This window comes from Mycobacterium sp. SMC-18 (genome assembly GCF_045310895.1).
GTDB lineage: Bacteria > Actinomycetota > Actinomycetes > Mycobacteriales > Mycobacteriaceae > Mycobacterium.
Genome location: NZ_JBJIAL010000009.1, coordinates 57,445 through 114,588, shown reverse-complemented (window position 1 = coordinate 114,588; position 57,144 = coordinate 57,445). Strand labels below are relative to the sequence as shown.

Sequence of the window (57,144 nt, the reverse complement as noted above, 5' to 3'; positions counted from 1 at the left end):
GGGATCGGCGCGCACACCGACTACGAGTGCTTCACGCTGCTCAAGCCGACGGCCCCCGGCCTCGAGGTGCTCAACGGCGCGGGCGAGTGGATCGACGTACCGCCCGTCGACGGGACGTTCGTCGTCAACGTCGGGGACCTGCTGGAGCTGTGGACCAACGGTGCGTTCGTGGCGACCAGCCACCGCGTCCGCAAGGTCGCCGAGGAACGGTACTCGTTCCCGTTGTTCTTCAACGTCGACTACCACACCGAGGTGAAACCGCTGCCGCAGTTCGCTTCGCCCGATGCCAAGCCCCGGCCGGCGCTGCGTGCGGGTGAGCACCTGTTCGCCCAGACCGCGCAGACGTTCGCCTACCTACGCCGGCGCATCGAGTCGGGCGAACTGGTACTGCCCGACGGCTCGCTGGAATTGGGACAGTTCGGCCAGCAGGCGTTGCAGGGTGCCGGCTGACTAGTTGATGGGCGCGTTGAGCCAGTGCAGGTCGTCGAGCATGCCGCGGGCCGCCACGATGCCCTGACCGGTCTGCCACACCTCGTTGTTCACCACGAACACCCGGTTGTCGCGCGTGGCGGCGAGCTTCTTCCAGGCCGGGCCGTCGAGCAACGCGGTCGCTTTGTCCTTGGCCGCCGGTGACTCGAACGTCAGGTAGACGATGTCGCCGTCGGCCGCCGAGAAATCGGTGCCGGGTCCCAGCTTCGAGATGTCGATCTCGCGGTAGGGCTTGTCGGTGAATCGTTGCGGCGCAGGGCGATCCGCGCCGATCCGGGCCAGCACGCTGCCCGGGAAGTTGTTGGCGCCGAAGATTCGCAGGGTGCCCTCGGTCAGCTGCACCACCGACACCTGGAAATGCGAGGCGTCGTTCTGGCCGCCGACCTTGGTGGCGTCGGCGTTGAACCCGTCGACCAGTGCGCCCGCGGCGGCGCCGCGACCGGTCGCCGCCCCGACCATCCGCAGATCGTCCTGCCAGGCCGCGCCCGACGGCCCGGTGAGCACCGTCGGCGCGATCGCCGACAATGCGCCGTAGGTGTCCGATGTGGCCGACACCTGCGAGCCGATGATCAGGTCGGGGTTGGCGGCCTTGACCGCGGCCATGTCGGGGGCACCGCGGGTGCCGGCCGCCGGCACGTTGTGGATGACGGTGCCCAGGTATGACGTCTGGCCCGACGAATCCGTCGGGGTCGCCGCGGCGACCACACGGCCCTGCAGGCCCAGCGCGCACAGCGCATCGAGTGCCGTGCCCGAGAGCACGACGATGCGCTGCGGGTCGGCGTTGACGTCGGTGGCGCCGGCGGCGTGGTGCACCTGGCGGGTGGGCGGGCCCTCATCGAGCGCTGCCGGGGTGGGCGCGCACGAATCGTCGGGCCGGCGCTGGTTGCCCAGCACGCCCGCGGTGGCGATCCGGGTGGTGCTGGTGATGGGAGCCGAGTTCGCTGCCTGAGGTTCGCTGGTGTGCCCCGAACAGCCCGTCAGGACGGTCGCGGCCGTCGCGCACAGGGCGGTCAGAACCGCCGCGCTGGCGCTGGACAGCCGGGTACGGGGAGTCGGAAACTGCACGTGGCCGACGGTAACACCCGCGCGGTCGGGCCCAGATGAGGCGCGGTCGCGAGGGCCCGCGCCACGCCGGGCCCGACGGCTGGTCCAGCCAATTACGACAGTTTGTAGGACCCTCGCCGCAAGGCTGTGCGATGGGGGATAAGATCACCGGCAGACAACATGGGATGCCCCGTGTGCTCGAACTATTCGCCCGGAACATTTGGAGGATCTGTTGGTAGCCGAAGCGCCCCCAATCGGAGAACTCGAGGCTCGTCGCCCGTTCCCGGAGCGTATGGGCCCCAAGGGCAACCTGATCTACAAGCTGGTGACCACGACCGATCACAAGCTGATCGGCATCATGTACTGCGTCGTCTGCTTCGTGTTCTTCTTCATCGGTGGCCTGATGGCGCTGTTCATGCGCACCGAGCTGGCCATGCCGGGACTGCAGTTCCTGAGCAACGAGCAGTTCAACCAGCTGTTCACCATGCACGGCACGGTGATGCTGCTGTTCTACGCGACCCCGATCGTGTTCGGCTTCGCCAACCTGGTGCTGCCGCTGCAGATCGGCGCCCCCGACGTGGCGTTCCCGCGCCTGAACGCCTTCTCGTTCTGGCTGTTCCTGTTCGGCGCCATGATCGCCATCGCCGGCTTCATCACCCCCGGTGGTGCCGCTGACTTCGGCTGGACCGCCTACTCGCCGCTGACCGACGCGATCCACTCGCCCGGCGCCGGTGGCGACCTGTGGATCGTCGGCCTGGCCGTCGGTGGTCTGGGCACCATCCTGGGTGCCGTCAACATGGTCACCACCGTGGTCTGCATGCGCTGCCCGGGTATGACGATGTTCCGCATGCCGATCTTCACCTGGAACATCCTGGTGACCTCGATCCTCGTGCTGCTGGCCTTCCCGCTGCTGACCGCCGCGCTGTTCGGCCTGGCCGCCGACCGCCACCTGGGCGCCCACATCTACGACCCCGCCAACGGTGGCGTCCTGCTGTGGCAGCACCTGTTCTGGTTCTTCGGCCACCCCGAGGTGTACATCATCGCGCTGCCGTTCTTCGGCATCGTCTCCGAGATCTTCCCGGTGTTCAGCCGCAAGCCGATCTTCGGTTACACCACCCTGATCTACGCGACGCTCGGTATCGCCGCCCTGTCGGTCGCCGTGTGGGCGCACCACATGTACGCCACCGGCGCCGTCCTGCTGCCGTTCTTCTCCTTCATGACGTTCCTGATCGCGGTCCCGACCGGTATCAAGTTCTTCAACTGGATCGGCACCATGTGGAAGGGCCAGTTGACCTTCGAGACGCCCATGCTGTTCTCGGTCGGCTTCCTGATCACCTTCCTCCTCGGTGGCCTGTCGGGCGTGCTGCTGGCCAGCCCGCCGCTGGACTTCCACGTGACGGACAGCTACTTCGTCATCGCGCACTTCCACTACGTGCTCTTCGGCACCATCGTGTTCGCCACCTACGCGGGCATCTACTTCTGGTTCCCGAAGATGACGGGCCGGCTGCTCGACGAGCGTCTGGGCAAGCTGCACTTCTGGCTGACCTTCATCGGCTTCCACACCACCTTCCTGGTCCAGCACTGGGTCGGTGACGAGGGCATGCCGCGTCGTTACGCCGACTACCTGCCCACCGACGGCTTCACCACGCTGAACGTGATCTCGACCATCGGTGCCTTCATCCTGGGCCTGTCCACGCTGCCGTTCGTGTGGAACGTGTTCAAGAGCTGGCGTTACGGCGAGCCCGTCGTGGTCGACGACCCGTGGGGCTACGGCAACTCCCTGGAGTGGGCCACCAGCTGCCCGCCGCCGCGGCACAACTTCACCGAGCTGCCCCGAATCCGTTCGGAGCGCCCGGCGTTCGAGCTGCACTACCCGCACATGGTCGAGCGGATGCGCGCCGAAGCGCACATCGGTCGATCGCACCACTAGGAATCAGCCGACCCGCCCGCGCCTAAGGCGCGGGCGGTTCTGCGTTAGGGGACTTGACAGATGACGCAGGCAGGAATGCCAAACGGATCAGTGCTCATCACCGTCACCGGTCTCGACCAGCCGGGCGTGACGTCGACGCTGTTCGGCGTGCTGTCGCGGCACAACGTCGAGCTGCTGAACGTCGAGCAGGTGGTCATCCGTGGCCGCCTGACACTCGGCGTGCTGGTTGCGGTGCCGGCCGAGGTGGCCGGCGAGGTGCTGCGGGCCGACGTGCAACAGGCCATCGGTGAGCTGGGACTCGATGTCGCGATCGACAGCAGTGACGATCAGCCCGTCCTGACCGAACCGTCGACCCACACCATCGTCGTGCTGGGCCGGCCCATCACCGCCGAGGCGTTCACCGTCGTCGCCCGCGAGGTCGCCGCGCTGGGGGTCAACATCGACTTCATCCGCGGCGTCTCCGACTACCCGGTGACGGGGCTGGAGCTGCGGGTGTCGGTGCCCCCGGTGGGCGGGGCCTACGCGCAGCTGCAGACCGCGCTGGCCCGCGTCGCGGTCGACGAGGGCGTCGACATCGCCCTCGAGGACTACAGCCTGGCCCGGCGGGCCAAGCGGCTCATCGTGTTCGACGTCGACTCGACGCTGATCCAGGGCGAGGTCATCGAGATGCTGGCGGCGCGCGCCGGCGCCGAGGCCAAGGTCGCGGCCATCACCGAGGCCGCCATGCGCGGCGAACTGGACTTCGAGGAGTCGCTGCGGGAGCGGGTGGCCACGCTCGCCGGCCTGCCGGCCGAGGTGGTCGACGAGGTCGCCGACCAGATCGAGCTGACCCCGGGTGCCCGGACCACACTGCGTACGCTGCGCCGGCTGGGTTACCACTGCGGTGTGGTGTCGGGCGGGTTCCGCCAGGTGATCGAGCCGCTGGCCGAGGAGCTGATGCTCGACTTCGTGGCGGCCAACCACCTCGAGATCGTCGACGGCAAGCTGACCGGCCGGGTGACCGGCCCGATCGTCGACCGTCCGGGCAAGGCCAAGGCGCTGCGGGACTTCGCCAACCAGGCCGGTGTGCCCATGGAGCAGACGGTCGCGGTCGGCGACGGCGCCAACGACATCGACATGCTGTCGGCGGCCGGCCTCGGCGTCGCGTTCAACGCCAAGCCCGCGCTGCGGGAGGTCGCCGACGCGTCGCTGAGCCACCCGTACCTGGATACCGTGCTGTTCATCCTCGGCATCACGCGTGGCGAGATCGAGGCTGCCGACGCGGTCGACGGTGTGGTGCGGCGGGTGGACATCCCGTAGCGATTCGCCGGCGACGGCACACCGCAGCCGCTGTCGCGTTACAGTGGTGACTATTGATATTGATTTGCTGCGTAAGCGTGTGGGAGATGGTGACATGAAGCGTGCGGTTCTGGTTGGTGTAAGTGCTGTCGCGTTGGTCGCCGGCCCCTTGTCGGTCGTCTCGGTGACGGCGGCCGCGCCGGCCTACGCGTGCCCCTGGGGGACCGTGCCGAGCCACTTCGAAGGCGTGTGCGTCAAGGGCACGGCGAACGGCAGCGGCCCGCAGGCGGTGCCGCCGCAGACGTCCAACAGTGGGACGGGCGCGCAGATCACCCAGTCGGTCGGCGGCCTGCAGACGGTCAACGGCATTCCCTGCACGCCCGAGCACATCGGCACCTGCATCGGCCTGATCCAGAGCCAGCAGTAAGCTTCCGGCCCGCCTCAGACGACGAGGGCGTGCGCGTCCGGCGTACCCGCGCCGGTGACGCCGCGCCACGCCTGAGCGAGCACCGCCACCGACTGGTGCAGGCGCTCGTCGGGCTGGGTGAACGGCACCCGGATGAAGCGCTCCAGCGTGCCGTCGACCCCGAACCGCGGCCCCGCCGGGATGACGAGTCCCATCCGGGACGCCGCCGCGGACAGCGCTGAACTCATGGGTGCGGGCAGCCGCATCCACATCGACATGCCGCCGTGGCACGGGCTGGCCGTCCAGTCCGGAAGTTGTTCCTGCAGAAGCGAACTCACCAACTCGCGCCGGGCGCGCAGCATGTCGCGCCGGGCGGGCAGCACGGTGTCGGCCTGCCGGAGCAGGTCGGCCGACGCCAGTTGTTCGACGATGGCGGTGCCGAGGTCGATGGTCGGCCGCACCGCGGCGATGGCGGCCAGCGTGGACCGTTCGGCGCGAATCCAGCCGACCCGCAGGCCACCCCAGAACGACTTCGACATCGAGCCGACGGTGATCACCAGGTCGCGGCGGCTCTCCAGGTAGGAGGCCAGCGGCGGCGGCAGCGGCTCGTCCAGCCAGATGTCGCAGATGGTTTCGTCGATGATGGTGCGGGTCCGGGTCTCGGAGATGATGCGGGCGAGGCGCTCGCGCCCGGCGGCCGGCAGGCTCAGCCCGGTCGGGTTGTGGTTGTCGACGATCAGGTAGGCCAGCGTGGGGGCCAGTTGCCGCATGGCGGCCTGTACGGCATCCAGTTCCCAGCCGTCCTCGGCCATGCTCACGGGCACCGGCCGGGCGCCGGACGCCGCGATGAGCGAGATGGCGCCGTGGTACGTCGGCTGCTCGATCAGTACCCGGTCGCCCGGGCGGGCGTAGGTGGCCAGCACGAGATTGATCGCGTGCAGCGCCCCGGTGGTCACCATGATCTCGTCCGGATCGGTGGGAAACCCTCTGGCGCAATATCTTTCGGCGATGGCCTGGCGAAGCTCGGCGACGCCGGTGAGTTCGATGCCGAGGTCGTGCAGGTGCGGTGCCACGCGCTGGGCGGCGCGCGCGAACGCCTCGAGGGTGGCGGCCGCCGGCGCCGAGGGCGCGGCATCGGCCAGGCTCAGCGTGCCGGTTCTGACTATGGGCGCCGGACTGGCCGTGAGCGCCGTGGGCGGCAGGGCCGTGGTGCTGCGGGCGCCGCGGCGGGCGTTGAGGTAGCCGTCCTCGCGCAGCTGGGCATAGGCCGCGGTGACGGTGGTGCGGGAGACCCGCAGCGCGTCGGCCAGTGCGCGTTCGCTGGGATACCGGGCGCCGACGGGGAGCCGGCCGTCGACGATGAGCAGGCGGATGGCATCGGCCAGGCCCAGATAAGCGGGGCCGCTGAGGCTGGACGTGCGCCAGTTGCCCAATTCGCGTGCCAGAAGGACTTCGTCAAGTGATCTGGCTGACATCTCGATCGACATTGAAGCCAGTATCGGCCAACTGGCTATTGAATGGCAAGCCAGTTGGCCGGAAAACTGGTGTCATGCGAACGAACTGGCTATCAAAACTGGCTGAGAAGCGTGCCCGGTCGCGGCGTGACAACCGCGCCGATATCCGTGATCTGGATGCCGCCCGGGTGCGTCACGAACTGGACGCCATCCGCGCTCGCTTCCAGGACCACCGGTGACGGCAGCGGCCAAACGCGTCAGCGGGACCGGCCTGACAATCCGCTCGGTGCTGCTGCTGGCGGGGCTGAGCGGCTACGGCCTGTCGATGGCACTGTTCGTGCGGGCCGGCCTGGGCCTGGACCCGTGGGACGTCTTCCACCAGGGCCTGGCCCAGCACACCGGACTGACCATCGGCGGCGCCACGGCGCTCGTCGGCGTCGTGGTGCTGCTCGGCTGGATCCCGCTGCGGAACCGGCCGGGCGTCGGCACCGTCGCGAACGTCATCATCATCTCCGTCGTGGTCGACGCCGCCCTGCTGGTGCTGCCGCAGCCGGCGACGCTGCCGGTGCGCACGGCGATGATGGTCGGCGCCGTGGTGCTCAACGCCGTGAGCACCGTGATGTACATCGGTGCCGGAATGGGGCCGGGGCCACGCGACGGACTGATGACCGGGCTGGTGGCCCGGACCGGATGGTCGGTGCGGCTGGTCCGCACCGGCATCGAGGTGACGGTGCTGGCCACCGGCTGGCTCCTCGGCGGCACCGTCGGCGTCGGAACCGTCGTGTACGCCTTGGGGATTGGGCCGCTGGTGCAACTGGTGCTGCGGTGCACCCCGAGCCGCTGGCTCGCGGCCAGCGGATGGGCGCACGTGGTGGGGGACCGGGCAGCGGAACCGGCCGTGGCTACGATGAGCGAGTGCCCGGCGCCCTCAACGACAACCTCGTAAAGCCAGATGGCCCGCCCGACTCCGACCAATTGATCGACTCCGTCGATGACGACCTGTTGATCGAATTCTCGGGCGTCACGCTGCGCCGCGGCGGTGCCACCCTGGTCGGCCCGATCGATTGGTCGGTGGAACTCGATGAGCGCTGGGTCGTCCTCGGTCCCAACGGCGCGGGCAAGACGTCGCTGCTGCGCATGGCCGCCGCCGTCGAGCATCCGTCGACGGGCACGGCGTTCGTGCTCGGCGAGCGGCTGGGCCGCACCGACATGTCCGAGCTGCGGTCGCGGATCGGGCTCAGCAGTTCGGCACTGGCGCAGCGGATACCCGACGACGAAGTGGTGCGCGACCTGGTGGTCTCCGCCGGTTATGCGGTGCTGGGCCGGTGGCGCGAACAGTACGACGACGTCGACTACAACCGCGCGCTGGACACGTTGGAGAGCATCGGCGCCGAACACCTCGCCGACCGCCGCTACGGCACCCTGTCCGAGGGCGAGCGCAAGCGGGTGCTGATCGCGCGGTCGCTCATGACCGACCCGGAGCTGCTGCTGCTCGACGAGCCGGCGGCCGGGCTGGACCTCGGCGGGCGGGAAGAACTCGTGGCCCGGCTCGCTGATCTGGCCGCTGATGCCGACGCACCCGCCTCCGTGCTGGTCACCCACCACGTCGAGGAAATCCCGGAGGGCTTCACGCACTGCCTGCTGCTCTCCGAGGGGCGGGCGATCGCTTCCGGGCTGCTGCCCGACGTGCTCACGTCCGAGAATCTCTCCCAGGCCTTCGGTCAGTCGATCGCCCTGGAGTACATCGACGGGCGGTACTTCGCCCGTCGTACCCGCAGCCGCGCGGCGCACAGGAGGCGTATATGACCGAACTCGACCCCCTGCATCCCAGGCCGGCCGCGACCGTGATGCTGGTGCGCGACGGCGTGCCCGGCATCGAGGTCTTCCTCATGCGCCGCACCATGTCGATGGCCTTCGCCGGCGGCATGACGGTGTTTCCCGGCGGTGGGGTCGACGAGCGCGACCGCGATGCCGACATTGCCTGGACCGGACCCGACCGGACCTGGTGGGCCGAGAAGTTCGGCGTCGACCCGGTGCTGGCCGGCGCGCTGGTGTGCGCCGCCGCCCGCGAGACCTTCGAGGAATCCGGCGTGCTGTTCGCCGGGCCGGCCGACGATCCGGACGGCATCGTCTCCGACGCGACCGTCTACCACGAATCGCGGGCCGCGCTGGAAAGCCGTGAGCTGTCGTTCGGGGAGTTCCTGGCCCGCGAGAAGCTGGTGCTGCGCGCCGATCTGCTGTGGCCGTGGGCGAACTGGATCACGCCCAAAGAGGAACGCACCCGTCGCTACGACACGTTCTTCTTCGTCGGCGCCCTGCCGGCCGGCCAGCGCGCCGACGGCAACAACACCGAGAGCGACCACGTCGCGTGGCGTACGCCCGCGGCCGCGCTGGAGGAGTTCGCGCAGGGACATTCGTTCCTGCTGCCGCCCACGTGGACGCAACTGAGCTCGCTGGACGGCCGCACGGTCGGTCAGTTGCTCAAGGACGAACGGAAGATCGAGCCGATCGAACCGGTGCTCACCATGGGCGAGGGCACGTGGGACATCGAGTTCTTCGATGCCGAGCGGTACAAGGCGGCACGCGCCGGTAGGGCGCAGTGATGACGAAGCGTGAGTTCGCCGCGGAATTCGTCGAAATCCACGTCACCGACGGCATCGGGACCCTGCTGCTGGCCCGGCCGCCGCGCAATGCGCTGACCCGCCAGATGTGCCGGGAGGTCGCCGCGGCCGCCGAGGAGCTGGGCCAGCGGTCCGACGTCACCGCCGTCATCGTGTACGGCGGCCACGAGGTCTTCTGCACCGGTGACGACGACCACGAGACCAGCACCCTCGATGCGGCCGAGGCCCGCGTCGCGGGCGCGGTGTGCCGCGCCGCGGTCGACGCCGTCGCCGCCATTCCGCGGCCCACCGTCGCGGCCGTCACCGGCTACGCGCTGGGCAGCGGCCTGACGCTGGCGCTGGCGGCCGACTGGCGCATCAGCGGCGACAACGTGAAGGTCGGGTCGACCGAGATCCTGTCGGGCCGGGCACCGGCCGAGGGCGCCGCGGCGCGGTTGGCCGCGGCCGTCGGCGACAGCCGGGCCAAGGACCTGGTGTTCAGTGGCCGGTTCGCCGGTGCCGAGGAAGCCGTGGCCCTGGGTCTGGTCGACCAACTCGTGGCGCCCGACCACGTCTACGACGAGGCGCACAAGTGGGCGCGCAGGTTCCTCGACTCGTCGCCCGAGGCGCTGGCCACAGCAAAGGCGGCGTTCGCGGTTCGCTGAACCCGTGCTCAGCGGGTGAACAGAACCGTGGATGTGAACTCCCGGTGACGGGGCAGTTAGGCTGACCTGCATGACGAGTACCGACCAGACGTCCGAGGTCGCCGCAGCCGACGCTGCCGCCAAGGTATCCGAGGTAGTTGACCAGGCACCCAACCCGCACGCGACCGCCGAGCAGGTCGAGGCGGCCCGCCACGACACCAAGCTGGCGCAGATCCTGTACCACGACTGGGAAGCCGAGAGCTACGACGACAAGTGGTCGATCTCGTACGACCAGCGGTGCATCGACTACGCCCGCGGTCGCTTCGACGCCATCGTGCCCGACGAGGTCCAGCGCCAGCTGCCGTATGACCGCGCCCTCGAGCTCGGCTGCGGCACCGGCTTCTTCCTGCTGAACCTGATCCAGGCCGGCGTCGCGCGCCGCGGCTCGGTCACCGACCTGTCCCCGGGCATGGTCAAGGTGGCCACCCGCAACGGCAAGGCCCTCGGTCTGGACATCGACGGCCGTGTCGCCGACGCGGAGGGAATTCCCTACGAGGACAACACCTTCGACCTCGTCGTCGGACACGCGGTGCTGCACCACATTCCCGATGTGGAGCTGTCGCTGCGCGAGGTCGTCCGCGTGCTCAAGCCGGGCGGCCGGTTCATCTTCGCCGGCGAGCCCACCACCGTCGGCAACTTCTACGCCCGTCGCCTGGCCGACCTGACCTGGAAGACCACCGTCGCGGCCATGAAGCTGCCGGGCCTGGCGTCCTGGCGCCGGCCGCAGGAGGAGCTCGACGAGAACTCGCGCGCCGCCGCGCTCGAGTGGATCGTCGACCTGCACACCTTCGAGCCCGCCGACCTGGAGCGCATGGCGACCAACGCCGGTGCGGTCGAAGTCGCCACCGCCAGTGAGGAATTCACCGCCGCCATGCTGGGCTGGCCGGTGCGGACCTTCGAGTCGACGGTGCCCCCGGGCAAGCTCGGCTGGGGCTGGGCCAAGTTCGCCTTCGGCGGCTGGACCACGCTCAGCTGGTTCGACGCGAACGTGTGGCGCCACATCGTGCCGAAGGGCTGGTTCTACAACGTCATGATCACCGGGGTCAAGCCGTCCTGACGGACCCCGCGCCCCTGACGCTCTGACGTGAGCGGCTATGCCTTCACACTCGACGATGTCGCCTACCTGACCGGACCTGGTCAGGAGGCGCTCGCCGAGGTGGCCGCCCGGCCCCTGACCGATGCCCACCGGGTTTCCGACATCGCCTGGGCGCGTTCGCGTTTCGGTGACCGTGCGGCGGTTCTGGTCGAGACCGTGCTGCTGCGGCGCCGGGCCGTCGCCAAACTGGCCGAGCTGGGCGACGTCACCGGCTGGCTGTTCACCGACGAGGCGCTGCAGCAGGCCACGGCCGGGGCCGTCGCCGTTCATCGGGCGCGGCGGTTGTCCGGCCGCGTCGTGCACGATGCGACGTGTTCCGTCGGGACAGAACTTGCCGCCCTGAGTAATTCGGCTGATTCGGCGTCGCATCTCGTCGGCAGCGACCTGGACGCGGTCCGGCTGGCCATGGCGCGCCACAACGTGGGCGACCGTGCGTTGCTGTGCCGGGCGGACGCGCTCCGCCCGATCACGCGGGACGCGGTGGTGGTCGTCGACCCGGCGCGGCGCAGTTCGGGGCGCCGCAAGTTCGACCCCCGCGATTACGCCCCGCCGCTGGACGAGCTGCTCGAGGTCTACCGGGGCCGCGACCTGGTGGTGAAATGCGCTCCCGGCGTCGATTTCGGCCAACTGGCCGAGCTGGGATTCAGCGGCGAGGTGCAGATCACGTCGTTGGCCGGCAGCGTCCGGGAGGCCTGTCTGTGGTCACCGGGGCTGGCGCCATCCGGCGTCACGCGCCGGGCCACGGTGCTCGACAAGAACGGCCAGGTGGCCGAGGAATTCACCGATGCCGACCCCGGCGACTGTCCCGCGGGGCCCGCGGGGCGCTGGATCGTCGACCCCGACGGCGCGGTGGTGCGGGCCGGTCTGGTGCGCCACTATGCGGCGCGGCACGGCCTGTGGCAGCTCGACCCGGCGATCGCGTACCTGTCTGGCGACGAGTTGCCGAGCGGCACAAGGGGTTTCGAGGTCATCGAGCAGATCGCCTACAACGAGAAGCGGCTCCGGCAGGCGCTGTCCGCGCACGGGGCGTCGGCCGTCGAGATTCTGGTGCGCGGCGTCGACGTCGACCCGGATGCGTTGCGCGCCAAGCTGAAGCTGCAGCGCTCGGGTGCGCAACTCTCGGTGGTGATCACGCGCATCGGTGCGGGCGCCGCCGCCCGGCCGACGGCCTTCATTTGCCGGCCGTCGCGCTGAATCGCCAGGTCGCAGTTCATGGCCGGGACGGGTAGGGCCGACAGGTACGCTGGAACCGGCGGCGACGTGCCGCCATTTCTTGATCCCTGGAGGATTCACCAGATGCGCCTTCCCGCACTCGCCGCAGTGATCGCTGCAACAGGGGCGGTCGGTTGGCTCGGCATGCCTCTTGCGGCCGCGACCCCGGCGAAATGCCCGGAGCTGGGCGGCGTCGTCGACGGCTCACGGATGTGTCAGATTCGCGACACCACCCGCGGCTACGCGCTCAACATCAGCTATCCCATCGACTACCCGGATCAGCAGGCCGTGGTGGACTACATCACGCAGACCCGCGACGGGTACGTCAACGTCGCGAAGATGCCCGGACCGCACGAGACCTCGTACGAGCTGGACACCACCGCGACGCAGTACACCGCGGCGATCCCGCCCCGGAACACCCAGTCGGTGGTGTTCAAGACGTTCCAGGATGTCGGCGGTGCGCATCCGCAGACCTTCTACAAGACGTTCACGTGGGACCTGGTCCAGCGCAGGCCGATCACCATCGACAATCTGTTCGTACCTGGCGCACAACCTTTTCCGGTGATCCTGCCGCTGGTTCAGGGCGAACTGATCCGCCAGTCAGCGCAGCCGGTGCTGATGCCGCCGGCCGCCGGGCTGGATCCGGAGACCTACCAGAACTTCGCGATCACCAACGACTCGCTGATCTTCTTCTTCAGCCAGGGACAGGTGCTACCGGAATCCGCCGGCGCGGTGCAGGTGACGGTGCCGCGAGCGCCGATCGAGTCCATGCTCGCCTAGGGATTTGTGCACGATTTTCCGCGGCAAGCGCGGAAAATCGTGCACAAATCCCTGATCAGGCTGGGGCGAACGCGTAGACCTGGCCGTCGCTCGTCGCGGTGATGACGCGCTTGTCGTGCCCGACTGACACCCCGACCGGCCAGCCCGTGGCGCCCGGCAGTGGATAGCTGTTCACGGTGTGGCCGTCGGCGGGGGAGAAGACGACCAACGCCTGGCCGGCCTGGCCGTCCCGGACCACCACGTACCCGACGTCGGTGCCGGCGCGCGTGGCCGTCGTCAGCGGCTCGACGTCGCTGCGCGTCCACGCCACCTCGCCCTTGTCGCCCTTGTCCTTGACCGCGGTGAGCTTGGTCTGCGGCCCGCCGCCGGCGACCACCAGACCGTCCGGCGTCACCGACGGCGGCGTCTGCGGCTGGAAGCCGAGGTTGACCGACCACTTGGCCTTGCCGTCGGCGGAATTCACCGCCCAGAGGTGCTGGTCGCGGCCGTTGACGTAGACGGTCTTGCCGTCGGCCGACAGCACCGGGCTGGCGATGGGGCCGCCTCCGACCGCGGTGCTGCTCCATTCGCGGGTCAGCAGCGGCGTCTGGCCCTCGTGGTAGCGCAGCCCGACGAGGGCAGGGGCATCGGTGCCCGGCTGCCACAGGCCCAGGACGACCATGTTGGTGTCAGGGGAGTAGGCGGGCGCCGCCGAGATGGGGCACGCCGCCTTGGCGGGCTGGCAGTCGGCCAGGCCGCGCGCCGAGTCGGCGGGGTCGACGCCGCTGACGAGGTCCAGCGGGGCGCCGATGGTCTGGCCGCGGTGCGCGTCGAACACCAGCACCTGGCCCAGATGCGTCACCACGAGGAGCTGACCGGGCGACAGGATGCGCGGTGTCGTCGGCATCCCGATCACGGGCTGGCGCCAGCGGATCCACTGCGTCGGCGGGAACGACATGATCGCGCCGGGCTGGCCGACGTACATGTTGTCGAAGCCGTCGAACAGGGGACTGGACATGCCGCCGCCCTGCCACAGCCGGGTGCACCAGCGCTGGCGGCCGTGCTGGTCGCTTTCCCACACCATCAGGGAGCAACCATTGGCCGACTGCGCGTTGATGGCCAGATAGCTGCCGGAGCCGAGGATCACCTGTGCGCCGATGTTTCCCTTGGCCGAGCGGGCCCAGTCCTGCTTCAGGCTGCTTGCCCCGGCCAGCGCGGTGTAGCTGCTGTTGGCGGCGTCGCCGTACTGCGCGGGCCAGCCGTCCGAGGGGTGTGCCTTGACCCAGGAGTCGGTGTTGCCGCACCCGGCAACAGTCAGCGTGACCGCGGCAACAGCAACGGTGGCGAGGCGGCGGATTCGGTGTGCAGGCATCGAGTCCCGAGACTAGCCCGAGACACGCGAATGTCCGATTTCGCCTCGCGTAGGCTTTCCGGCCATGACGACGATGTGGGGCGCACCGATTCACAAACGATGGCGGGGTTCGCGGCTGCGCGATCCGCGGCAGGCGCGGTTCCTCACCCGTGAGTCGCTGAAGTGGGTGCTCGACAACAAGGCCTACACCCCGTGGTACCTGGTGCGGTACTTCCGGCTGCTCAAGTTCAAGCTGGCCAACCCGCACATCATCACGCGTGGCATGGTGTTCCTGGGCAAGGGTGTGGAGATCCAGTGCACGCCCGAGCTGGCGCAGATGGAGATCGGCCGCTGGGTCCACATCGGCGACAAGAACACCATCCGCTGCCACGAGGGCTCGCTGCGGTTCGGTGACAAGGTGGTGCTGGGACGCGACAACGTCATCAACACCTACCTGGACATCGAGATCGGCGAGTCGGCGCTCATGGCCGACTGGTGCTACGTCTGCGACTTCGACCACAAGATGGACAGCATGGAGCTGCCGATCAAGGACCAGGGCATCATCAAGGGCCCGGTGCGGATCGGGCCGGACACCTGGATCGCCGCCAAGGTGACCATCCTGCGCAACACCAGCATCGGCCGCGGCTGCGTGCTCGGCGCCCACGCGGTGGTCAAGGGCGAGATTCCGGACTACTCCATCGCGGTCGGCGCCCCGGCCAAGGTGGTCAAGAACCGCAAGCTGGACTGGGAGACCTCGGCCGCCGAACGCGAGGAACTCGCCCGGGCGCTGGCCGACATCGAGCGTAAGAAGAGCTCCCGGTAACTCAGCTCGTGTAGGCGAGCGTCGTCATCATGCCCGCCTCCTGGTGATAGGCGTTGTGGCAGTGCAGCATCCACTCACCGGGGTTGTCGGCGACGAGCGCGACGGTCAGCTTCTGCCTGGGCAGCACGATCAGTGTGTCCTTGCGTGGGCCGCGCCGGCCGTCGGGCTGTAGCACCTGGAACGTGTGCCCGTGCAGGTGCATCGGATGCCACATCGTCGTCGAGTTGGTGAAGGTCATGGTGGCGCGCTGTCCCTGCCGGATGGTCAGCGCCGTGCGGTTGTCGAAGCCCCGCCCGTTGATGCCCCAGTCGTACTTCATCATCGACCCGGTGAGTTCCGCGGCCAGCGTGACGTCCGGCGTGATCGGTCCGAGGTCGACGGCGCCGGTGGCCGTGAAGTCGGCGACGGTGCCGATCTTCCGGTTCAGCTCCGCGGGGCGGAACGCGGCGTCCGGCGCGGTGCCGGCGCCGGTGGACAGGATGGCGCGCGCGGCGCTGTCCTTGCCCTCGGCCACCGCCACCAACGGGAAGACGCCGTCGCCCGCGGTGACGATGACGTCGTAGCGCTCGCCCATACCCAGCAGCAGTGCGTCCACGTTCACCGGGTCGACGGGGAAGCCGTCGGTGTGCGTGACGGTCATGCGGTGGCCCGCCAGTGCGACCCGGAACGCGGTGTCGGCGCCGGCGTTGATGATGCGCAGCCGGATGCGCTGACCCGGCTTGGCGTTGAAAACCGTTGGTGCGGCGGGAATCCGGCCGTTGGCGACGAAGTAGGGGTACTTGACGTCGCCGGCGTCGCCGCCGAGCAGCGGGCTCGTCGCCATTCCCGCCATACCGGGCATGTCACCCATGCCGCTCATGTCGTGGCCGCCCATGTGTCCCATGCCGGCCATGGCGCGCAGGCCGTCGTAGATCTGCTGGGGCGACTGACCGGCACCCGAGGTCCAATCATCAAGGACCACAATCCATTCCGCGTCGTAGCGGCCGCGCTCCGCGGGATCGTCGATGACGACCGGCAGGTACAGCCCGTGGTCCGCGTCGAGGCCGGTGTGCGGATGCGCCCAGTAGGTGCCGGCATGCGGAGCCGAGAACGTGTACGTGAAGTCGTTGCCGGGCTTGATGTTCGGCGTCGCGGGTGCCGCGCCGTCCATGTCGTTGCGCAGGGCGATGCCGTGCCAGTGCACCGACGTGTCATGGTCGAGCCCGTTGGACACGCGGACCGACAGCTCGTCGCCCACCGACGCGCGGATCAGCGGGCCGGGCACCTGATCGCCGTACGCGAGGGTCTGCACCGTGACACCGCCGAGGTCGACGGTGGCCGGCTGCGGGCGCAGCGCCACCGAGACGGTGCGCCCGGTGTGCGGGCGGGCAGCCTCGGCAGCGGCGATGGCCTTCTGGTCGATACCGCCGGCCGCGGCGGGCGTCTTGCTACACGCGGCGACGCCGGCGAGCGCGGATGCGCCCGTGACGGCGGAGGCGATCAGGAAACTACGGCGAGTGAACACCCTGCCGTTTGTACCCCCGGGGGGGTATATGCGTCAAGGGTCGAAAGTCCGCAAGTCAGCACAGAACTGTCCCTCTTCCAGGGAAAAGGGACAGTTCTATGGATTTGCGGTGACGAGCTCTCAGCCGCGGTCGGGCAGCGGGCGCTCCACGATGGGACGACGCGCGTGCGGCAGTCGCTCGCCGCGCTTGGCGGCCAGGTAGACATCCGCGGTCTCGGCGGCCACGGTCTGCCACGAGAAGTCGTGGTTCAACCGGTCACGTGCGGCGAGGGCGCGCTGCTGCGCGCCCGCGGGGTCGTCGAGCACCTTGCGGACCGCGGACGCCAGCGCGCCGACGTTGCGCGGCGGGCAGGAGACGCCGGTCTTGCCGTTGATCACCGCTTCGCCGAGCCCGCCGACGTTCGATGTCACCAGCGGCGTCCCGGCCGCGGCGGCTTCCAGCGCCACGATGCCGAACGGCTCGTAGTGGCTCGGCAGGACTGCGGCGTCGGCCCGGTGCAGCAGCTCCAGTAGCCCTGAATGATCCACGCGGCCAACGAAATTCACGGCCTTCGTGACCTTGGCCTTGCGGGCTTCCTCGACCAGCCACTCGTACTGCGTGCCGTCACCGGCGACGGTCAGCGTGGTGCCGGGGTGGGTCCGCCGGATGCGCGGCAGCGCGGCGATGACGTCATGAACGCCCTTCTCGTACTCCAGCCGGCCGACGAACAGCAGCTCGGCCGGGCCGTCGTGCTTGCGGCGCATGGCGAACGGCCAGCCGGCGGTGTCGATGCCGTTGCAGATGACGCTCACGTCGGGCAGCTCGGGTCCGAACAGCTCGGTGATCTCCTCGCCCATGGACACCGAGCAGGTGATCAGCGAGTCGGACTCGTGCACGAGCCACGATTCCAGCGAGTGCACCTGGCGGCTCACCGGGCCGGAGAGCCAGCCGGAGTGCCGGCCGGCCTCGGTGGCGTGGATGGTGGAGACCAGTGGCACGTCGAAGAACTCGGCCAGCGTCACGGCGGGGTGGGCGACCAGCCAGTCGTGCGCGTGTACGACGTCCGGGGTCCAGTCGCGCAGGCTCAGTCCGGCGCGGATCATGGCGTGGCCCATGGCCAGGGTCCAGGCCATCATGTCGGTGCCGAAGGTGAACTCGTTCGGATCGAGGGCCGCCGAGATCACCCACACACCCTCGTGCACCTCGTTGGTGGTGGGGTGCGTGCTGGGGTCGGTGCCCGCGGGGCGACGACACAGCACCACGACCTCGTGGCCGACGGCCGCGAGCTCGACGGCCAGATGGTGGACGTGGCGTCCGAGGCCGCCGATCACCACGGGTGGGTACTCCCACGAGACCATGAGGATTTTCATCGTTGCCTTCTGCTCTTCGCGCAAGCGCTCATCGGTGCACTCGGCTCTTCGCGCAAGCGCTCATCGCGGCAACCTCCGCGCGTCCAGGGCGCCGAACAGTCCGTCGGCGCGGTTCCAACCTTCCGCGAGTTTCTGGGCCTGATCGCGTCGTCCAGACGCGAGGGCACCGGCGATCTCCCGGGTGGCGTGCGCGTGCAGGTGCGCGCGATAGCGAGCATATTCCGCCGCGGTGTCTTTGCTCACCATGAAGGGCCAGTCGCTCGAGACGGTCAGCAGGGCCTCGCGCAGGATCTGGTCGGCCACGCGGTCGCGTGCCGGGTACGCCGAATCCTGCGCCAGGACCTTGTCCACCGTGGTCAGCGCGGTATCGACGACCTCGGCGTTGAGCGTCACGAAGTCGGCGACCTGCTCGCCGGACCAGACCTGCCAGTCCTTGCCCGAACCCCACGAGCTCGGCGGCAGTTCGACGGGGGAGCCGACGAAGCCGCCCGCGATGGCGTCCGACAGGGTGCCGACCCGGACACCGGCGGCCGGCAGCGCGCGCAATACCCGGCCCAGCCACTCCGGTCCCTCGTGCCACCAGTGCCCGAACAGCTCGGTGTCGAATGCGGCGACGACGTGGGCCGGGCGGCCGGTGCGCTCGGACTCCGAGAGTAGTCGGCGCCGCACGGTGTTCACGAAATCCGCGACGTGCGCGTCGATGGCGGCGGTGGCCCGTTCCGGTTCGTACGGGGCCTTGGATTCCGACGGGATGGTGCGGCCGGTGACGCGGGCCGGCTTGAGGCCGGTCAGGTGGTCGTAGGTGTGGAAGTCGCGGTAGGCCGGGTGCCCCGGGTAGCCGGACTTGGGTGACCACACGCGGTAACTGACCTGCAGGTCGCGACCGAAGGCGACGACGTCCGACTCGCCCACGGGACGGCCGAGCGCGGTGTCGCCGTGCAGCGACGGGCCGTCGACCATGAAGTGGGTGACGCCGGCGGCGGCGTAGCCGGTCTCCATGCCGGGGGCGTAGGCGCATTCGGGCGCCCAGATGCCGCCGGGGGTGTGCGCGAAGCGGGCGCCGGCGTCGGCCAGGCCCTCGCGCAGCGCGAACTCGCGCAGCCGGGGGTTGAGCAGCGGCTGGAACGGATGCGACAGCGGGCCGCCGAGCAGTTCGATGGTGCCCGCGCCGATGAGCTGCCGCAGGACCGGGCTGCCGCCGTGCTGCCAGTGATCGGCGAACTCGGCCAGTGCCGCACCGGCCTGCTGGTGCTCGTGAACACCGAAGGCGCGCAACGCTTCCGGTGAGTTGAAGGTCTCCGGGGCGCCGCCGCCGTCGCGGACGGTCGTCGCCTCCAGCGCGCGCAGCTGCCAGTTGGACAGCCACTGCTGCATACCCGCCAGGCAGTACGGATCGTCGAGCTGGGCGGTGACGACGGGCGTCATGCCCAGCGTCAGCAGGTGACCGCGGCCTTCCTCCGCCAGCTCGCGCAGCACGCGCGTCAGGGGCAGATAGGCCGTCGCCCACGACTGGTACAGCCACTCCTCACCGACCGGCCAGCGGCCGTGATGGGCCAGCCACGGCAGGTGCGTATGCAGCACCAGGGTGAACATCCCCGGTACTGGTGTGCTCGATGAATCACTCACGGCCGCACCGCGATTGCCACCAGGTCGAGGCTGTCGTCGATGTTCGGGCTGTTTGCGGCATCAGCTGCGAGCAGATCGAAGTCGTCGATGGTCACCGCGGCCACGTCGGCCAGCAGGTCCGCGGGCCAGGGTGCATCGGCCACGGCGCGGTCGATCTGGGCCTGGATGATGGAGCCGCCGTGCCGGGCGTCGAGCTCACGCAGTCCGGCGCCGTGATAGACGCCCAGCATGGCCTCCATGACGAAGCCCTGTTCGGTCAGCAGCTCGGTCATCTCGGCGGCGTTGAGTTCCCGGGTGTGGAACGGGTTCAGCGGGGTGTCGCTGCCGGGGGTGAAGGTGATCCGGTTCGGCGTCGACATCAGCAGGACGCCGCCCGGGCGCAGCACGCGCAGGCACTCGGCGACGAATTGTCCTTGGTCCCAAAGGTGTTCGATCACCTGGAAGTTGACCACGACGTCGACGGAGGCATCGGGGAGTGGCAGCGCGGCCAGGTTGCCGTGCAGCATCTCGACCCTCGGGTAGCGGGCCCGGATGTGCGCCACCGAGGACTCGTCGTAGTCGAGCCCGATCACCCGGCGCGCGACGTCGGCGATGAGGTCGGCGCCGTAGCCCTCGCCGGCGCCGGCCTCCAGGACGTCGCGGTCGCGGCAGCGCTCGACCAGTCGCCGGTACACCACCTCGTGGCGCCGGAACCAGTAGTTCTCCTCGGCCAGGTCCGGGACGGTGCGCTCACCGGTCAGTGGCATCACTGGCACTGACTTTGCCGCGTGGCTGTCCGGCTGGGTTTCGGGAAAAGTGCTCATTAGATAGGCAGGCTAGCCCAGAGTGGTACCGCTGATCCCATGCCCGATCGGTTGGGCCGTCCCACCTGCTGGTTCTGCCATGTTGCCCAACCGCCTCGAGTGTGGTCAAGAAAACAAAAGGCGGCATCCTCGGGCCGCGTTCGACCAGCTATGGTGTTCCTGCGCCATGCCACATAAGTTACCGAGTAGTAACATGTTGGTCGTTGCGTTAATCGTGAATGCCAGGCCGACCGCCGGCCTCATCGAGGAGGACGAACCACACCCATGACGAACATCGTGGTCCTGATCAAACAGGTCCCTGACTATGAGTCGGAGCGCAAGCTCAACGACGGCGACTTCACCCTCGACCGCGAGTCCGCGGACGCGGTGCTCGACGAGATCAACGAGCGCGCCGTCGAGGCTGCGCTGCAGATCAAGGAGAAGGAAGAGGCCGCCGGCGGCGCCGGCACCGTCACCGTGCTGACCGTCGGACCGGAGCGGGCCACCGAGGCCATCCGCAAGGCTCTGTCCATGGGCGCCGACAACGCGGTGCACGTGAAGGACGACCAGCTCAAGGGTTCGGACATCGTCCAGACCGGTTGGACCCTGGCCCGCGCGCTGGGCACCATCGAGGGCGCCGAGCTGGTCATCGGTGGCAACGAGTCCACCGACGGTGTCGGTGGCGCGGTTCCGGCCGTCATCGCCGAGCTGCTGGGCCTGCCGCAGCTGACCTCGCTGCGCAGCATCTCCGTCGAGAACGGCAAGGTCACCGGCGAGCGTGAGACCGACGAGGGCGTCTTCGGCCTCGAGGCCACCCTGCCCGCCGTCGTGAGCGTCAACGAGCGCATCGGTGAAGCCCGCTTCCCGTCGTTCAAGGGCATCATGGCCGCCAAGAAGAAGCCGGTCACCGTGCTGACGCTGGCTGAGATCGGTGTCGAGGCCGACGAGGTCGGTGTCGCCAACGCCAGCAGCAAGGTGCTGTCGTCGACGCCGAAGCCGGCCAAGGCCGCGGGCGAGAAGATCGCCGACGAGGGCGAGGGCGGCAACAAGATCGCCGAGTACCTCGTTGGTCAGAAGCTGATCTAGCCCCCACCACACCGAAACTTCCAGAAAGACACAGAGGCAAATACGCATGGCTGAAGTACTTGTGCTCGTCGAGCACGCCGATGGTGCCCTCAAGAAGGTGAGCACCGAACTGATCACCGCTGCCCGTGTGCTCGGTGAGCCGTCGGCAGTTGTGGTGGGTGCCCCCGGCACCGCCGCGCCGCTGACCGACGCCCTCAAGGCCGCCGGTGCGGCCAAGATCTACGTCGCCGAGTCGGCCGACGCGGCGAACTACCTCGTCACCCCGACCGTCGACGTGCTGGAGGCTCTCGTCGAGTCCGCCAGTCCGGCCGCCGTGCTGACTGTCGCCAGCACCGAGGGCAAAGAGGTTGCCGGTCGTCTGGCCGCCCGCCTGGGTGCCGGCCTGCTGGTCGACGTCGTCGACGTCAAGGCCGGCGGCATCGCCGTCCACAGCATCTTCGGTGGCGCTTACACCGTCGAGGCGCAGGCCAACGACGTGCTCCCGGTGATCGCTGTCCGTCCGGGTTCCGTCGAGGCCGCCCCGGCCGACGGCGCCGGTGAGGTCGTCAACGTCGAGGTTCCGGCCCAGGCCGAGAACGCCACCAAGATCACCTCGCGCGAGCCGGCCGTCGCCGGTGACCGTCCGGAGCTCACCGAGGCCAGCGTCGTGGTCGCCGGTGGCCGTGGTGTCGGCAGCGCCGACAACTTCGCGGTCGTCGAGGCCCTGGCCGACTCGCTCGGCGGTGCTGTCGGTGCTTCGCGTGCCGCGGTCGACTCGGGCTACTACGGCGGTCAGTTCCAGGTCGGCCAGACCGGTAAGACCGTTGCCCCGCAGCTGTACATCGCCCTCGGTATCTCGGGCGCCATCCAGCACCGCGCCGGCATGCAGACGTCCAAGACCATCGTCGCGGTCAACAAGGACGAAGAGGCCCCGATCTTCGAGATCGCCGACCTCGGCATCGTGGGTGACCTGTTCCAGGTCGCCCCGCAGCTGACCGACGCCATCAAGGCTCGCAAGGGCTGATTTTTCTCTGCGTGAGCAGAAGCGAAGGTGCCCCAGAACTTCGGTTTTGGGGCACCTTTGTGTCTGGGCAGGACTGCTGACAGCAACCAGAACGGTGGTGCCGATGGCGAGCCAGGATCGCGCGCCGGTCTTGCGTGGCCGCGACAGAGAGATCACGACGCTGCGCGACCTGTTGTCGGCCGCGCGCTCGGGCAGCAGTCAGGTCCTCGTCCTGCGCGGCGAGGCGGGGGTCGGGAAGACTGCGCTGCTGCGGCATACGGTGGACGCTGCCGACGGATTCCGCTGTATTCAGGTGACGGGCGTCGAGTCCGATATGGAGCTGGCGTACGCGGGCCTGCAGCAGCTGTGCGCGCCGCTGATGCAGCACCTCGACGAGTTGCCGACGCCGCAGCGCGGGGCATTGGACGTGGCTTTCGGCCGCGGCGCCGGGGCGGCGCCGGACCGTTTCCTGGTGGGCCTCGCGGTGCTGAGCCTGTTGGCCGCCGCGACGGCGGACCAGCCGCTGTTGTGTGTGGTCGACGACGCGCAGTGGCTCGATCAGGTATCGCTGCAGACCCTTGCCTTCGTGGCGCGCCGCTTCCTCGCCGAGCCCGTTGTGCTGTTGTTCGCGGCCCGTGACGCCGGAGCAGAGGCGCTGGGGCCGCTGCCGGAGCTGACGGTCACCGGGCTGTCCGATGCCGACGCCCGCGACCTGCTCGACTCGGTGCTGTTGGGTCGGGTCGACGAACGGGTGCGCGACCGGGTGGTCGCCGAGACGCGCGGAATCCCGTTGGCGCTCCTCGAAGTTCCCCGCAGTGTTTCTGCCGCCGAGCTCGCCGGTGGCTTCTGGAACATGGGCACCGGGCGAAGTGTGACGCGGCAGGTCGAGGACGGCTACCGGCGTCGCGTCGAGGCGTTGCCACCGGCGGCCCAGCAACTGTTGTTTCTCGCCGCCGCCGACTCGGTTGGGGATGCGGCGCTGTTCCAGCGGGCCGCAACGATTTTGGGACTGTCCGTCAGCGCGCTGGCGCCGGCCGAGGCGGCCGGACTCATCGAGTTCGGCGCGCGTGTGCGTTTCGGCCATCCGTTGATGCGGTCGGCTGTCTACCGTGCGGCCGATGTGAACGCGCGCCGATCGGTACATCGGGCGCTGGCCGAGGCCACCGACCCGCGGCAGGATCCGGACCGCCGCGCGTGGCATTTCGCGCACGCGGCGGCGGGGCCCGACGACGCAGTGGCCGCGGATCTGGAGCGATCCGCCGGACGGGCGCAGAGCAAGGGCGGCGTCGCCGCGGCCGCGGCCTTCCTGGAACGTGCGACGGTGCTCACCGCGGACCCGGCCCTGCGTGCGGCACGCGCGCTCGCGGCGGCACAGGCCAAGCGCGACGCGGCGGCACCGGCTGCGGCGTATGAGCTCCTGACCATCGCCGAACTCGGGCCACTGACGGATCTGCAACGGGCACAAGTGGATCGGTTGCGGGCGGAGATGCAGTTCGCCCGCAGTCGCGGCGGCGGGCCCGGCGTGCCTCCGCTCAGCGACGCCGTGCAGAAGTTGCTCGCCGCGGCACGCGACCTCGAGAAGCTCGATGCCGGGCTGGCCCACGAGACATACCTCGAGGCGCTCGCCGCGGCGATGTATGCGGGCCGGCTCGGCGGGGCGGACATGGTGGTGCAGGTGGCCGAAGCCGCGGGCGCTGCGCTCGGTGACGCGGCCGCGTTGCATCGGCCGGTGGACCTGCTGCTGAGCGGGGTGGCGAGCCGGATCGTCACCGGCGGTGGTGCCGAACAGATGCGCGCCGCGCTGGAGCTCATGTGCCGGCACGCACAGGACGCCGACGGTCAGTTCCTGCGGTGGATGCCGTTGGGCCTGGCCATCATTCAGGAGTCGGCCGTCGGCGAGATCTGGGATGACGGCATCCACCGGCTGCTGGCCACCGCCGCGATACGCCAGGCGCGCGACGCCGGCGCCTTGGCCGTACTTCCGCCCGCACTCGCGTTCGGGGCCGGCGTTCATCTGCTCGCAGGCGAATTCGACACGGCGGCAGCACTTATCGCCGAGGCCGCCGTCATCTCGGCAGCGACCGACTACGCCCCGTTGCGGTACCACTCGCTGTCGTTGGCGGCGTTTCGCGGGGTCGCGGTCGACGCCGTGGGCCTCATCGAGTCCGCCGCGGCCGACGCGGCGACCCGCGGCGAAGGCCGGGTACTCGGGGTCACGGGGTTTCTTTCGGCTGTCGTCTACAACGGACTCGGGCGCTACGCCGAAGCCTTCGCGGCGGCCAGGAACTGTTGCCAGTACGACGATCTGGGCTTCTACTGCTGGGGTCTGATCGAGCTCGTCGAAGCGGCAACGCGCATCGGCGACGAGGAAACCGGCCAGTGGGCTGCGCAGCAGCTGGCCGGACGTGCGGGTACCAGCGGCACCGACTGGGGGCTCGGGGCGTTCGCGTACGCGTGCGCCCTGGTGGCCGACGACGAAGACGCCGACGTCCGGTACGCCGAGGCCATCGAACGACTCGGGCGTACCGGCGTCGTGTTCCTGCTGGCCCGGGCCCATCTGTGTTACGGGGAATGGCTGCGCCGCATGAACCGGCGCGTGGCGGCGCGGGAGCACCTCGGCGCGGCGTTCGAGATGTTCAACCGGATGGGAGCCGAGGCGTTCGCGGAGCGCACGCGACGCGAGTTGATCGCGGCCGGGAAGAAGGTCCGCAAGGAGCCGGTCAGTTCGGGTGACGAGCTGACGACGCAAGAGGCCCAGATCGCCGAACTTGCCGCCGCCGGTCTGACCAACCAGGAGATCGGTGCCCAGCTGTTCATCAGCACGCACACCGTCGAATGGCACCTGCGCAAGGTCTTCGTCAAGCTCGGCATCACGTCGCGGCGGCAGTTGCGCACGCTGTTCCCCGCCGGCTGACTCGCGCCACAGACCACGAACTGTCAAGGGTCCGGCGCGGTCCGCCATCGGCCATGCTGATCGCGTTCCGCGAAAACCCTTGACGTGAAATGAGTTCTGTGTCCCGCATCCTGTTGCAGACGACGATCACCGAGTGCGCCGACGATTGGGACGTCAGCCGGTTCTCGATGGTCGCGGACGAACTGAGAGCGTGCGGTCACCACGTGACCGCACGCAATCGGTCATGTCTCACCGACGACCCGGTACTGGCCCGTCTGGACGAGCTCGATTTCGACCAGCTGTGGCTGCTGGCGGTCGACGTCGGCGACGGTCTGACGGCCGCCGACGCCGACGGCATCCGCCGGTTCCGCGAGCGCGGCGGCGGTGTGCTCACCGCGCGCGATCACCAGGACCTGGGGTGCTGCCTGAACCGCCTCGGAATCCTGGGCGTGGTCAACGAATTCCACGACGAGACCGTCGACCCTCGCGAGCTGTGCGACGACCAGGACAATCCGCACATCTCGTGGCCCAACTACCACTCCGGTGCCAACGGCGACTACCAGCCGGTGTTGGTCGACGGCCAGCCGCACGAACTGCTGAGAACGAACCGCACCGCCAGCGGGCACATCGAATGGTTCCCCGCGCATCCGCATGAGGGCATGGTGACTGCGAAAGGTCCGGTCGCCCAGGCAATCGCGAGGGGCCGCAGTACCGCGACCGGCCGGCACTTCAACCTCGCCGTCGTGGTCGACGGTGAACGATGTCCGGCCGGGCGGCCGATGGGCCGCGTGGTCGCCGAGTCCACCTTCCACCACTTCGCCGATTACAACTGGGACCTCGCCGTGGGGGCACCGTCGTTCGTGTCCGATGTTCCCGGCACACAGATCAAGGACGACCCGTCGCGGCTGGCGGTCTTCAAGGACTACGTCGCCAATATCGCCCGGTGGCTCCACCCGGTTTCGACTACGGAGTTCCAAGGGTCCCACCAGGCTGCATCGCGACGAAGCTGAATACCGAGCGTCCTGCCTGTCGGCATTCCGATCGGTCAGGCCCGGATTCAACTGAGGAGCAACAATGTTCGATAGTGCCGACCTGATGAAGGCGATCACCACCATCCAGACCGTGACGCCGCCGTTCATCCCGGCCGACGCCCACGTGATGACGTCGATCATCGAGTGGCCGGCGGGAAGCGCGGGCGCACCGCCACACCGCCACCCTGGAGGACCGTCGTTCGGTTATGTCTTGGAAGGCGAGATGCTCTTCGAGTTGGAGGGTGAAGCGCCGCGGGTGATCAAAGCGGGGGAGGCATTCTGGGAGCCGGGTGGCGACGTCATCCACTACTCGGACGCCAACAACCGCACCGACGTCCGGCTGGCTTTCTCGTGACGATGATCTGCACGCCCGGCGTGCCGATGCTCGTCGTCGTCGATGACGACGAACTCGAAGCCCGCAAGGACCGGCGAGTCCGATGACGACCGGGTTCGGCGACATCGTCCGCTCGCGCCGGTCCGCACGGATGTTCCTGCCGGACAAGCCGGTTCCGCGGGAGCTGCTCGACGAGGCGTTGGAGCTGGCGATCCGGGCACCGTCGAACTCCAACACCCAGCCGTGGCACGTCTACCTCGTCACCGGGGAACGGCGCGCACGATTGGTCGACGCGCTGCTCGCGGCCGTCGATGCGACGCCGCCTGAGGTGGGCTCGGCCGGTCTGCCGCCCCGGTTCGCGCATCTGCGCCGCGAGAGCGGTGCCCTGGTGTACGGCGCAATGGGCATCGAACGCGGCGACGCGGCGGGCCGCTGGGCGGCGCAGCGGCGCAATTGGGAATTCTTCCGGGCGCCCGTCGCCGGGGTGGTGTGCATGCACCGCGATTTCGGCTCGGTCGACGCGATGGGTGTCGGGATGTTCCTGCAGACGCTGATGCTGGCATTGACCGAGCGAGGCCTCGGCAGCTGTGTCCAGGTGTCGATCAGCTTGTATCCCGAGGTGCTGCGTGCGCAGCTCGGCATTCCCGAGGAACTCACGATCCTGTGCGGCATCTCGATCGGCTACGCCGACCCGGCGTTTCCGGCGAACCACCTTGACACGCCGCGCAATCCGATCGGCGACAACGTGGTGTTCCTCGACTGACCGCCGGCGGACTACGGACTTTCCGGGGTTCGCGGGCCTGCGGCGACTGCGAGTGTGGAAGCCGCACAACCGAAACAATTCGAAAGGGTGTGTCTGATGAAGATCACTGTGATGGGTGCCAGCGGCCAGATCGGTTCGAAGGTCGTGGCCCTGCTTAACGAGGCCGGTCACCAGACCGTGGCGGCTTCTCGGGACTCAGGTGCTGATGTCCTCACCGGCGCGGGCCTGACCGAGGCCCTGACGGGCGCCGACGTGCTGGTCGACGTCGTCAACTCGCCGAACTTCGCCGACGGCCCGGTACTGGACTTCTTCACCCGGTCGGCGACCAACTTGGTGGCCGCCGCGAAGGAGACCGGCGTCGGCCACTACGTGGCACTGTCCATCGTCGGCTGCGACGGTCTGCCCGACAGCGGCTACATGCGGGCCAAGGTCGCCCAGGAGCGCATCATCACCGAGTCGGGGCTGCCCTACACGATCGTGCGGGCCACCCAGTTCCATGAGTTCGCCGACGCGATCACCGCATCGCTGACCGTCGACGGCGAAGTGCGGGTGCCCGAGGGCCTCATCCAGCCGATCGCCGGCGCCGACGTCGCCGCCGAAGTGGCCCGCGTCGCCCAGGACGCACCCGCCAACGGGATCGTGAACATCGGCGGGCCGGACAAACTGACGTTCGCGGGCCTGGCCAAACTGGCGCTGGCCCACCGCGGTGAGAGCCTGCCGATCGTCGTCGACCCGGCAGCCACCTACTTCGGCACCAAGGTCGGCGACACCGGTTTGGTCACCAGCGGCGATGCCATCATCTCGGACCTGCACCTGGCGGACTGGCTGGCGGCCCGGTGACAGAGCTGACCGGACTCACCGCGCTCGTGACGGGCGGGACGGCCGGCATCGGGTTCGAGACCGCGCGCCTGCTGGCGGCCGAAGGTGCGACGGTGATCATCACCGGACGCTCCGCCGACCGTGGCGCCGCGGCGGCCGCCGAACTCGGGGTGCGGTTCATCCCCGCGGACCTGGCCGACCTGGAATCAGTGAAAAGCCTTGCCCGCCAATGCGGTGATGTCGACATCGTGGTCAACAACGCCGCCAGCTTCCCGGGTGCACTGACCGTGGAGCAGGACGTGGCGACCTTCGAGTCCACCTTCGACACCAACGTGCGCGGCGCCTATTTCCTGGTGGCGGCTCTGGTCCCGGGCATGCTGCGCCGGGGCCGGGGGAGCATCGTCAATGTCACGTCCATGGTCGCGTTCAAGGGCGTGCCGGGGGCATCCAGTTACAGCGCGTCCAAGGCTGCGCTGGAATCGTTGACCCGCACGTGGGCGACAGAATTCGGGCCGCACGGTGTGCGTGTCAACAGCGTGGCTCCCGGGCCGACGGCGACGCCGGGGGTGGCTGCCGAATGGGGCGACACCAACGACGAACTGGGGCGCATGCTGCCGCTGGGCCGGACGGCACAGCCGGCCGAGATCGCGCAGGCGGTGCTGTTCCTGGCGTCGCCACGGTCGAGCTTCGTCACCGGGTCGACGCTGCATGCCGATGGCGGCGGCGCGGCTGCCTGACCGCCCGCCTCACCGAAAACGGCCCCCGGACAACAGGTCCGGGGGCCGTTCTCGTGCTCAGCGGTCAGTAGTCCCAGGTCGCGGGCACGCACCGGAAAGCGTCGCCGACGGCCGCCACGTGGCACACCGACGGGAACGGCAGGTGCGTGGCGACGAGGGCCTCGCCGGTGGCCGCGATCTCTCGCAGCAGGCGGATGCGGACGCGGGCCGCCTCCTCGGGGTCGTGCTCGAAGCCGTTCTGCCACTCCGGATTATCGAAGCCGGGGGCGAACACGGCGTCGCCGGCGAAGGTCAGCTTCTCGCCGCGCGATTCGAGGCGGACCACGCTGTGCCCGGGCGTGTGACCACCCGTACGCGAGACGAGCACGCCCGGCGCGACCTCGTAGTCCGTCTCGAACGTCCGCAATTGGCCGCTGTAGTCGGTCAGAAACTGCGTGGCCGAGCGCCGCAGCACGTCGGGGATCGGCTGCGGCATGACCGTCCGGGAGAAGTCGGGTGCCGCCCAGAACTCGGCCTCGGCGGTGGCCGCATGCACGCGCAGGTCCGGCCGGAACCGTTCCTTCACGCCCTCGGTGATCAGTCCGCCGACGTGGTCCATGTGCATGTGGGTCAGCACGACGTCGGTCACCGAGGCGAGATCGACACCAGCTGCCTCCAGCCGCTGGACCGTCTGTCCGGCGCGCGGGAAGTCCGGGAACTCCAGCCCGAGTCCGGCGTCGACCAGGATCGTCTGGTCGCCGCTGCGGACCACCACGATGTTCAGTGGCCAGTCGACGATCTCGGGCGGCAGGAAGTTGTCGTCCAGCCACCCCGTCAGTTCGGCGGGCGGGACATTGGTGCCCAGCGTCGACGCCGTGATCGGCAGTACGCCGTCGCTGATGACCAGTACCTCGATATCGCCGACCGGCACCGCGTAACGCGACGGAACCAACTCGTCGAGCCCCGTCTGACCAAGGTGGGAAATGTTGTCCAAGCTCACGTTGTCTCCTTCTCGCACACATTCGGCAGCGTCATGGATTTGACCCTGTGCGGGGTTGAACGCGGACCGGCGCGCGAAGTCATCCATCGCAGGGCGCACCACGGATTCCGGTACCGACCACGAACTTTCAATGGTTCGCCACAGGCGCTTTCCGGCGAGTCTGAGTTCGGCGGCGCACCCTGCGCGGTCACAGGCGAGGGGAGTTTCGATCGTGACGGCAGCGCCGGTGCCGGACGCTGACCTTGCGGCCCGGTTTGTCGCGGATGCCGTGCCGTTGCTCGACGCCCTCGGCCGCGGCGCCCGCCGGCTGACACGCTGCGAAGCCGACGCCGAAGATCTCTTGCAGGACACCTTGTTACACGCGTATCAGGGGTTCGGGTCGTTTCAGCAGGGCACCAATCTCAACGCTTGGCTTTTCCGTATCTTGCACAACCGGTGGGTCAGCAGACATCGCTATCGGGCGTCGCGCCCACCGGAGGTGCCGCTGGAGGTGATCACCGCGGCCGGCCACGAACAGTCGACTGCCCGCCGTTCGGCAGAGGTCGAGCTGCTCGACCTCATGGCCGACGGAGATGTCGAGGCCGCGTTCGGCGAGCTGTCCGAAGGCGCGCGGACCGCGCTGTTCTATGTGGAGGTTCAGGGCTACACCTACGCCGAGACCGCCGGGCTCATGGGAGTGCCCATGGGCACGGTGATGTCGCGGGTCTCCCGCGGCCGGCGGCAGCTGCGCGTTGCGCTGGCACACCGGGACAGTGCCTGAAACCCTTGTCAGAAGCGGCTCCTCATCGCGGCATCACGCGCCGAATGTAACGGACCGTGATGTTTCGCAACCGGTCATCGAAGCGTTACGTGATTGATGCCGCCGCGCCGAACGGCTCCGTCACCGTGCAGAACATGAGCACTAGTTCTGTACTCATCGCCCCTGACGACACCAGTTCATCGACCGGCACCCCGCGCTACACGCTGCTGCTGTCGGCCGACCGGGAACACATCGAGGCCGCGCAACGGCTTCGTCACCACGTGTTCACCTCGGAGCCGGGCTACACCCTCACCGACGACAGCCCCGGTTTCGAAAGTGGCCGGGACGCCGATCGATTCGACGAGTTCTGCGACCACCTCCTGGTTCGGGACGACAACACCGGCGAGTACGTCGGCTGCTACCGCATGCTCCCTCCGCCCGGCGCCATCGCCGCGGGCGGGCTGTACACCGCAACGGAATTCGACGTCAGCGCGCTCGACAGCCTGCGCCCGTCGCTGGTGGAGATGGGGCGCGCCGTGGTGCGTGCAGACCACCGCAACGGCGCCGTCGTGCTGCTCATGTGGGGCGGCATCCTGGCCTACCTGGACCACAGCGGCTACGACTACGTCACCGGCTGCGTGTCGGTACCCATCCAGGGCAGCCCCGACGAGGCCCCGGCCAGTCAGATTCGCGGCGTCCGCGACTTCGTCAACAAGCGGCACGCCTCGGAGTACAAGGTGCGCCCGTACCGCCCGGTGATCATCGACGGCAAGCTGCTCGACGACATCGAGCCGCCGGCCCGCGTGACGGTGCCGCCGCTGATGCGCGGCTACCTGCGTCTCGGCGCCAAGGTGTGCGGCGACCCGGCCTACGACCCCGACTTCGGTGTCGGCGACTTCCCGGCCCTGCTGGACAAGCGCGAAGCCGACGTCCGGTACCTGACCCGGCTGCGTTCGGCGGCTGCCGCGACCGACAAGGCCGCGCAGTGACCACGCCGGTGACGGCGGCGGAACACGCCTGGCTGCCGAAGGCGTCGTGCGACGCCAGCTGCATCCGGGTCGACTCCGTGCACATCAGCCGCCCGATCGTCGTCGTGCTGCGCACGACCGTCCGGCTGATCATGACGATGCTGCTGCTGCCCGCGCTGCCACTGCTCGCCGTGCCGCTGCCCGGCAAGTCCCGCATCCAGCGCCTGTACTGCCGCTTGATGCTGCGGTGCCTGGGCGTGCGGATCACCGTCTCCGGCGGCCCCATCCGCAACCTGAGCGGCGTGCTGGTGGTCGCCGGGCACGTGTCCTGGGTCGACATCTTCGCGATCGGCGCCGTGATGCCCGGCTCGTTCGTGGCGCGCGCCGATCTCATCGAGTGGCCCGCACTCGGGTTCGTGGCCCGGCTGCTCAAGGTCATCCCGATCGACCGGCACAGCCTGCGCGGCCTGCCCGACGTCGTCCGCACCGTCGGGGACCGGCTCGCCGCAGGTCAAACCGTCGTGGCGTTCCCGGAGGGCACCACGTGGTGCGGTCTGGGGCACGGCACCTTCGCGCCGGCGATGTTCCAGGCCGCCATCGACACCGGACGTCCCGTCCAGCCGCTGCAGCTGACCTACCGGCACCGCAACGGCGCGCAGTCCACCATCCCGGCGTTCATCGGTGACGATTCGCTGCTGACGTCGATCAAACGCGTCATCACCGCCAAGCTGACGGTGTGCCACATGCAGGTGCAGTCGCTGCAATTGCCCGGTACCGACCGGCGCGATCTGGCCGGCCGCTGCCAGGCCGCGGTGCACCAGGTGGGTCCGCTGCCCGTCGCCGCTGTTCACGGGCGCGCGCTGGCAGCCTGACCGGTTTGGCCTGGCCGGTATCCTGGACAGGCCATGAGCCCCGCATATCTGGACCACGCCGCCACGACCCCGATGCAGCCCGCTGCCATCGAGGCGATGACGGCGGTCCTGGCGGCCGGCGGCAACGCGTCGTCGCTGCACACGTCGGGGCGGGCCGCGCGGCGCCGGATGGAGGAGGCCCGCGAGTCCCTGGCCCAACAGCTGGGCGCCCGGCCCTCCGAGGTGATCTTCACGGCCGGCGGTACCGAGAGTGACAACCTGGCGGTCAAGGGCATCTTCTGGGCCCGCCGCGACAGCTGTCCGGGACGCCGCCGGATCGTGACGTCGCCCATCGAGCACCATGCCGTGCTCGACGCCGTCGAGTGGCTCGTCGAACACGAGGGTGCGGAGGTGACCTGGCTGCCCGTGGACGCCACCGGCGCCACGTCCGCCCAAGCCCTGCGCGAGATTCTCGAATCCCACGACGATGTCGCGCTCGTCAGCGTGATGTGGGCCAACAACGAGGTCGGCACCATCCAGCCGGTCGCTGAATTGGCCGCTGTCGCTGCCGAATTCGGCGTGCCGATCCACAGTGATGCCATCCAGGCGATCGGTGCGGTGGCCGTCGATTTCGCCGCGAGCGGGCTGTCCGCCATGAGCGTGGCGGCACACAAGTTCGGTGGCCCCACCGGCGTCGGCGCCCTGCTGCTGCGCCGTGATGTCGCGTGCGTGCCGCTGCTGCACGGCGGCGGCCAGGAGCGTGACGTGCGTTCGGGCACACCGGATGTCGCGGGCGTGGTGGCCATGGCGGCCGCCGCACGCGTCGCGGTGGAGGGCCTGGACGGGTACCGCACCCGGATCGGCGCCTTGCGCGACCGGCTGGTCGACGGTGTGCTGTCGGGTATCGACGACGTCGTGCTCAACGGTGGCACCGGCGAGAACCGGCTTCCGGGCAACGCGCACTTCACTTTTCGTGGCTGCGAAGGCGATGCCCTGCTGATGCTGCTGGACGCCAAGGGCATCGAATGCTCGACGGGCTCGGCCTGCACGGCGGGCGTCGCACAGCCGTCACACGTCTTGATCGCGATGGGCGCCGATCCGGCGAGTGCCCGTGGATCACTCCGATTTTCGTTGGGGCACACCAGTTCTGACGCCGACATCGATGCCGCGCTGGCCGTGCTGCCGGCCGCGGTCGAGCGGGCGCGTCAGGCCGCACTGGCCAGTGCCGGGTTGGGAAGGTAGTCATGCGGGTTCTGGTAGCGATGAGCGGGGGAGTCGACTCCTCGGTGGCCGCGGCGCGCATGGTCGACGCCGGCCATGACGTGGTGGGCGTGCACCTGGCGCTGTCCACCGCGCCCGGCACCCTGCGCACCGGGTCGCGCGGCTGCTGCTCGAAGGAGGACGCCGGCGACGCCCGCCGTGTCGCCGACATCCTGGAAATCCCGTTCTACGTCTGGGATTTCGCGGACCGCTTCAAGGAAGACGTCATCGACGACTTCGTCGAGTCGTACGCCCGCGGCGAGACGCCGAACCCCTGCGTGCGCTGCAACGAGAAGATCAAGTTCTCGGCGCTGTCGGCGCGCGCGCTGGCGCTGGGATTCGACGCGGTGGCGACCGGCCACTACGCGCGGCTGGAGGACGGCCGGTTGCGCCGTGCCGTCGACGCGGACAAGGACCAGTCCTACGTCCTCGGGGTGCTGACGGCCGAACAACTCAGCCACGCGCTGTTCCCGATCGGTGACACCCCCAAGCCGCAGATCCGGCAGGAGGCCGCCGACCGCGGGCTGGCCGTGGCGGACAAGCCGGACAGCCACGACATCTGCTTCATCCCGTCCGGTGACACCCGCGCCTTCCTCGGCGCGCGTATCGGTATCCGGCCGGGCGCGGTCGTCGACGCGGGCGGCACGAAGCTCGCCGAACATGACGGCGTGCACGGGTTCACCATCGGCCAGCGCAAGGGCTTGGGCATCGCCGGCCCGGGGCCGGACGGCCTGCCGCGCTACGTCACGGGCATCGACGCCGAGACCGGGACGGTGCATGTCGGCGGTGTCGAGGATCTCGAGATCCACGCATTGACCGGCGAGCGTCCGGTGTTCACCTCGGGTGTGCCGTTCGATGGGCCGGTGGAATGCCTGGTCCAGGTGCGCGCGCACGGCGGGCTGGCCGACGCGGTCGCCGAGTTCGCCGACGGCGCGCTCGACGTGCAGCTGCGCACGCCGCTGCGCGGCGTCGCCCCTGGTCAGACCATGGTGCTCTACCGCCGCGACCCGGACGGCGACGAGGTCATCGCCAGCGCCACGATCACGCGCTGACGCCATCCCAAGGCAACCAAATGGTTGCGTTTCCTGGAGTGCGGTCGTAACGTGATAGGCAACCAGGAGGTTGCTTATGAATTCCGATCGCATCGAAAAAGAAGTCACTCTGCGCGCCCCGCTCGACCGGGTGTGGCGCGCCATCGCCAACTCCGACGAGTTCGGTCGCTGGTTCGGCATCCGGTTCGACGGACCGTTCGTCGCGGGCGAGTCCGTAACCGGGGTGATCACCCCGACCGAGGTCGACGACGAGGTCGCTGCCGCGCAGGAGCCGCACGCCGGTAAATCCTCGGTGTGGCAGATCGTCGCGGTCGAACCGCCGCGTCGTCTGGCTTTCCGCTGGCATCCGTACGCCGTCGAACCGGACGCCGACTACGACGACGAGCCGACCACGCTGGTCGAGTTCACACTCACCGAGACTGCCGACGGTGTGTTGTTGCAGATCGTCGAGTCCGGGTTCGACAACATCCCGGCCGAGCGCCGGGCTGCGGCGTTCGAAGCCAACAGTGGCGGCTGGGAAGCCCAGACGAAACTGGTACGCAAGTACCTGGACGAACTCGTGTGAGTACGGCTGTCGAAGACCGGGCGCCGTTGTTCGACGCGCTCGGCGACCCTAATCGGCTGCGTATCGTCGTGCGCCTCTGCGAGGCCGGCCCGTGCTCGACTTTGCAAGTGACACAGGTGATTCCGGTGACCCGGCAGGCGGCCACCAAACATCTGCTGCTGTTGGAGGCGGTGGGGCTGGTGACCAGCAGCCGGCACGGGCGTGAGCGCATCTGGCGGATACAGCCGGATCCGCTCGCCGAGGCCAGTGAGTACCTGACCGCGTTGTCGAAGCGCTGGGACCGGGCCCTGGACCGGCTGCGGAGCTACGTGGAAGATCCGGCCGCAGACCCCATCGAATAGTGTTGGCTGCGTGACTGTTTTCGCCCAGGCAACCGGTATCGGCTCGTGGCCGGGGACGGTCGCACGGGAAGCGGCGGCAGTCGTGGTCGGTGAACTGCCCGCGCTGCCGCATCTGGTGGAACTGCCCGCACGTGGCGTGGGCGCCGACATCATCGGACGGGCGGGTGCGCTGCTCGTCGACATCGGCATCGACACCGTGCCCCGCGGTTACCGCATCGCGCCCGGCCGCAGCGCCGTCGTGCGGCGCGCCACAGGCCTTCTCGACGAGGACGTCGACGCGCTCGAAGAGGCGTGGGAGAAAGCCGGACTGCGCGGGACCGGACGGACCATCAAGGTGCAGGTCCCCGGTCCGCTGACGCTGGCCGCCGAACTCGAACTGCCCGGAGGCCACCGGGCCATCACCGATGCCGGCGCACTGCGGGACCTGGCCGGCTCCCTCGCCGAGGGCGTCGCACATCACCGCGCCGAGGTCGCGCGGCGCTGCGAGGCCGACGTCGTCGTGCAGTTCGACGAGCCGTCACTGCCCGCCGCACTGGCCGGGCGGCTGGCCGGCGTGACCCGGATGTCGCCGGTGGCGCCGGTCGACGCCCTGTTGGCCGCGAGTCTGCTCGATGAGTGCATCGCGACCGTCGGGGGACAGGCGAGCATTCACGTGTGCGCTGCGGACGTGCCGTGGAAAACCCTGGCGCGCACCGCATTCAGCGCCATCTCCATCGACGTGACCAAGCTGACCGCGGCAGACCTCGACGGTATCGGGGAGTGGGTCGAGGCAGGCCGGACCATCATGCTGGGCGTCCTGCCGGGCGTCGCCCCGGAGCGGCCGGTGCCGGTCGAAACGGTGGCCGCCGCCGCGGCGAGCGTCACCGACCGGCTCGGATTCCCGCGGACGGTGTTGCGCGAGCGCGTCGGCCTGACGCCCGCCTGCGGGCTCGCCGGCGCGACGCAGACGTGGGCGCGCACCGCGTTGACGCTGCTGCGCAAGGCCGCGGACGGCATCGCACAGGACCCGGACGCCGCCTGAACCCTGACCCGCGACGACTGCGGAAATCGTCAACCCCGGCCCGGTGGCATGCCATGATGAGGAACCGGAGTGCGCAGGGGGTTGCCACTCAGCGGAACTGATCGGGGGCAGACATGCGCCGTGACGATGCGCTGCTGACGGTTGCCGGTCTTTCGGTGTCGGCGTTTCTGGTGATGGCCGGCCCCTCGATGGCCGTCGCCGCCGCCGATCCCGGCGGGTCCAACGGCAACGGTGGCAACAGCAGCTCCGGCAAGACTGGTTCCAGCAAGAGCGGCTCGCCGCGCGCCAACGGCGGCGGCAACTCCGGCAACGGTGGCTCGGGTTCACGCGGCAATTCCGGCGCCAATTCGTCGGTGGCCGGTCAGACCAACACCGGCAAATCCTCGAAGGCGAACGGCAAGGGCAACAACACCGCGCCCGGCGCCCAGTCGGGCAGCGGCTCCGACAACCCCGCTGCGGTGCCGGTGTTCACACCCCCGAACCCGGCGGTGCCGGTCGTCGTCGCCGAACAGCACACCGGCACGACGGCCGGGAGTTCGTGGTGGGCGGCCCCGACGGCCCCACCGGCCGTCGAAGTTCAGGCGCCGGCCGCGCCACCTGTGGAGGGCGAAGCGGATCTGCTGTCGGCCGATCACACCGGTGTCCCGGTGTGGGCCGCCGCCGAGCCGATCGGGGTGCGCGGCGATCTGTTCGGACTGGCCGGCCTGGTGTTGATGCCGCTCATCGGGCTCGTGGTCGGATATCGCCAGGCCCGGGCCGCACGCGACGTCGGCCAGCCGATCCCGCACTAGACCTCGCGGATGTCGCGCAGTTCGCGGCGCAGAATCTTGCCGGCTGCGGACTTCGGGATCGCATCGATGAACGCGACCTGCCGCACCTTCTTGTACGGCGCGACCTGGCCGGCGACGAAATCCATGATCTCGTCGCCCGTCAACGCCGACTCCGGTTGCAGCACCACGAATGCCTTGGGCACTTCCTCGCCCGACTCCGGATCACGGACCCCGACCACTGCCGTATCGGCGATACCGGGGTGCGTCAGCAGCACGGCCTCGAGTTCGGCCGGCGGCACCTGGTAGCCCTTGTACTTGATGAGCTCCTTGAGCCGGTCGACGATGTAGATGCAGCCGCTGGCGTCGACGCGGGCCAGGTCACCGGTGTGCAGGAAGCCGTCGTCGTCGATGGTCTCGCGGGTGGCGGCGTCGTTGTTGAGGTAACCGGCCATGACGTTGGGTCCGCGGAAGCACAGTTCGCCGACCTCGCTGAGACCGTGCTCGGGCCGGCCGATCTCGGCGCCCGTATCGGGGTCGACGATCTTGCTGACGGCGTTCGGCACCGTCCAGCCGCACGAGCTCAACGGTGCCACGGCGCCGACGAGTTCGCGGCCGCCGTCGAACGGCATGCAGTGGCTCACCGGGCTCAGCTCACTCATGCCGTAGCCCTGCACGATGGGGCAGCCGAGCCGGTCGGAGACCGCCATGCCGAGGTCGTCATCGAGCGGCGCGGCGCCCGACATGAGCCCTTTCAGGGAATCGAGCCGGTACGAGTCGACCATCGGGTGCTTCGCCAGCGCCACCGCGACGGGCGGCGCGATGAACGCGAACGTGCACTTGTGGTCCTGGATGGTCTTGAGGAAGAGCGCGAGATCGAAGCTGGGCATGATCACCAGGCGGGCCCGGGCATGCAGGACGGAGTTGAGCAGCACCGTCATGCCGTAGATGTGGAAGAACGGCAGCACCGCGAGTACCCGGTCCTCGGGAACCAGGCCCTGGATCGGACGAATCTGCGCCACATTCGCCGCGAGATTCGTGTGGGTGAGCATGACGCCCTTGGGGTTTCCCGTGGTGCCCGAGCTGTAGGGCAGGGCCGCCAGATGCGTCGCCGGGTCGAAGCTGACCTCGGGTGCGGGCAGCGCGGCGTCGAGCAGCTCGGCGGCATTGGGATGACCGTCGGCCGCCGTGCCCGGGCCGTCGAGCACGACGACACGATCGGCGGCCAGCCCGACCTCGGCGGCGGCCTGCAGCGCCTGCGGCGCCAGCGCCGTGACGGTGATCAGCATGGCGGCCCCGGAGTCGGTCAGTTGCTTCGCGACGTCCTTCGCCGTGAACAGCGCGTTGATGGTCGTGGCCGTGGCACCGGACCGGAGGATGCCGTGGAAGGCGACGGCGAACGCGGCACTGTTCGGCGCCAGCAGGCCGACCACGTCGCCGACGCCCAGGCCACGGGCGGCCAGCGCGCCGGCGAACGCCTCGATCCGGCCCGCCAGTTCGCGGTAGGTGTACTCGGCACCGGTCGCGACCTCGGTGATGGCGATGCGATCGGCGTCCGACTCGGCCAGATCACCGAAGATGTACTCGGAGACAGCCGTGGTCGGGATCTGGACCTCGGGGAAAGGGCTCGCGATAGTCATGGCGTCTTAGATCGAACCATGCCCGGGTGACGTGCGTCATGCCGGTTGGTTGCCGTCGGCGGGCCGGTTGTGGTGCCGCGTTACACGTCGTCGGCCATGCGCAACGCACCCGTCGGACACGCCGCCACGGCCCGGCGCAACACCACCGGGTCGACATCGGCGGTGTCACCGATGTCGACCGTGCCGCCGTCGCCGACCCGGAACGCTGCGCTGATGCCCTCGCACATGCCCATGCCGATGCAGATCTCGGGGTCGACCTCCACCCGGCTCATGACCCCGCCGTGAACGGAAGGTGCGTGGGGCGGCGCACATAGCTGCCTTCGGCGTACTCGACCGCGTCGGCGTCCACGTCGAAATCCGGGCACCGGGTCAGGAGCTCCTCGAGCGCGACGCGAGCCTGCATGCGGGCCGCCGCTGCGCCGAGACAGTGGTGGTTGCCGTGGCTGAACGTGAGGATTTGAGCGGGGCGGCGCAGCACGTTCAGCTCCTCGGCATCGGGTCCCCATTGCCGGTGGTCGCGGTTGCCCGAGCCGTACAGCAGGAAGGTCTTGCGGCCGGCCGGAATCGTGGTGCCCTCGATCTCGACGTCACGGGTCGTCATCCGGGCCAGGCCCTGCACCGGCGAGGTGAGCCGCAGCAGTTCCTCCACGGCATCCGGGATGAGTGCCGGGTCGTCGATCAGGAGCTGTCGCTGATCGCGGCGGGCGGTGAGCAGTTGCACTGCGCCACCGAGCATTCCGGTCGTGGTGTCGTTGCCACCGGTGATCATCGTGAACGCGAAGCCCAGGATGGACAGGATTCCGGACATGTCGCCGTCGGCGCCGAAGCCGGCTGCCACCAGGTGCGAGACGGTGTCGTCCTCGGGATGCTCCTGGCGGTAGGCGATCAATTCGTTGAAGTAGGTGAACAATTCGGCGATGGCGGGGGCGGCCGCGGGCTGGTGCCCGGTGGAGTTTGCGGCGACGATGGCATCGGTCCAAGCGTCGAACCGATCCCAATCCTTTTCCGGGACACCGAGATAATGCGCGACCACCATGGTGGGCATGGGTTTGAGAAACTCGGTGATGATGTCGCCGCCGCCCTTGGCGCGCAACTTCTCGATGCGGTCCACCACGAATTCGCGCACCTTGGGTTCGATCGCGGTGACCTGCCGCGGGGTGAATCCCTTGGCCACCAGCCGCCGGAAGGTGGTGTGGACCGGCGGGTCCTGCATCACCATGGGCGGATTGTCTTTGATGCCAACGGCTTCCATGTCGTCGTAGTTGAAGGTGAGACCCTCGGCCGACGAGAAGGTCTCGTGGTCCTTGGCCGCCGCGGAGATGTCGGCGTAACGCGACAGCACCCAGTAGTCCTTGTCGGGGGCGTGCGCGGGGACCACGTGGTGAACCGGATCATGTTCGCGCAGTGCGGCATACATGGCCCAGGGGCTGCGCCAGGTGGCAGCGGAACCGGGGGTGAAGGTGACGGCGGTGGCGGTCATGCGGACTGTGCTCCTGTGGTGATCTGCGGGAAGGGGCCGAAGCGGTCGTTGTAGCCGTCCTGGCGGGCGGCGAGCTGGGCCTGTCGTTCGGCGTCGGTCACGTACTTGGTGCCGGCCGGCAGCACGGTGCCGAGCTGATCGAGGGTGACGACCTGCTGCGAGACGATCATCGGCACGGCCGACGAGGTGGCGTCGAGTGCCTGGAACCGGATGTAGAGGGTGCCCTGGTTGAGGCCGCCGGTGGAGACCCAGTTGGCCACACCGGGGTCGTCGGGGGAGATGACGAGGGTGTAAGTGCCGTCCGGGTTGGCGATGGACTGCGCGTTGTTGAGGCTCGTCTGCGCGGTGCCGTCACCGGGTGACAGTTCCCAGTCGTTGGTCACCGGCACCACGAAGTATCCGGCGTTGCCGGGGTTGATCGTGATGACGAGAGCCTGGTTGTCGGCCAGTTGGAAGTAGCCGAGGCTCTGCTTCTGTGACACCAGCGTGCCGGGGAAGTTGAACGGCTGCGTCAGGGTGTTGGGCGGCTTGAGCTGGCCGGTCTGCAGGTTGAGGGTGACGATGTCGAGCGCCGTATTGTGCGCGCTCGTCTGGAAATTCTGGACGATGCTGACGGTGTGGGCGACCATCTCGTCGAAGCTCTCCGCGGGGGCGCCCGCCGGACCGCCCGTGCGGGTGACCGTGAGGCTCGGTGCTGATTCGGTGGTCCAGTCCGCCATCGTGTACCGGACGAAGATCTGCTGGGCCTCCGGCGGTAGATAGATGTGGTTGGTCTGTCCCGGCTGGGTGGGATTGCCGTCCGCTGTGATGGTGAACGTGCCGTCGGCGTTGACGACGAGGTCCTTCGCCGCCAGGTTGCCGATCGGCAGAGCGTCGCTGATGTCGGCGTAGACGCCGAAGTTGCCGTCGACAGGGACACCGCCGAGGTACTTGCCGCTGATGACGTACGTCGAACCGCTGCGCACCGGGATGGTGCGGTAGATGGTGTCGGGGTTGTCGTAGATGAACCGGCCGCCGGGGGTGTCGGTGCCGTACCAGCTGTGTGCCCGCATATCGACGGCCATCACCAGTGGGTTGTCGGGGTCGTTGTTGACGACCGTCATCGCGGCATTGAGTGCATGTTCCCGGGCGGCTGCGTCCAGCAATGCGAGGTTCTCGGCATCGACGCCGCCGACGAGGCCGAACCGCTGCTGCGCATGCGCCAGCCAGGCCTGCTTGAGTGCCTCGATGGCGGCCTGCACCTGCGGGGTGTTGACGATCTCCTGGGCCTTCTGTTCCAGCGCGATCTGGTCGGCGGTGCCGAGCGGACTGGTCGGCTTCACCGTGACGGTGACGGTCTCGGTGGTGGTGGCGCCGGCGTTCGGCTGGAACAGCTTCAGCAGGTTGATGTGGAACGGATTGCCGGGCCGGTCGTCGACGGTGACCGTGAACGAGTCGGTGCCGCCGCTGAATGCCAGTGCGTCGCTTGGGGTGTACGTGAAGGTGCCGTCCGGACGGACCGTCACGCTGCCCTTCGTCGGGCCCTTGTCGACGGTGTAGGTGAGCTTGTCGCCGTTGGCGTCGGTGGCTTTCAAGTCACCCTTGATGACACCACCGAAAGTCTGGCTGGTCTCGGTCTGCTTGTAGTTGATGAGCGGCGAGGAGTTGAAGAAGGTGTTGCCGATCTCGCGGCGAATCCAGCTGAACAGGGTCCACAACACCGGCGCCTGCGGCGGAGCGGCGGGGCTGGTTCCGGCGTGCGGGACCAACCCGATTGCGCCCAGCAGGCTCGACACCACGTGCGTGACGAAGTTGCCGCCGGTGGCCGCCGTGGAGACGGGATGCGTTGTCGCCGTGAGGGTGTTGATCTCGGTCGCGGCGGCGGACAGGGCCGTCGAGACGGTGTTGGCGGCGGAATCCACTGAAGGTGCCTGCGCGGCAGCTGGTTTCGCGGCGGTGACCGCCGCGGTCGAGGTGGGTGCCGGGTTCGTCTTGGGTTTGGTCTGGCTCGTCGCGGCGGTCGGCTGGGGGACCGACACGGCAGGTTTGGGTATCGCGTTGCGAAGTTGGTTCTGCCGGGATTTCTTGATCGTCGGCTTCGCGGTTTCGGCCGGGTTGCCGGACCCGGGCTTCGTCGTGGCCGGCTTCTGTTCGGCGGTGTCGCTGTCGCCGGGCTTCGGGGTCTCGGTGTCCCCGGGCTGGTCCGGTGTCGTGGCGGAGGCTGCGTCCCGATCGCTCTTGGCCGCCGAATCCTTCTGGCGCTTGGGCTTTTTCGCCTTCTTGGTGGGCTTCTCCGCCTTCGGCTTGGTGGCCGGCGACGGTTTGTCGGTCGACGACGCGGAGGTGCCGGTGCTGGTGCCGGTGTCGGCGAGGCAGATGGCAGGACTGTTCGCGACGGCGATGCCGATGCCGAGGGCAACGGCCAGTGCGCCTACGCGGCCGATGAACCGGGCGTGACCCGATCCGGCCGAGCTACCAATGCGATGCAGCGTCGTCGCTGTGTCCATACATGCTCCCGATATAGTGACGAATAGTTGTCAGTTGAGTGCCAAATAATTGGCGACGGGCAGATGGTAAGCATCCCGGCGACAGCCGCGCAAGCATTGATTTCCGGTGAGTGGGTCGCGAAAGTGCCCGCCGGTTGACCGGCGGGTGGCGCAGTGGTGATGACTAGTGCTGGCTGAGCTTTGCTGCGGCCGAGCGCAATTCGTGGATGTACCGCGCGCGATCGGCGGCGCTCACCGACGGATCCAGCGGCCCGAGCTGTATCTCGTAGGCGGGATGGCCGGCCGCGTTGTCCACGGCGGTGCTCAGATAGCTCACGGCCAATGGCTCGGGGGACTCGAGCTGCGCTGTGCTGTAAGGCTTACCGCCGAGGCTGACCAGTGTCTCGAAAACGCGCTGCCGGAGCGCACTGCGCCGGGGGTGCTCGGAGAGCAGTTCGGCGACATCGCCCAGTACGCCCAGCACCTCGGGGCTGGAATCGCCGAAATTGAATATCGCGACGCCGTCCCTGCGGAGTTGGTCGAGCAGGTTGCCGAACTCGGCGCGCTGCTCCTGTGCTGCCCCGGCCAGCCACTGTTGTTGGCTCGCCGCGTCGCGGCGCGCGATCACCGTCGCACCGGCCGGCGGCGTCAACGGTAGGCGGACGCCGACACTCACACCGCCCGGGATGTGGCCGACGCCGCGCACCACGCTGACGAACGTCATCTCGGTGGTGCCGACCATGGCCAGCGACACGCCACACTTGGTGGCATGTGCCAGGTCCTGCAGGACCTCGGTGTGGTTGTCCGGCAGGGGCAGGGCATTGCGCACGGCCTCGGCGACACCGAGCATGCCCGGTCCGAGCGTGTAACTCCGATCGGCAAGGCGCACAACCCAACCCGCGCGCTCCAGCGCCAGCAGGATCGAGGTGACGGTCGCTCGGTTGAGGTCGAGTCGGGACGCGATGGAGGCCACCGAACTCGGTTCGGACTGCTGCGCCAGGAGTTCGATGATGCTGACGACGCGGTCGGTGGGCGGTGAGCCTGCGCGTGCGCTGTCTTCCAGCGGAGTGCCGCGTGCCATCGATGCTCCTGCCGGTCTGGGGACGCTGAGCATCTTATGACGAATAGTTGTCGCAGTTGTGGACCGTGGCCGTCTGGTGGTCGGTTTTGCTGATGGCTGCAGTCTCGGTGTCGCGTCTGCGGACATCTCGCCGACCGAGTGCTGGCCGAACAATCAGGTTGCTCTTGTCCTGAGTCGTCGTGCGCCAAAAAACTTTGGTCACTTTGTTTGCGCTGGTCACGCTGGGCAACTAGGGTCTCTTTCGTCACACCGAATTGTCGGCGAGTCGAACTATTGTTCGAATATGCCTTCCGGTCGTGCCGCTGTCCTGACCGCCTACGCGGCGCTCGAGGACGCGGTCGTGGCGGTCAACAATCTCGACTACACCGGCCTGGACGTGCGGACGCTGTTGGAGGTGCAGTCGCGCCGCGAAACCCTTAAGTGCGCGGCCGAGGCGGTCGATCACCAGATTCTGGCGGCGGCACAGACCCAGGCCGCGGCCAAGGGGATCGGGGCCAAGGATTGGCCTGAGGTGTTGCATGTGCGGTTGCGGATCAGTCGGGAGGAGGCCCGCCGCCGGGTCCGCGATACGGATAATCTGGGCCCGCGGTCAGCGATCACCGGGGAGCCGTTGGGTCCGGTGTGGGAGCTGGTCGCCGCCGCGCTCGGTGAGGGTGCGATCAACGGTGAGCATGTGCAGGTGATCACCTGGTTTTTCGGGAAGTTGCCGTTGTGGGCGGCCGACCCGGTCACTCTCGCCCAGTGTGAGGCGGATCTGGTGGCCGATGCCCGAATCAAAACCCCCGAGGACCTCCGCAAAGTCGCTGCTGATCTGTTGTATCGGCTGGATCAGGACGGGCCCGAGCCTGACGACTCTGAACCCGACCCGAAACGCGCCATCAACCATGGCAAGCAGCGCTCCGATGGCACCTCCGAGGTCAGCGGCACCATCGACGCCGAGACCCGTGCTTACTGGGATGCGATCTACGACAAATGGGCCGCCCCCGGCATGTGCAACCCCGCCGACGCCGTGCCCTGCATCTCGGGTACACCGACCCAGGAACAGATCGACAACGACACCCGTACCGCCGCCCAGCGCCGCCATGACGCGTACAAGATGGTCGGCCGCATGATCCTGAAGACCGGCATGCTCGGCGAACACAACGGATTTCCTGTCGCGGTGATCGGCACCTGTACCGTCACCGACCTCGAGAAGCGCACCGGCATGGCGCTCACGCACACCGGCACGAAACTCCCGGTCAAAGACCTGGTTCAGATGGCCGCCGCCGGAGCCGACCACTACCTCGTCGTCTTTGACGACCACACCGAACAACCGCTGTACATGGGCCGAGCACGTCGTACCGCCACTGTCGCCCAACGTTTCGCTTTGTTCGCCCGCGACCTGGGCTGCACCAAACCCAACTGCACCGCCCCCGCATCGCGCTCTCAGGCCCATCACGTCAACACCAACTGGCGCGATGACGGACCCACCGACATCACCAACCTCACCCTGGCCTGCGGGCCCCACAATCGCCTGGCCGACACCGGCGGCTGGACCACCACCATGGGCCCCGACGGCCGCATCCACTGGACCCCACCACCACTCTTAGATGTGGGCCAGCCAAGAACCAACCACTACTGGCATCCGACGCTCTACCCGGCGGAGAGCGGAGACGAGGGTGGCGAAAGTGACAGTCCCGCAAGGTGATACAGCGTCACTGACGCTCAACGGCACGACACCACGTCGCGCCGGCGGTGCCGCATCCGCTGCGGCACCTGCACACGTGTCACCCGGAACCGTTGAAATCAGAGCGATTGCGCTGGGCGTCGGACCGTCACCACAATCGGCAGGTCTCCGGAGCCGAGACTGAAAAGCGGACTACGCCTCGCCGCGGTCCAGCAGCTCGCTGGAGCCGAGGACGCGTTCGATGCGGACCTCGATCACCACGCGCCGCGGGTTCACCCGCGGCGTGCGGTAGCGCTGGGCGTAGCGCAGTTCGGCGTCGCGGACGTCGTCGGCGTCGTTGCTGACGGTCGACTTGCCTTCGAGGGACAGCCACCGGGCACCGTCGACCTGACTCAGCACGGCGACACCGCGCTGGGCGGCGTTGAGGGCCTTCTGGGAACCGCCGGTGGTGATGACGCGCGCGATGTGGGTCTTCGGGTCGAAGGTGAAACCGACCGCCACCACGTGCGGGGAATTGTCCGACCGCAGGGTGGTCAGCATCGCCAGATGACGCTCGGTGAGGAATGCCAGCGCGTCACTGGTGAGCCGTGTCGTTGCCTTCGCCATCATCACCAAAAGTAGCGCAGGTGATAATCGCAGCCGTGAACGACACGGCGGATACCGGCGGCGAGGTGGTCGTCGTCTTCGGCGGCCGCAGTGAGATCGGCCTGGAACTGGCCGTCCGGCTGGCGCCGGGCAACACGGTGGTGCTGGCCGCGCGCCGGGCCGATCAACTGGTGGACGAGGTGCAGGCGGTGCGCACGGCCGGCGCCGCGGAGGTCCACACCTGCGAGTTCGACGCCGACGACCTGACCTCGCATGCCGCGCTGGTCAGCGCGATCGAAGCCGGGCACGGGCCCATCGGTACCGCGGTCCTGGCCTTCGGCGTCCTCGGTGACCAGGCCCGGGCCGAGGACGATGCCGCGCACGCGGTGGCCGTCGTCCACACCGACTACGTGGCCCAGGTGAACCTGCTGACGCTGCTGACGCAGCGCATGCGCGCCGCCGGCCGGGGACGGCTGGTGGTGTTCTCGTCGATCGCCGGCGCACGGGTCCGCCGGGCCAACTACGTCTACGGTTCGGCCAAGGCGGGCCTGGACGGCTTCGCGTGCGGGCTGGCCGACGCGCTGCACGGCACCGGCATCCAGTTGCTCATCGTGCGACCCGGCTTCGTGATCGGCCGGATGACCGAGGGCATGGACCCGGCACCGATGTCGAGCACGCCCGCGCAGGTCGCCGAAGCTGCCGCGACGGCGCTGCGCAAGGGCAAGGCCGCGGTCTGGGTGCCGTGGGGTATCCGCCCGCTGATCTTCGCGACTCGTTTTGTGCCGAACGCCATCTGGCGGAAGATGCCGCGATGAGCGCTTGCGCGAAGAGCAGAGGGCACCGATGACCGGGAACGAAGGCAAGATCACCGTCGTCGGCATCGGCGCCGACGGGATGGCCGGACTGGGCCAGGCCGCCCGGGGCGAACTACACAGCGCGACAGTGATTTTCGGCGGTCCGCGACAGCTGGACCTGCTGGACGCCGACGTCACCGCCGAGCGGCGGGCCTGGCCGTCGCCGATGCTGGCGGCCCTGCCCACGTTGTTCGACGGGCTGGGGGACGTGCACGTCGTGGCGTCCGGCGACCCGATGCTGCACGGCATCGGCGCCACGCTGATCCGGCTGTTCGGCCGGGACCGTGTGACGGTGCTGCCGCACGTGTCCTCGGTGACGCTGGCGTGCGCGCGACTGGGCTGGAGTGTGCAAGACACCGAGGTGATCAGCCTCGTCAACGCCGCACCGCACACCGCCATCCGCCCCGGTGGTCGCGCGGTGGTGTTGTCCAAAGGAGCCGACACGCCGCGAGCGTTGGCCCGGCTGCTCACCGAAACCCGTCGTGGCCAATCGGAGTTCACGGTTTTGGAACAGCTCGGCGGCCCGGCCGAACGCATCACCACGATGACGGCAGGGGAGTGGGACGCCAGTGACCCGCACGTCGACGCGCTCAATGTCATTGCCGTGCGGTACGCACCCGACCTGCGCATCGGGACGGTCGTGGCGGACACGGCCTTCGATCACGACGGGCAGATCACCAAACAGACCATTCGGGCGCTGGCGCTGACCGCGTTGCAGCCGCGCCCCGGCCGCGTGCTGTGGGACATCGGCTCGGGGTCGGGCAGCATCGCGATCGAATGGTGTCGCGCGTCGGGCGGCCGGGCCGTCGCGTTCGAGCGCGACGAGGTGCGCCGCGAGCGGATCGTCAATAACGTCACCAAGTTCGGCGTCACCGTGGACGTGCGCGGCGCGGCGCCGGAAGGATTCCAGGATGTGGCCGGCCCGGACACCATCTTCATCGGTGGTGGCCTCACCCAACCGGGGCTGTTCGACGCCTGCTTCGACGCGCTCGAATCCGGCGGCCGGCTGGTCGCCAACGCGGTGACGGCAGAGTCGGAAGCCTTTGTGGTGCAGCTCTATTCGGAACTGGGCGGCGAACTGCGCCGCTTCCAGCACTATCACGGCGAACCGCTCGGTGGCTTCACCGGTTGGCGCCCGGCATTGCCGATAACCCAGTGGACGGTGGTCAAGAAATGACGGTGTACTTCATCGGCGCGGGACCCGGCGCCGCCGATCTCATCACCGTGCGCGGGCAGCGGCTGCTGCGGTCGTGTCGGGTGTGTCTGTACGCCGGCTCGATCATGCCCGACGACCTGCTGGCGGAATGCCCGCCCGACGCGCGCATCGTCGACACCGGTCCGCTCAACCTGGAGCAGATCATCGGCGAGTTGGTCGCCGCACACGAAGCCGGACTCGACGTGGCGCGCCTGCACTCGGGGGATCCGTCGATCTACAGCGCGGCGGCCGAACAGTGCCGCCGTCTGGACGAGCTCGGTATCGACTACGAAATCGTGCCCGGTGTACCGGCTTTCGCCGCTGCCGCCGCGGCACTCGGGCGAGAGCTGACGGTGCCCGGCGTGGCCCAGACCGTCACCCTGTCCCGGGTCGCGACGCTGTCGACCGCGATGCCGCACGGCGAGGATTTGGTGACCCTGTCCAAGCCCGGTGCCACGTTGGTGCTGCACCTGGCGGCTGCGCAGATCGACAACATCGTTCCCCAGCTGCTCGAGGGTGGGTACTGCCCCGAAACCCCCTGCGCGGTGGTGGCTTTCGTCAGTTGGCCGAGCGAGCAGGTCATCACCTGCACCCTTTCCGAGCTGGCCGAGCGGACCAAAGCGGCGGGCATCACCAAGACCGCGGTGATCTTCGTCGGCGACGCGCTGGGTGCCCAGGGGTTCACCGACAGCTACCTGTATTCGAGCGGCCGGCGCCGCGGGGCGACACATTGATGGCGGAGCCGCCACTGGCAACAACCCGCGAGGTAGACGTTCGGCACGCCGCCGACGGCGTGTCGCGGGCGGAACGTCCGTGTCGCGGGCACTGGGAAGGTGACCGGTGAAGCTGCTGCTCCTGGGCGGGACGTCGGAGGCGCGGGCATTGGCCAAGCGGCTGCACCCCGGCATCGAGCTGATCAGTTCCCTGGCCGGTCGCGTCCCCGACCCGGCGCTGCCGGTCGGCCCGGTGCGGATCGGTGGCTTCGGTGGCGTCGACGGCCTGCGGACCTACCTGCAGGACAACGAGATCACCGCCGTCGTCGACGCCACGCACCCGTTCGCCGCCACCATCACCGCCAACGCCGCCCAGGCCTGCGCAAGCCTGCGGCTGCCGCATCTGGTCCTGGCGCGGCCGGCGTGGCCGCACGGTGACGCCATCGTCGTCGCCGATGACCGGCAGGCCGCGCAGACCGTCAAAGACCGTGGCTACCAACGGGTCTTCCTCACCACGGGACGTTCGGGCACGACGGCCTTCCGCGCGTCGGACGCCTGGTTCCTGATCCGTGCCGTCACGCCGCCGGACGCCGATACGCTGCCGCCGCAGCACCACATCCTGTTGTCCCGCGGCCCGTACGACTACGACAACGAGCTGGCGCTGCTGCGTGACCACCGCATCGATGCCCTGGTCACGAAGAACAGCGGTGGCGGCATGACGCGCGCGAAGCTGGATGCCGCTGCGGCGCTGAATGTTCCGGTGATCATGGTGGACCGGCCGGCGCTGCCCGGCGGCGTGGCGACAGCCGCCAGCGTCGACGAAGCCGAAGCGTGGGTCAGGGCGCGTCGATGAGCCGCTGGAGTTCGTCCCAGGCGGCCCGCCGGTGCGCTTCCGCGTCGTCGCGGAGCTGACGGACCTTCTCGCCCTGCGCGGTGCTGCGGTCCCGCAGCGCCTCGAGGTCCACGATGAGCCGGCGCCGTAGCTCGCCTTCGGGGCCGTCGGTGCCGAGGACGTTGAGCTGCTCGGAGATTCGGCTCTGCGCCTCGTAGTCACCCGAGCGCGCGGCCTCGACCTGCTCGGCGCCCGACTCCAGCCGCTCGGCGGTCGCCCACTTGTCCAGGACTTCGCCGAGCGCGGTGATGGTGGCGGCGTCGAGGGACCGGTCGGCCAGCCATTCTTCGAGTTGACCCGGCGCGAGGTGCTCGTAGTCGATCTCGCTGGACAGCGGCCAGCTTTCCAGCACCGTGGCTTCGACGGCGCCGTGGCCGGCCGCGGTGACCGTGATCCGGTGGTTGGTCCCGTCGTCGGCGATCGCGGTGACGTTGTCCCGCGCTTCCACGCGGTGTCCCTGAAAACGGACGATCTCGAAGATCACCTCGACCGGTTCGGCATGGTCGTTCTCGACCCGCAGGGTATGGAGTCGCTCGCGCCGCTGCTCGTGGACCAGCGCGGCGCGGGCCAGGCGCACGCGGGCGGTGACGTCGCTGACGGTCGAGGTGTGCCGGCACCGCACCGCAAGGTCTTTCGCGAACGGCAGCCGCACCTTCGCGTCGCGGGCGGTGAAGGGCACCATCGCTTCGCCGGCGTAGGCATCCTGCTCGTAGATGACGGCGGGGCCTTCCTCGAGCACGATGCCCGCGGTGTTGGTGAAGACGAGGACGATCTCGGGGGAGCGGTCATGGCCGGTCCAGACCAGTTCGCGCCGGACGCCGTCCACGGCCTGTACCGCCAGGGGAATCATCGACGCGCCGCCGCGTTTGAGTGACACCGGGGTACTCAGCCGGTACTCGAAATACTCACCGCGATCGGCGGTTTCGACATCGTCGACGGCGTCGGCATACGCATCGAAAAACCCGGCGCCGGCAGGTGCGGGCATCGCCATCGCCGCCGATACCTCAGCCGGCGACCGGGTTTTCGCGGCGGCGGCCACGGGCACCGCACCGCGGCGGCTTTCCTCGACGACCTCCCGATACGCGTGCTTGCTCTCGTACAGGTCGATGTCGAAGGAGACCGGTTCGCCGGTGGTCAGCGTCAACGCGATGTCGGTGAGGTCCTCGTCGACGGGGTTGTGCACGATGCCCATCGCGGTCAACACCAGGCCGTCACCATCGCGCACCAGCCGGTACGACAGCCGCCACAGCGGCGCCGGCACCACGTAGGACACCTGGACGGTCCCGCTGCCCCGAACCTGTACGCCCAGTTGGCAATTCTGGCCCGCGGTCAGCGCGCGGGACCGGTCCAGCAGGTACTCGAGGTTGTCGCGCGATGGTTCCTCCGCCAGCGTGACGGCAGCGACGTCGGCCAGTTCGATCAGGCTGACCGACCCCGCGTCGGTGCGCAGGACCAGCACCTGGCGGTACTTCGCCGATTCGTCGACGCCGATCACCTCGCCCCGATGGCGCGTGGCGCCGCAGTCGACTTCGACGGTGCGGCCGCGCAGGCCGTCGAACAGTCCGCGCAGCGCGTTGCCGGACTCGATCTGCACCCCGCGGCCACCCAGTTGGCTGTGCGGGTCGGTGGGGGTGTCGAACGAGACCGCGCCGACCGCCAGGTCGGTACCGGTACCCACCACTGACAGCGACTTGAGCACGTCCTTCATCTGGGCGTGGCGGAACGTCAGGGCGAAATCACCGTCGACCGGGCCACTGCGTTCGACCAGCGCCATGCCGTGCTTGTACATGACCAGGCGCGTGACTCGAGGGCTTTCGCTCATGTCCGGAAACCCTAGTGGCCCAATCGAATCAGTGGGGGTAATACCGCGGGGTGAACACCCGGTCGCCCTCGGGGGTGCTGTGCCACACCGTCTGCGACGAGCCGACGATCAGCAGGCAGCGCATGTCGATCTCGGCCGGCTTGAGGTCGGCCAGGCGCACCACGCGCACGGTTTCGTTCGGCCCGGCCACGTCGCGACCGATGATCACCGGCGTGTTCGGGTCGCGGTACTCCAGCAGCAGATCCTGCATCGCGGCCACCTGCCAGGTGCGGGTCTTCGAGGCCGGGTTGTAGATCGCGAGCACGAAGTCGGCGCGGGCGGCCGCGGTGACGCGCTGGGCGATGATGTCCCAGGGCTTGAGCCGGTCGGACAGCGAGATCACCACGTAGTCATGGCCGAGCGGGGCACCGACGCGGCTGGCCACGGCCTGCGCGGCGGTCATCGCCGGGACCACCCGGACCTGGACGCCCGGCCACTGCTGGGCCTCCTCGAGCACCGCGGTCGCCATCGCGAACACGCCGGGGTCACCGGAGGACACCACGGCGACGGTCCGGCCCTGCTGGGCCAGCCTGCAGGCCAGTTCGGCGCGGGCACGTTCGTCGGTGTTGTCGCTCGGGTGCCGCTGCTGGCCGGGACGATCCGGGACGCGGTCCAGGTACGGTCCGTAGCCGATCAGGTCGGTGGCGGCCGCCAGCTCGCGGCGGGTCTGCGTCGTCGTCCACTCCGGATCGCCCGGGCCCAGGCCGACCACGACAACACTGCCGCCAGTGCGGGCCGCACGTTGTCCGCCCGGAAGGATCGCGATGGAGAAGTACGGCACCGTCGTCTCGTCGACGTCGGCGGCCGGCAGCACCCGCTGCGCCTCGGTGCTCGCGCGCTCGACGTAGAACGCCTCATCCAGCCGTCCGGCCGATGAAAGCGCCTGCCGCACAGCCGGGTACGAGCGGCCCAACTTCATCACGACGGCGGCGTCGGTGTCGGCGAGGCGGCGTTGCAGCTCGCCGGCCGGCAGCGTGCCGGGCAGGATGGTGAGCACCTGCTCGCCCTGCACCAGCGGCGTCGAGATGGCCGCCGACGCGGCACTGACGGACGTCACGCCCGGCACGATGACGGCGTGGAACCGTTCGGTGAGCCGCGTGTGCATGTGCATGTAGGAGCTGTAGAACAGCGGGTCGCCCTCGGCCAGCAGCGCCACGTTGCGGCCCGCGGCCAGGTGGGTGGCGATGCGCTCGGCGGCCTCGGCGTAGAAGTCCTCGATGGCGCCGTCGTACCCGCCCGGATGCGACGTGGTCTCGGTCGTCACCGGGTAGACGAGGTGCTCCTCGATCTGGCCGGGGCGCAGATACGGCTCGGCGATGCGGCGCGCGATGCTGTGGCCGTGGCGCGCACTGTGGTACGCCACCACGTCGGCCTCGCCGATCACACGCGCGGCCTTGACCGTCACCAATTCCGGGTCGCCCGGACCGAGGCCGACGCCGAAGAGAGTTCCCGTTGTCATCGTCCACCTTCTGCTCGTTCGGCGAGCCTCACTCGCGTTCACTCGCAATCGCGTTCACCGCGGCGGCAGCCATGGCACTACCGCCACGCCGCCCCGTCACCACCAGATAGTCCATGCCGCGCGGTCGCGCGATCAGTTCGTCCTTCGACTGCGCCGAGCCGACGAAGCCCACGGGGCCGCCCAGCACCGCGGCGGGCACCGGCGCGCCCTCGTCCAGCAGCTCGAGCAACCGGAACAAGGCCGTCGGCGCGTTGCCGATGGCCAGCACGGCGCCCCCGAGCCGGTCGGCCCACAGATCGACGGCCGCCGCGGACCGGGTGCTGCCGAGTTTCGCGGCCATCGCGGGTGCGCCCGGGTCGGCGACCAGCGACACCACGTCGTTGTTCGCGGGCAGGCGTGAGCGCGTGATGCCCGCAGCCACCATCGACGAATCGCACAGGATCGGCGCCCCGGCGGCCAGCGCGGCATGCGTGCGGGTCACCACGTCGTCGGTGTAGGCGACGTGCTCGGTGACGTCGACCTGGCCGCAGGTGTGGATCAGACGGACGACGACGCGCGAGACGTCGTCGGGAAATCGCGCCAGATCCGCCTCGGCGCGGATGGTCGCGAACGACTGTCGGTAGATCTCCGCAGCGTCGCGGACGTAGTCGAGCACGCGATAACCCTACGGGTGGCGCGGTTCGTACCCCGAGTTGGTCGCCACCAGCACCTCACCGACGGACGGGCTGCCGCACGCGCGCTCGCAGCCGACGAAATGCCGGCGGCCGCCGGGCTCGCCCGACTCCGCCGCGGCGGCCGCGTCACTGCGCACGTCGGTCAGTGACTTGGCGCACCCGGGGCTGCCGGTGCAGGAGCTGATCGACAGCCAGGGGGAGTGCTCGTCGAAGATCAGGCCCATGGGCGCCAGCACCCGCAGGGAGGTGTCGGCGATGCCCTCTTCGAGGTCACAGATGAGTAACGAGCGCCATGGTGTGACCACCACGGGAGCGGTGATGGCGGCCACAAACTCGGCGGTGCGGGCCCGCAGCACACCCAACGGGACGGCGGCACCCAATGTGATCCGGCCGTCGTCCTGGGTGATCCAGCCGACCGGCGGAACGTCGACGGGCGCCCAGGTCGCGCCCGCCGGCTCGGTCGGGTTCAGCCCGGCCGCGTCCAGGAGGACGTCAGCGTGCTCCAATTCGCTTGTTCGCCAACGATTCCCGCGAATGTTCTGGAAGCTGTGGGCCAGGTTCAGCAGGGTCTCCGAGGCCTGCGTGGCGGCGATCCGCACCCCGGTGTCGCGGCCCGCCACCAGTACGGCGGCCGTCTCGGCAGAGACCAGATGGGTGCTCACGTCGGGCGCCAGGCCCGAGATGTCACCGCGGCCGTCGTCGACGCCGAACCAGAACCTGCCGGGCAGTTCGGCCAGGTCAGGGCGGTTTTGCAGGCCGGAATCGAGGTCGCGCACGACGGCGCGGACGTCGCCCAGCCCGCCGCTGCGGCCCGACAGCGGGGACGCCACGATGTTGCGGACGCGTTCGTGAGTGGCCGAGGGCAGCAGGCCCGCCGCCTGGACCGCCGCGGCCAGCCCCGCGGCATCGTGGATTCCGCGCACCTGGATGTTGCCGCGCGAGGTCAGTTCCATTGCCGGCGAGCCGAATTCGGGCGCCGCGAGGGCCAGCGCCTCCAGCTGTGCAGCAGTGATCATGCCGCCGGCCAGGCGGATGCGGGCCAGGTCACCGTCGGCCGCCTGGTGCACCTGCAGGGCGCCCGGGCAGGCGTCGTCGTCACGGCTGCGAATCACCTTGTCCACGTTACGTTGTGCCGCAAATTGTGAAGTGGGCCACTGCCGTTTCCGGGCTGTTCCGTGCCTTACAAGTCCCTTGTAATCAGGGCATCGGCCCGTACCGTTGAACGCGAACTTCCGCTTGCTACATCGCATTCGGATGACCTAAGGAGGGACGCAATGTCCGATTTCGCTCTGTACGTTGGTGGCGTCTTCGCTCTCATCGTGGCCGCGGGCCTGCCCTACCAGGGCAAGACGTGGTACCAGCGGTGGGAGACCAACCAGCGCTGACCACAGCGAGGTAGATGAGACCGCCGGCGGGCGGGTTGCACAGCAACCCGCCCGCCGTTGCTTTTTCCGCACCCCGGTTCGGTCTGATCGGCGCAGGCCGTGACGTTAGGCTGCTGGCCAAGTGGCCCGTCGCGACAGGGGAGGCGCAGTCCATGTGGTCGGCGATGGTCAACGGGGTTCGATTCAGCGAACCCCTTGAGTCCGAGTTCCAACTGACCTTCGGTCAGTCGGGCCGCAAGGCCCGCCACGAGATGTGGGCCGTCCTGCTGATCGTCATCACCGCGGGTATCGCTTTTCATCACACGCTGCTGCGGGTGCCGCCCGAAGTGATGCCACTGGGCCGTTCTTTGTTGGTGGCCGTCGTCGTGCCCATGGTGCTGCGCTGGCTCAGTGGAGACCACAGCCCACTGCAGCGGTGGTCCTCGTTGCTCTACATCGCATCGGTGTATATCGACGTCGCCTGCTTCATGGTGCTGCGCATCGCGTGCATCCGGCACGGGCTGGACGTCGTGCCGCTGGCCATGCCCGTGGCGATCTTGATGAGCCTCATCGTCGTGCAGATCCGCTTCGTGCTGCTGGCCCCGGCGATTCTCGCCGGGCTCGCCGGCATCGTGGCGACCGAGCTCTCGGCGTTCGAGCCCACGAGCAACGAAATGTTCGACATCGTCGCCTTGATCGGGATGGTGACCGTGGCGCTCAGCGCTGCCTACGAGCTCGAACGGTCGACCCGAACCGGCTGGCTGCGGGCCCGCACGCTGGCTCGCCTCACCCGCACCGACGCGCTGACCGGAGTGCCGAACCGGCGCTACTTCGACGAGCAGCTCACGGAGGTGGCGCGGGCCGCGCAGCGCACCGGCGGCAGCCTGGCCGTGATGGTGCTCGACGTCGACGACTTCAAGGGCTTCAACGACCGCAACGGTCACCTGGCCGGTGATGACTGCCTGCGGCGGGTCGGCGCCTATCTGGGCGACTCCTTGACCGGTGTGGACGAGTTCTGCGCCCGCCTCGGTGGTGAGGAGTTCGTCGCGGTGTGGTGTGCGGCCGACCCGGCCACGATGGCCACCCGCGCCGAGGAGATCCGGTCCGGAATCTCCGCACTCGCGATCGCTCACGACGCCGACGGGCGCGTCGTCACCGCGTCGGCCGGCCTGGCGCACGATCCGGAACCCGGCGCGGCCACCATCAACGCCGTCGAACTGCTCCGCCGCGCGGACTCCGCCCTGTACCGGGCCAAGCGTGAGGGCCGGGACCGGCTCGCCGTCGCGGACCCGCAGCTGCCCGTCATGCCGAGCCGCGACAGGCACCGCGGCCCCCGTCGCTCGACGGCCCCGGCCCCGGCTGTAGCCGAACTGCAGCCCGCGCCCACGCACGAGCAGGAAGCAGAGTTCCGGAAGGTGTACGACCGGCAGGGGCGCATCTCGCGGGCCGCGATCATGCTGGGCTTGGACGCGGTGTGCCTCGCGATGCTGTCGTCGTACAAGACCGTGCTCAAGATGCCGCCCGAATCGCAGGCACTCGGTGTGTACACGCTGGTCTACGGGATCATGCCGATGGCGACGCTGGCTGCCCTGACCGCGTTGGTGCCGCGGCTCTACCGG

53 protein-coding genes and 1 pseudogene (2 of these 54 cut by a window edge) are annotated in these 57,144 nt (G+C 69.0%); 36 read left to right on the top strand and 18 right to left on the bottom strand.

Annotated elements, in window-relative coordinates; genetic code table 11:
* A protein-coding gene (locus ACJH6J_RS10645; RefSeq protein WP_318986148.1) for a 2-oxoglutarate and iron-dependent oxygenase domain-containing protein crosses the window boundary here: on the top strand, positions 1-450 show its 3' portion. Its footprint begins 588 nt before the window's first position; only the last 450 of its 1,038 coding nucleotides appear in the window; the start codon falls outside the window, past its left edge; it ends in the stop codon at positions 448-450.
* On the opposite strand, the gene ACJH6J_RS10640 is transcribed toward ACJH6J_RS10645, so the two are convergent.
* Complete coding sequence (locus ACJH6J_RS10640; RefSeq protein WP_318986149.1) at positions 451-1,554, bottom strand: iron-siderophore ABC transporter substrate-binding protein; 1,104 nt, start codon at positions 1,552-1,554, stop codon at positions 451-453.
* A gap of 211 nt (positions 1,555-1,765) precedes the next feature.
* Here ACJH6J_RS10640 and ctaD point away from each other — a divergent pair, with 211 nt between their 5' ends.
* From ctaD to ACJH6J_RS10625, 3 genes are all read left to right on the top strand, one after another.
* Positions 1,766-3,463 (top strand): cytochrome c oxidase subunit I, encoded by a 1,698-nt coding sequence (gene ctaD, locus ACJH6J_RS10635; protein WP_061004131.1) that lies wholly within the window; start codon positions 1,766-1,768, stop codon positions 3,461-3,463.
* A gap of 75 nt (positions 3,464-3,538) precedes the next feature.
* The gene (serB, locus tag ACJH6J_RS10630; protein WP_406803949.1) at positions 3,539-4,762 is read left to right on the top strand and encodes a phosphoserine phosphatase SerB; all 1,224 of its coding nucleotides are present in this window, start codon (positions 3,539-3,541) and stop codon (positions 4,760-4,762) included.
* 94 nt (positions 4,763-4,856) lie between these two features.
* Complete coding sequence (locus ACJH6J_RS10625; RefSeq protein ID WP_020103125.1) at positions 4,857-5,168, top strand: hypothetical protein; 312 nt, start codon at positions 4,857-4,859, stop codon at positions 5,166-5,168.
* A gap of 14 nt (positions 5,169-5,182) precedes the next feature.
* Here ACJH6J_RS10625 and ACJH6J_RS10620 read toward each other — a convergent pair whose 3' ends face one another.
* A complete protein-coding gene (locus ACJH6J_RS10620) occupies positions 5,183-6,634 on the bottom strand; it encodes a PLP-dependent aminotransferase family protein (protein ID WP_318986150.1) in 1,452 nt (483 codons plus the stop codon).
* Between ACJH6J_RS10620 and ACJH6J_RS10615 the strand changes: the two genes are divergently transcribed.
* From ACJH6J_RS10615 to ACJH6J_RS10580, 8 genes are all read left to right on the top strand, one after another.
* Positions 6,607-6,840 carry a hypothetical protein gene (locus tag ACJH6J_RS10615; protein ID WP_318986151.1) on the top strand — a complete coding sequence of 78 codons (234 nt, stop codon included), beginning with the start codon at positions 6,607-6,609 and terminating at the stop codon, positions 6,838-6,840. The two genes, ACJH6J_RS10620 and ACJH6J_RS10615, sit on opposite strands and share 28 nt — an antisense overlap.
* 86 nt (positions 6,841-6,926) lie before the next feature.
* The gene (locus tag ACJH6J_RS10610) at positions 6,927-7,547 is read left to right on the top strand and encodes a YczE/YyaS/YitT family protein (RefSeq protein ID WP_406803948.1); all 621 of its coding nucleotides are present in this window, start codon (positions 6,927-6,929) and stop codon (positions 7,545-7,547) included.
* Between the two features lie 29 nt (positions 7,548-7,576).
* Positions 7,577-8,407: an ABC transporter ATP-binding protein gene (locus ACJH6J_RS10605; RefSeq protein WP_212814747.1), complete on the top strand. Its 831-nt coding sequence runs from the start codon at positions 7,577-7,579 to the stop codon at positions 8,405-8,407.
* Positions 8,404-9,204 (top strand): NUDIX hydrolase, encoded by an 801-nt coding sequence (locus ACJH6J_RS10600; protein WP_406803937.1) that lies wholly within the window; start codon positions 8,404-8,406, stop codon positions 9,202-9,204. Before ACJH6J_RS10605 ends, ACJH6J_RS10600 begins: the two co-directional genes overlap by 4 nt.
* Positions 9,204-9,866 carry an enoyl-CoA hydratase gene (locus ACJH6J_RS10595; RefSeq protein WP_318986153.1) on the top strand — a complete coding sequence of 221 codons (663 nt, stop codon included), beginning with the start codon at positions 9,204-9,206 and terminating at the stop codon, positions 9,864-9,866. The genes ACJH6J_RS10600 and ACJH6J_RS10595 overlap by 1 nt, the downstream gene beginning before the upstream one ends.
* A gap of 70 nt (positions 9,867-9,936) precedes the next feature.
* Positions 9,937-10,962: a class I SAM-dependent methyltransferase gene (locus tag ACJH6J_RS10590; RefSeq protein WP_318986154.1), complete on the top strand. Its 1,026-nt coding sequence runs from the start codon at positions 9,937-9,939 to the stop codon at positions 10,960-10,962.
* 27 nt (positions 10,963-10,989) lie between these two features.
* Positions 10,990-12,195: a THUMP-like domain-containing protein gene (locus tag ACJH6J_RS10585; protein WP_406803936.1), complete on the top strand. Its 1,206-nt coding sequence runs from the start codon at positions 10,990-10,992 to the stop codon at positions 12,193-12,195.
* 102 nt (positions 12,196-12,297) lie between these two features.
* On the top strand, positions 12,298-12,993 hold the full coding sequence (locus tag ACJH6J_RS10580) for an esterase (RefSeq protein ID WP_212813834.1): 696 nt from the start codon (positions 12,298-12,300) through the stop codon (positions 12,991-12,993).
* A gap of 55 nt (positions 12,994-13,048) precedes the next feature.
* On the opposite strand, the gene ACJH6J_RS10575 is transcribed toward ACJH6J_RS10580, so the two are convergent.
* Positions 13,049-14,344, bottom strand: coding sequence for a PQQ-binding-like beta-propeller repeat protein (locus ACJH6J_RS10575; RefSeq protein ID WP_318986156.1), 1,296 nt, complete (start codon positions 14,342-14,344; stop codon positions 13,049-13,051).
* A 64-nt stretch (positions 14,345-14,408) separates the two neighbouring features.
* Here ACJH6J_RS10575 and ACJH6J_RS10570 point away from each other — a divergent pair, with 64 nt between their 5' ends.
* Complete coding sequence (locus ACJH6J_RS10570) at positions 14,409-15,146, top strand: acetyltransferase (protein ID WP_318986157.1); 738 nt, start codon at positions 14,409-14,411, stop codon at positions 15,144-15,146.
* A gap of 1 nt (position 15,147) precedes the next feature.
* Here ACJH6J_RS10570 and ACJH6J_RS10565 read toward each other — a convergent pair whose 3' ends face one another.
* From ACJH6J_RS10565 to ACJH6J_RS10550, 4 genes are all read right to left on the bottom strand, one after another.
* On the bottom strand, positions 15,148-16,650 hold the full coding sequence (locus tag ACJH6J_RS10565; protein ID WP_318986158.1) for a multicopper oxidase family protein: 1,503 nt from the start codon (positions 16,648-16,650) through the stop codon (positions 15,148-15,150).
* Between the two features lie 120 nt (positions 16,651-16,770).
* Entirely contained in the window at positions 16,771-18,000 is a 1,230-nt protein-coding gene (locus tag ACJH6J_RS10560; RefSeq protein ID WP_212813840.1) for a glycosyltransferase family 4 protein, read from the bottom strand.
* A 60-nt stretch (positions 18,001-18,060) separates the two neighbouring features.
* A complete protein-coding gene (locus ACJH6J_RS10555; protein WP_212814748.1) occupies positions 18,061-19,593 on the bottom strand; it encodes a glycoside hydrolase family 57 protein in 1,533 nt (510 codons plus the stop codon).
* A gap of 29 nt (positions 19,594-19,622) precedes the next feature.
* Positions 19,623-20,429 (bottom strand): bifunctional 2-polyprenyl-6-hydroxyphenol methylase/3-demethylubiquinol 3-O-methyltransferase UbiG, encoded by an 807-nt coding sequence (locus ACJH6J_RS10550; RefSeq protein ID WP_244872856.1) that lies wholly within the window; start codon positions 20,427-20,429, stop codon positions 19,623-19,625.
* 264 nt (positions 20,430-20,693) lie between these two features.
* Between ACJH6J_RS10550 and ACJH6J_RS10545 the strand changes: the two genes are divergently transcribed.
* From ACJH6J_RS10545 to ACJH6J_RS10510, 8 genes and pseudogenes are all read left to right on the top strand, one after another.
* Positions 20,694-21,494, top strand: coding sequence for an electron transfer flavoprotein subunit beta/FixA family protein (locus tag ACJH6J_RS10545; RefSeq protein ID WP_212813842.1), 801 nt, complete (start codon positions 20,694-20,696; stop codon positions 21,492-21,494).
* Positions 21,495-21,540: 46 nt separating this feature from the next.
* The gene (locus ACJH6J_RS10540) at positions 21,541-22,497 is read left to right on the top strand and encodes an electron transfer flavoprotein subunit alpha/FixB family protein (protein ID WP_318986159.1); all 957 of its coding nucleotides are present in this window, start codon (positions 21,541-21,543) and stop codon (positions 22,495-22,497) included.
* A gap of 103 nt (positions 22,498-22,600) precedes the next feature.
* Complete coding sequence (locus ACJH6J_RS10535) at positions 22,601-25,390, top strand: AAA family ATPase (protein WP_406803935.1); 2,790 nt, start codon at positions 22,601-22,603, stop codon at positions 25,388-25,390.
* A gap of 98 nt (positions 25,391-25,488) precedes the next feature.
* Positions 25,489-26,379, top strand: a complete 891-nt coding sequence (locus tag ACJH6J_RS10530) for a hypothetical protein (protein ID WP_346416871.1) — start codon at positions 25,489-25,491, stop codon at positions 26,377-26,379.
* 64 nt (positions 26,380-26,443) lie between these two features.
* Positions 26,444-26,841 (top strand): annotated as a pseudogene (locus tag ACJH6J_RS10525) (cupin domain-containing protein).
* Complete coding sequence (locus ACJH6J_RS10520; RefSeq protein ID WP_346416762.1) at positions 26,838-27,497, top strand: nitroreductase; 660 nt, start codon at positions 26,838-26,840, stop codon at positions 27,495-27,497. Before ACJH6J_RS10525 ends, ACJH6J_RS10520 begins: the two are co-directional and overlap by 4 nt.
* 96 nt (positions 27,498-27,593) lie before the next feature.
* Complete coding sequence (locus ACJH6J_RS10515) at positions 27,594-28,337, top strand: NAD(P)H-binding protein (RefSeq protein WP_346416761.1); 744 nt, start codon at positions 27,594-27,596, stop codon at positions 28,335-28,337.
* Entirely contained in the window at positions 28,334-29,053 is a 720-nt protein-coding gene (locus ACJH6J_RS10510; protein WP_212813855.1) for an SDR family NAD(P)-dependent oxidoreductase, read from the top strand. The genes ACJH6J_RS10515 and ACJH6J_RS10510 overlap by 4 nt, the downstream gene beginning before the upstream one ends.
* Before the next feature lie 64 nt (positions 29,054-29,117).
* Here the strand turns inward: ACJH6J_RS10510 and ACJH6J_RS10505 are convergent, their stop codons facing one another.
* Complete coding sequence (locus tag ACJH6J_RS10505; RefSeq protein WP_244872857.1) at positions 29,118-30,032, bottom strand: MBL fold metallo-hydrolase; 915 nt, start codon at positions 30,030-30,032, stop codon at positions 29,118-29,120.
* Between the two features lie 211 nt (positions 30,033-30,243).
* On the opposite strand from ACJH6J_RS10505, the gene ACJH6J_RS10500 reads away from it, so the two are divergent.
* The 9 genes from ACJH6J_RS10500 to ACJH6J_RS10460 all read left to right on the top strand — a co-directional run bounded on the left by ACJH6J_RS10500 (position 30,244) and on the right by ACJH6J_RS10460 (position 37,620).
* Positions 30,244-30,792, top strand: coding sequence for a sigma-70 family RNA polymerase sigma factor (locus ACJH6J_RS10500; RefSeq protein WP_346416759.1), 549 nt, complete (start codon positions 30,244-30,246; stop codon positions 30,790-30,792).
* A gap of 134 nt (positions 30,793-30,926) precedes the next feature.
* Positions 30,927-31,760, top strand: coding sequence for a GNAT family N-acetyltransferase (locus tag ACJH6J_RS10495; RefSeq protein WP_212813860.1), 834 nt, complete (start codon positions 30,927-30,929; stop codon positions 31,758-31,760).
* Positions 31,757-32,611: a lysophospholipid acyltransferase family protein gene (locus ACJH6J_RS10490; RefSeq protein ID WP_346416758.1), complete on the top strand. Its 855-nt coding sequence runs from the start codon at positions 31,757-31,759 to the stop codon at positions 32,609-32,611. Before ACJH6J_RS10495 ends, ACJH6J_RS10490 begins: the two co-directional genes overlap by 4 nt.
* A gap of 33 nt (positions 32,612-32,644) precedes the next feature.
* A complete protein-coding gene (locus tag ACJH6J_RS10485; protein ID WP_212813862.1) occupies positions 32,645-33,832 on the top strand; it encodes a cysteine desulfurase family protein in 1,188 nt (395 codons plus the stop codon).
* Between the two features lie 2 nt (positions 33,833-33,834).
* The gene (gene mnmA, locus ACJH6J_RS10480; RefSeq protein WP_212813864.1) at positions 33,835-34,902 is read left to right on the top strand and encodes a tRNA 2-thiouridine(34) synthase MnmA; all 1,068 of its coding nucleotides are present in this window, start codon (positions 33,835-33,837) and stop codon (positions 34,900-34,902) included.
* A 76-nt stretch (positions 34,903-34,978) separates the two neighbouring features.
* Complete coding sequence (locus ACJH6J_RS10475; RefSeq protein ID WP_346416755.1) at positions 34,979-35,467, top strand: SRPBCC family protein; 489 nt, start codon at positions 34,979-34,981, stop codon at positions 35,465-35,467.
* The gene (locus ACJH6J_RS10470; protein WP_020103162.1) at positions 35,464-35,808 is read left to right on the top strand and encodes a helix-turn-helix transcriptional regulator; all 345 of its coding nucleotides are present in this window, start codon (positions 35,464-35,466) and stop codon (positions 35,806-35,808) included. The genes ACJH6J_RS10475 and ACJH6J_RS10470 overlap by 4 nt, the downstream gene beginning before the upstream one ends.
* A 10-nt stretch (positions 35,809-35,818) precedes the next feature.
* Positions 35,819-36,829, top strand: coding sequence for a methionine synthase (locus ACJH6J_RS10465; protein WP_406775188.1), 1,011 nt, complete (start codon positions 35,819-35,821; stop codon positions 36,827-36,829).
* Positions 36,830-36,942: 113 nt separating this feature from the next.
* Positions 36,943-37,620, top strand: coding sequence for a hypothetical protein (locus tag ACJH6J_RS10460; protein WP_406801776.1), 678 nt, complete (start codon positions 36,943-36,945; stop codon positions 37,618-37,620).
* Here the strand turns inward: ACJH6J_RS10460 and ACJH6J_RS10455 are convergent.
* The 5 genes from ACJH6J_RS10455 to ACJH6J_RS10435 all read right to left on the bottom strand — a co-directional run bounded on the left by ACJH6J_RS10455 (position 37,617) and on the right by ACJH6J_RS10435 (position 44,262).
* Positions 37,617-39,236, bottom strand: coding sequence for an AMP-binding protein (locus ACJH6J_RS10455; protein WP_212813873.1), 1,620 nt, complete (start codon positions 39,234-39,236; stop codon positions 37,617-37,619). The two genes, ACJH6J_RS10460 and ACJH6J_RS10455, sit on opposite strands and share 4 nt — an antisense overlap.
* 80 nt (positions 39,237-39,316) lie before the next feature.
* The gene (locus ACJH6J_RS10450) at positions 39,317-39,508 is read right to left on the bottom strand and encodes a ferredoxin (protein ID WP_212813875.1); all 192 of its coding nucleotides are present in this window, start codon (positions 39,506-39,508) and stop codon (positions 39,317-39,319) included.
* Positions 39,505-40,716 carry a cytochrome P450 gene (locus ACJH6J_RS10445; protein ID WP_212813877.1) on the bottom strand — a complete coding sequence of 404 codons (1,212 nt, stop codon included), beginning with the start codon at positions 40,714-40,716 and terminating at the stop codon, positions 39,505-39,507. Before ACJH6J_RS10445 ends, ACJH6J_RS10450 begins: the two co-directional genes overlap by 4 nt.
* On the bottom strand, positions 40,713-43,202 hold the full coding sequence (locus tag ACJH6J_RS10440; protein WP_318986170.1) for an Ig-like domain-containing protein: 2,490 nt from the start codon (positions 43,200-43,202) through the stop codon (positions 40,713-40,715). Before ACJH6J_RS10440 ends, ACJH6J_RS10445 begins: the two co-directional genes overlap by 4 nt.
* Positions 43,203-43,365: 163 nt before the next feature.
* The gene (locus ACJH6J_RS10435; RefSeq protein ID WP_406775190.1) at positions 43,366-44,262 is read right to left on the bottom strand and encodes an IclR family transcriptional regulator; all 897 of its coding nucleotides are present in this window, start codon (positions 44,260-44,262) and stop codon (positions 43,366-43,368) included.
* 283 nt (positions 44,263-44,545) lie between these two features.
* Here ACJH6J_RS10435 and ACJH6J_RS10430 point away from each other — a divergent pair, with 283 nt between their 5' ends.
* A complete protein-coding gene (locus tag ACJH6J_RS10430) occupies positions 44,546-45,949 on the top strand; it encodes a DUF222 domain-containing protein (protein ID WP_318986172.1) in 1,404 nt (467 codons plus the stop codon).
* Positions 45,950-46,120: 171 nt separating this feature from the next.
* On the opposite strand, the gene ACJH6J_RS10425 is transcribed toward ACJH6J_RS10430, so the two are convergent.
* Positions 46,121-46,537, bottom strand: coding sequence for a F420-dependent biliverdin reductase (locus tag ACJH6J_RS10425; RefSeq protein WP_020103170.1), 417 nt, complete (start codon positions 46,535-46,537; stop codon positions 46,121-46,123).
* Positions 46,538-46,569: 32 nt separating this feature from the next.
* Between ACJH6J_RS10425 and ACJH6J_RS10420 the strand changes: the two genes are divergently transcribed.
* The 4 genes from ACJH6J_RS10420 (at position 46,570) to ACJH6J_RS10405 (ending at position 50,128) form a co-directional block, all read left to right on the top strand.
* A complete protein-coding gene (locus ACJH6J_RS10420) occupies positions 46,570-47,328 on the top strand; it encodes an SDR family NAD(P)-dependent oxidoreductase (protein WP_212813883.1) in 759 nt (252 codons plus the stop codon).
* A 28-nt stretch (positions 47,329-47,356) separates the two neighbouring features.
* Positions 47,357-48,544, top strand: a complete 1,188-nt coding sequence (cbiE, locus tag ACJH6J_RS10415; RefSeq protein WP_406775191.1) for a precorrin-6y C5,15-methyltransferase (decarboxylating) subunit CbiE — start codon at positions 47,357-47,359, stop codon at positions 48,542-48,544.
* Complete coding sequence (cobM, locus tag ACJH6J_RS10410; protein ID WP_406775192.1) at positions 48,541-49,296, top strand: precorrin-4 C(11)-methyltransferase; 756 nt, start codon at positions 48,541-48,543, stop codon at positions 49,294-49,296. Before cbiE ends, cobM begins: the two co-directional genes overlap by 4 nt.
* Positions 49,297-49,402: 106 nt before the next feature.
* On the top strand, positions 49,403-50,128 hold the full coding sequence (locus ACJH6J_RS10405) for a cobalt-precorrin-6A reductase (RefSeq protein ID WP_406775193.1): 726 nt from the start codon (positions 49,403-49,405) through the stop codon (positions 50,126-50,128).
* Here the strand turns inward: ACJH6J_RS10405 and ACJH6J_RS10400 are convergent.
* Genes ACJH6J_RS10400 through cobG form a run of 4 tightly spaced genes read right to left on the bottom strand, consistent with a single transcriptional unit; the run spans position 50,112 to position 55,273 of the window.
* Entirely contained in the window at positions 50,112-51,989 is a 1,878-nt protein-coding gene (locus ACJH6J_RS10400) for a hypothetical protein (protein ID WP_406801774.1), read from the bottom strand. The two genes, ACJH6J_RS10405 and ACJH6J_RS10400, sit on opposite strands and share 17 nt — an antisense overlap.
* 28 nt (positions 51,990-52,017) lie before the next feature.
* Entirely contained in the window at positions 52,018-53,487 is a 1,470-nt protein-coding gene (locus ACJH6J_RS10395; protein WP_406775195.1) for a precorrin-2 C(20)-methyltransferase, read from the bottom strand.
* A gap of 28 nt (positions 53,488-53,515) precedes the next feature.
* Positions 53,516-54,142, bottom strand: coding sequence for a precorrin-8X methylmutase (locus ACJH6J_RS10390; RefSeq protein WP_212813894.1), 627 nt, complete (start codon positions 54,140-54,142; stop codon positions 53,516-53,518).
* Between the two features lie 9 nt (positions 54,143-54,151).
* The gene (gene cobG, locus ACJH6J_RS10385; RefSeq protein ID WP_318986178.1) at positions 54,152-55,273 is read right to left on the bottom strand and encodes a precorrin-3B synthase; all 1,122 of its coding nucleotides are present in this window, start codon (positions 55,271-55,273) and stop codon (positions 54,152-54,154) included.
* 287 nt (positions 55,274-55,560) lie between these two features.
* On the opposite strand from cobG, the gene ACJH6J_RS10380 reads away from it, so the two are divergent.
* Positions 55,561-57,144, top strand: partial view of a diguanylate cyclase gene (locus ACJH6J_RS10380; RefSeq protein ID WP_406775196.1) — the 5' portion only. 900 nt of this gene lie beyond the right edge of the window; only the first 1,584 of its 2,484 coding nucleotides appear in the window; it begins with the start codon at positions 55,561-55,563; its stop codon lies off the right edge, out of view.

Coding starts and splice junctions, on each gene's coding strand:
- ACJH6J_RS10520 (WP_346416762.1), top strand. CDS start 26,838: ATGACGACCGGGTTCGGCGACATCGTCCGCTCGCGCCGGTCCGCACGG.
- ACJH6J_RS10540 (WP_318986159.1), top strand. CDS start 21,541: ATGGCTGAAGTACTTGTGCTCGTCGAGCACGCCGATGGTGCCCTCAAG.
- ACJH6J_RS10600 (WP_406803937.1), top strand. CDS start 8,404: ATGACCGAACTCGACCCCCTGCATCCCAGGCCGGCCGCGACCGTGATG.
- ACJH6J_RS10625 (WP_020103125.1), top strand. CDS start 4,857: ATGAAGCGTGCGGTTCTGGTTGGTGTAAGTGCTGTCGCGTTGGTCGCC.
- ACJH6J_RS10430 (WP_318986172.1), top strand. CDS start 44,546: ATGCCTTCCGGTCGTGCCGCTGTCCTGACCGCCTACGCGGCGCTCGAG.
- cobM (WP_406775192.1), top strand. CDS start 48,541: ATGACGGTGTACTTCATCGGCGCGGGACCCGGCGCCGCCGATCTCATC.
- mnmA (WP_212813864.1), top strand. CDS start 33,835: ATGCGGGTTCTGGTAGCGATGAGCGGGGGAGTCGACTCCTCGGTGGCC.
- ACJH6J_RS10445 (WP_212813877.1), bottom strand. CDS start 40,716: ATGACCGCCACCGCCGTCACCTTCACCCCCGGTTCCGCTGCCACCTGG.
- ACJH6J_RS10440 (WP_318986170.1), bottom strand. CDS start 43,202: ATGGACACAGCGACGACGCTGCATCGCATTGGTAGCTCGGCCGGATCG.
- cbiE (WP_406775191.1), top strand. CDS start 47,357: ATGACCGGGAACGAAGGCAAGATCACCGTCGTCGGCATCGGCGCCGAC.
- ACJH6J_RS10595 (WP_318986153.1), top strand. CDS start 9,204: ATGACGAAGCGTGAGTTCGCCGCGGAATTCGTCGAAATCCACGTCACC.
- ACJH6J_RS10550 (WP_244872856.1), bottom strand. CDS start 20,429: ATGAGCACTTTTCCCGAAACCCAGCCGGACAGCCACGCGGCAAAGTCA.
- ACJH6J_RS10435 (WP_406775190.1), bottom strand. CDS start 44,262: ATGGCACGCGGCACTCCGCTGGAAGACAGCGCACGCGCAGGCTCACCG.
- ACJH6J_RS10545 (WP_212813842.1), top strand. CDS start 20,694: ATGACGAACATCGTGGTCCTGATCAAACAGGTCCCTGACTATGAGTCG.
- ACJH6J_RS10570 (WP_318986157.1), top strand. CDS start 14,409: ATGACGACGATGTGGGGCGCACCGATTCACAAACGATGGCGGGGTTCG.
- ACJH6J_RS10610 (WP_406803948.1), top strand. CDS start 6,927: ATGGCACTGTTCGTGCGGGCCGGCCTGGGCCTGGACCCGTGGGACGTC.
- ACJH6J_RS10560 (WP_212813840.1), bottom strand. CDS start 18,000: ATGAAAATCCTCATGGTCTCGTGGGAGTACCCACCCGTGGTGATCGGC.
- ACJH6J_RS10535 (WP_406803935.1), top strand. CDS start 22,601: ATGGCGAGCCAGGATCGCGCGCCGGTCTTGCGTGGCCGCGACAGAGAG.
- ACJH6J_RS10580 (WP_212813834.1), top strand. CDS start 12,298: ATGCGCCTTCCCGCACTCGCCGCAGTGATCGCTGCAACAGGGGCGGTC.
- ACJH6J_RS10460 (WP_406801776.1), top strand. CDS start 36,943: ATGCGCCGTGACGATGCGCTGCTGACGGTTGCCGGTCTTTCGGTGTCG.
- ACJH6J_RS10475 (WP_346416755.1), top strand. CDS start 34,979: ATGAATTCCGATCGCATCGAAAAAGAAGTCACTCTGCGCGCCCCGCTC.
- ACJH6J_RS10590 (WP_318986154.1), top strand. CDS start 9,937: ATGACGAGTACCGACCAGACGTCCGAGGTCGCCGCAGCCGACGCTGCC.
- ACJH6J_RS10485 (WP_212813862.1), top strand. CDS start 32,645: ATGAGCCCCGCATATCTGGACCACGCCGCCACGACCCCGATGCAGCCC.
- serB (WP_406803949.1), top strand. CDS start 3,539: ATGCCAAACGGATCAGTGCTCATCACCGTCACCGGTCTCGACCAGCCG.
- ACJH6J_RS10450 (WP_212813875.1), bottom strand. CDS start 39,508: ATGAGCCGGGTGGAGGTCGACCCCGAGATCTGCATCGGCATGGGCATG.
- ACJH6J_RS10395 (WP_406775195.1), bottom strand. CDS start 53,487: ATGACAACGGGAACTCTCTTCGGCGTCGGCCTCGGTCCGGGCGACCCG.
- ACJH6J_RS10425 (WP_020103170.1), bottom strand. CDS start 46,537: ATGATGGCGAAGGCAACGACACGGCTCACCAGTGACGCGCTGGCATTC.
- ACJH6J_RS10620 (WP_318986150.1), bottom strand. CDS start 6,634: ATGTCGATCGAGATGTCAGCCAGATCACTTGACGAAGTCCTTCTGGCA.
- ACJH6J_RS10515 (WP_346416761.1), top strand. CDS start 27,594: ATGAAGATCACTGTGATGGGTGCCAGCGGCCAGATCGGTTCGAAGGTC.
- ACJH6J_RS10400 (WP_406801774.1), bottom strand. CDS start 51,989: ATGAGCGAAAGCCCTCGAGTCACGCGCCTGGTCATGTACAAGCACGGC.
- ACJH6J_RS10455 (WP_212813873.1), bottom strand. CDS start 39,236: ATGACTATCGCGAGCCCTTTCCCCGAGGTCCAGATCCCGACCACGGCT.
- ACJH6J_RS10495 (WP_212813860.1), top strand. CDS start 30,927: ATGAGCACTAGTTCTGTACTCATCGCCCCTGACGACACCAGTTCATCG.
- ACJH6J_RS10555 (WP_212814748.1), bottom strand. CDS start 19,593: ATGTTCACCCTGGTGCTGCATACGCACCTGCCGTGGCTGGCCCATCAC.
- ACJH6J_RS10575 (WP_318986156.1), bottom strand. CDS start 14,344: ATGCCTGCACACCGAATCCGCCGCCTCGCCACCGTTGCTGTTGCCGCG.